The organism is Pseudoalteromonas sp. 5Ae-yellow, from assembly GCF_014077565.1.
Classification (GTDB): domain Bacteria; phylum Pseudomonadota; class Gammaproteobacteria; order Enterobacterales; family Alteromonadaceae; genus Pseudoalteromonas.
Map to the genome: position 1 here is coordinate 1 of NZ_JACGWD010000011.1, position 57671 is coordinate 57671.

The following is a 57671-nucleotide window of genomic DNA, read 5'->3' on the forward strand; positions in this document are numbered from 1 at the left end:
TCGTTGGTCAGGAAAATCTCGAGATTGGACAATGATCAATGAAGTAAATTTAAATCCAGAAAAAAAAGAAGCAATGCGGGCGGCATAAAATTTAACTTGATGCGACAACTAACTTGAAAAACTCCGCTCAGAACGAAAAGATAGTTGTAAACCATTATTTTGTTTAACCGCAACAATAACAACATCAAATTCATTAACGGATAAAAGAAAATCTCCCAGCATACCTAGCATATTCTTAGGGCATGGTTCAGGTAGTAACACAGAGGCAACACCATTATCAACAGACAAATTTCTAAACGCGTGCTCAAAATTTCTCAGTTCCCCTTGCATTAAGGTATTTCTCAATACACGATTGACAAAGGTTAAATCTGAGCGAGCATTCAAGTAAACAAAAGCCTTAATATCAGCTTTACAGAAGCCTCTTGTCATATTTGCGGTATCAACATTTAATCCTACTAATAACGCACTCGCCACCTGTACCGACATTTCTATACCAAGTAACTTATAATACTCCCAAATAATGGTCGCGGTGGCTCCATAATCACTACGAATATCTTTAAACCAAAATGATTTAGTAGGTTTGATAGTGTGATGATCTATTACTGCAATCTCATCGCCCGGCACGTCTGTTACATTTTTCTCGCCGATACAACCATCAACATTAATGATTTTATCTGACGGGTTTAGCTTTACTTGTGAACAATGATAAATAGGAATTTCTAACCATTGGATCAGGTTAGAAAGTGAAATTCTGTCAATTTCTCCGTTGTAAACGATCAGAGTGCTGATCTCGTAATGAGATAGCAACACTGATAATGCATACGCAGAAGAAATAGCATCATGATCAGGAAAATCATGCGCCTGAATTATCACCCGCTGAAGCGGGGATAACCGTTTAATAAAGGCTAAAACCTCTTCTTTGCTTTTCATAACAATAAGGTATCTACTGCAATCATAATTGTTATTTAGTTATAGATTTTATTGTATTGTCTATTGAACAAAACATGTTTGTACACTCACCTGAAAGCATGACAATCATGCCACGCTTTATACGTGATTGGTGTTCTTCTTCAACTGTTATAAATGACTTTCGATTAAAAATATTGTCTTTATCTACAAGTTCACCAGCAGCAACTTTGACTAACTCACCACCCATCTTTAGATAAATAGCAACCGCCTGTTCTGCTTTAGCGCCGTGTATACGACCTAAGTTAGTTTCAAAATATATTTTACCTTCAGCTTGCTTAGCACCAGTAACTATTCCTTGTGAACCTACATATTTGCTTAAAGTTACGTAATCGTCATCACCTTTTTCAAGTAACTCACCAATAGCCCCTTTAATTACGCTATTTACCATACCGCCCTCATTACATTTACGACTAGAAGGGCTCTCTTGTGAGCTAGACTTACGACCAGATAAATTCACAGATAAAATTTGCTGCATTGAAGGTAATGAACGAATCTGGATGTTACCTTTTGCTCGGCCTGTGTAATCACATTCGTCAGGATGCCTTGTGCTCTCACCTTTTTTATTTTTAGTAGTGTAAGACTTTTCATATTCACTACCCCAAGAGTAACTTGTGATCGTTGGAATAACTAAGAACTTAGCTTCTACCGGACCTTCATAAGCATCATAGTCTTCAGCTAAATTTTCTTTTAATTGAATTTCATCAATAAAACGCTGCGCCATTTGACGGTCAATAACTTCTGAGCCACTATCAACAACGAATTCTCGAATGCTGTCAGCAAATAAAGCCTGCACATACTCTGGCACACCTACTTTTGTACCTTGAGCAACGAGTAATTTACTACTTTGAATACTACCTAAGTCATCTGGCGTGCCCGGTACAGAGCCAATATTAACATCTGGAAATGTTGGTAATGCAGTTGGTGGCTGAGTAGAAACACAACCGGTAATGGTTAAAGCGGTTACCATGCTAACTAAAAGGTTCTTCTTGTTCATTTGTAACTTCCCTTTATCAATTATTTAATTTGTATTTTCTGTAATAAGCTTTTTTCAGCTCTTGCTAAAGACTGAGATTTTGACTCAAATGAAGAACCTTTCACTTTGAATGATTCTTGATATTTCAAAGTGTCAGTTTCATCGAAAACTAAAATTTCAGTATTTAAAATTGTGAGATGGCTTTTATAGGCTAGTGTTTGATTTTTCTTAATATTGAATTGCACAACACCAGTATTTTCACCACTGCTAACAACATAAAAGCCATTGTTTTTTAAAAACTTTATTGTTGATCTTTTAAATTCAGAACTAACCAATTCTGAAAAAGTTAAAGTGTATCTATTACGTTTTTTACACTTTTTAAACGTACGGTCGAAGGTATTAAGGGTCTGATAAAACTCATCTTCTGAACCATCGCTAATACCAGAGCCAACATAAGCAGGAATGAGCTCATTCAACTTTTCTTTGTTACTCGCTTCATCAGAAAGCGCATAGAAACATGATGGCGTATATTTACCTTTAAATTCTTCTAAAGCGAAAAGTAGATCATCATTTAAATTTACCAGTTGATGCTTGATAGAGCGTTGCACTAGCTTACGTTCAGCACGCACTATAACATACCAATTCCCTAGTTTTTCTTCACTCGCCACTACTTCAACATTCGGCAGCTCAATACCACGACTAACCGCCTCAGTTTTTTGAGTAGCACGTGTTTGCGTTTGGTTGTTTTCTTTCGTTTGGGTGATTTGAGATTTAGCTGTTATCCGGGTTGATAGTTTCATGACAATATCAGCCATCGCTGATTTTTGGGCCTGCCCGTAGGTTACATCAGTACCTAATCCATAAATGAATTGCTTGTTATCTGCAGGAACATCTAATGCAAAGCTCTTCAAAGTGATTAAGCCAATAAAAGCAGTAATTATATAACGTAAAAACATAGCCTTTCCCTATATATGCTCTGCAAAATAGTTTGTACTATTTACAACCTTGATCAGGTATCGCTGAGTTTCGGTATGGGTTTTAGTTTTAATTACTTCAAACACTTGCTCTGGTGTCATTTTATTAATTTTATTTATCGCTTTCATGCGACCTCTTTCACCATTATTGAAAGCTCTCGCTAAATTGCCAATACCTGTGTTGTAAGCTGCAATTGCGCAATACATACGGCTTGTTGGGTTTACAACTTCTTTCAAGTAGCGGGTCAGTAAAATGTTGAAATAAGCACTGCCATATTCAATATTTTTTGTACCATTAAATAAAAGCTCTGGCGTCGGGTTTTTGTTGATGGAAAATATTTTCTTATTTACATCAGCGCCGGCAGTAGATGGTACTATTTGCATTAAACCGTAAGCAGGAATGTGTGATTTAGCCATAGGGTTAAAATGGCTTTCGGTTTCCATAATCGCAAGTAAAACCTCTTGATCAACCTTCCACTGATTAGCTTGCATAGCCACTTGAGATAAATACTTTTCAGCTTTATTAAAGCGATCGCGTTTTAGCTGAATTTTATAAGACTTTATATTTTTCTTCGTTAGAATATCTTGCCTTTGATTTAATTCATTCAGCTGACTGTTTAACTCCGCAACTTTACGCTGAGCTCGTTTTTTTTGTTTCAGGGGAAGCTCTTCACGTTCAACAAACTGTTCAACTTGAGTAATTTGTTGCGAAAGCCTTTTTTCTGTTCTGGCAACAACTATCGCTTGTTGTTTTTCTGCCGGAACTTCTTCAACCATAGTTAAGGCGGACTTTAGCTCTTTTCCGTCATTAATTCCAAGATGCTTTAACAAGGTATCTTGTTTTGAAGATACTTTTTTCGCTAGTTTTTTAGGTTTAAGGGTTAAAGCAGTTTGAGGATTTTTCGCAGGCGTAAAAGCAAATTCAATATTTTGTTTAGCAGCCGCTTTAGGGGCTACATTGAGCGCTTCCATAATAGCATCGCGTACCATTACCTCTTCTTCTTCTGGCGTGATTTGACCTTGTTGATCATCACGTTGAATATTGACTTCGATAGTGTCGTTTTCAAAATTAGCAATGACTTTAACGCTTTTATCATCAGAGTAAGTAACATATTCTGTGTCTGAGCTTAGCTCTGCGACACCCCACTTTTCAATTAGCTCTTTTTTATAAACTTCATAACGTTGGGTGTAGTCATCTGTATATTCTTTGTGCTTGCTCTGGTATTTCTTTTTAAAATCGGCAAAATCATTTTGCACCGCATAAGCAGTTGAACTTGCTGATGTCGCACAGATAACAAGTGCTAATGACAAGATTCGCTTTAAAGCCATGATAAAAAATATCCTTATTTTTTGTAATACAACGAATACTCAAAGTCTGTTAATACTGAATCTGCCACTATCGACAAACTCACTTCACCAACACCGTAAAAGTTGTTTCTCACCTGCTTAGTAAGTCGCTTAACGTCTGCCAATAAACTTGGGGCTTCATCATTCATATTAAGCTTTTCATATAAGCCTTTGAACTCGGCTTTTGAAGCATTAATATTTTGCTCATAACCAATAGCACCAAAATATTGATTGACAAACAGTTTTTCTTTACCCAATTCTTCTTTCACGAGTAAGAACTCAACATTGTTAAAATCTAATGTAAAGTCTTGAAATTCAGTATAATTATCAGCAATCGATAAGGTATTTTCTTTTTCTCGCTTATCAAGTAACCCATAAGGAACAAAGTCGTCAACTAAACCAGTAATGGTATAAGCGTTTACTCTGTCACCTTCTAAAATTAAAGTTAGAATAAACTTTTTTTCAAGGTAATACGCAAAGTTTAAATTTTCATGATATTTACTTTTTTTAATTAACTTTGGCTGACCGAAATGTGTTGAGATATATTTTAAGTTGCTGCCGACATTTACATGGTTTAGCGATTCATATTCATACTTATGGGTGAATTTTGACAGCGTTAACTGCCAAGCTTCGACTGCAATATCTTTAGTATCACCCCATTGCCCTATTGCCATTAAACCTAAGGCAATAGCGACAAAATATTCATAGAGAGATTTATTTTTTACGCCTTGTTGCTGTTCAGCATCACTGTTTTTCATTTCTGTTGTCATTATATTTGTCCTAACAACTATTGTGCGTTTTCAGCTTTAGTGAAATTTAAATACAGTAAAGTTTCATTTTCTGGGCTTAACTTAACCGGTGCCTTTTTCATTACTTGTTTAAATAGTGATTGTGCACCTTCTTCAGTTACTGTCACTAAAGCGCATAAGTTTTTCTGATCAGCCATTTGTGCATAGTCAACTTTAATAACTTTTGATGAACGTAAGGCTTGCTCAGTAAACTGAGTCGTCGTGTTTAAGAATTTTGATTTTGATACGGTTTCATCTAGGTTAGTAATTTTCTCAGAATACTGTTCTTGTAATGAAGCAATACGAGTATCAAGTTGATTTACAAGTTCAGCACGTGCTTGCGTCGTTGCTTCTGTTTTGTCCATCGCAAAACTATTTGATGCGACAACACACGATGAAGCAATTAAGCCACTCTCAGTTGTAGGGTTCAACACCCACGAAGGTATTTTCATCCCCATCTCTGAAGCGTTGTTTTTGGGTGTAGAGTTACAACCTGAAATTAGTACTGAACATACGGTAATTGATAAAATAGACGCTTTAACTTTAAACATTTTTAATCCCTTAATTTGCGAGTCTTCCAATAAAACAACATGCAGAAACAAAAAGTTAACAAATGTATCTCTACATAATAAAGGCATTAAACTACAGTAACTACGCTAAGGTCAATACATTGTGTTGCAAAAATTATTAGAGCTACATGTATTTAAGAGCCTCTACGAAACAACAAAGTGCTATCAACGGTGAAAACCTCTTAGTTGAGTCAGTTGACCGTTTATCACGTTTACCTCAATCAGATTTTGAAAAGCTGAATCTCATGATTAAAAAAGGACTTCGTTTAACCAAGTACATTTAAGGCGTGAGCGCCATTTGAGTGACCTTGATTCATTTAAGCAATTAGAACCATCGTGTCACTTACCGAAAATTGTTTAATTGTTAAATATAAGAGTTGAATTGATTAATACATTTGATTGCTGAAATCAGGTTTGAGTTTTTAGTTCAGTACGGATTTTCTTAATCGAAAAATCTGAGAGCTTTCTATATGGTTATCAAATCTTGACTTCAGATATTATAACTCCTGAGCGTCTGCAAATGGCTGTGAGTTCAACCACTCAAAGCAGACTAAATAGCTACATGCAATTTGCAGATACTCAATACTTTAAAAACCTTTGCTATAGCCACTATTTTTACCATTATGATCGGGGGTTATTCTGTTTTTAAAACCACACCTTTCGATTGGGCAAATATTACTAGCGCAAATACTATTTCGGTTATCCCGCCAATAAAGGCGCCGATTACAAAATTGGCATTTAATACAATACACAACATGCCAGAAAACATAAGCGAAGCACCTAAAATCCAGTACACTTTCATGCCATATAAAGTGTTGAAAACTAAATAGCGAACACCAATTATCATCAGCATTATTGAATAAAACCATTCAGCTTGAAGTTTTGCTACATAAAACGCTAAAAACAAACCAACAAATAAAATAATAGTGCTTTCTAAGGCCAATTTACCTAATGGGTTTTTAGGGTCATGATTGCCAGAGCGTTTAAGCGCTTTTGAAAGTAGCATGGCTAAAGGATGTATAAACATACCACCAAAAAACAAAGTAAGCATACTTGATTGATTTGAATGCAGTAATGCGACAAAGCCAGCTATACACCAAACTAAGCCAGACACTAATACACCGGTTCCACCACCGAAGTATGCGAGGTTCATATTTTGTTGCGCATCTTCAAACTTCATAAAAACCCTTAATTTTAGAAATATCCCTAATTTAATATTATCGCATCGTTATTAGTTACAAATCGTTACTCGAATACACACTTAAAATAGGGAATTTATAATCAGCAAACGATACAGTAACCGATTGTGTTTCGTTGCCTTTAAAACCGAGTTTAAATTCCATTGGCATGAATCGGCTGCCGTCAGCAAAAAGCGCAAGTAAATGCTCCTCGCCTAGTTCTCGATTGCCCGAAGATAAGTTAGTTAGCGTTATAACAGCCCAGCGTTCGCCCTCTTCATTGCTCATTAATACATAATTAACGATTTCAAAATCCCCTTTTTTAGGGGTTATGTTGCTATCGTTTGCAAACGATAAGTGCATACTATTTGGTACTGCACGGTCAACATTTAGCGCTTTGATAGAGTCGGCTTGGGTTGCCCACGAAAGCACCAATAAAATGATCACTAAGGCTTTATTCACTGCTAGTTCCTTTTTATTACCTAGTAAAATACCTAGTAAATTACCTAATAAATTAAGTAACAAATAACATAACAATAACTGTTTAAATTATATTCGCATTCCATACCCATTCTGTAAACAAACAATCGTCGTAATTTTATCCAGCGCTTTGGCTGCGCCACTACAGACTAAGCGCTCATTCAGTGTGCTTGCGCTACTTTAGGGTAATAACAAGTGATAATAGTAAATAATTCAAAGCTAACTTAAAGTAAAAAGCGCGATTAAACGGGAGTATAAACGTATGGCAAACACACATAAAAACTCAACAATGGATTTATCTGATCCCAGTAATAGCATTCAAGTAAGAGGGGCGCGCGTTCACAACTTAAAAAATGTAGACGTTGATTTACCTCGTAACGCATTGGTTGTTTTTACAGGAATATCTGGCTCTGGAAAATCGTCGCTTGCGTTTGGAACGCTGTTTGCTGAGTCGCAGCACCGTTACCTTGATTCGGTATCGCCATACGCCCGAAGGTTGATAGATCAAGTTGATGAGCCCGATGTTGATTCTATTGAAGGGCTACCGCCTGCCGTTGCTTTGCAGCAGCAACGCGGCGCACCGTCGGTTCGCTCATCCGTTGGCAGCATAACAACTATTTCTAACGCGCTACGTATGCTTTACTCACGCGCAGGTGAATACCCCAAAGGGCAAGGTATACTTTACGCCGATGCGTTTTCGCCGAATACGCCACAAGGTGCGTGCCCAGAATGCTCAGGAATAGGCCGAGTGTTTGAAGTAACCGAAAAGCTACTTGTGCCAGACGATACAAAAACTATTCGCCAGCGCGCCATTGAAGCGTGGCCACCAGCATGGCAAGGTAAAAACCTAAGCCGTATTCTTACTTCCCTTGGTTATGACATAGACACACCTTGGAACAAACTTTCTAAAAAAGCACGGGATTGGATTTTATTTACCGACGAAACACCTACTGTGCCGGTATACCCAGATTACACCTATGAGCAAACACAGAATGCGATAAAAAATAACGAAGATCCAAGCTACATGGGAACTTTTTCAAGCGCTAAACGCTTTGTTTTACAGTCTTTTGCTACTACCCAAAGCCCGCGTACTAAAAAGCGCGTATCGCAGTTTATGCAAATATCGCAGTGCCCTACTTGCCAAGGTAAAAAATTAAAACAAGCATCGTTAAGTGTTAAATTTGCAGGGCTCGATATTGGCGAGCTATCTCAACTTACATTAAACGAACTTGCTAAAAAACTAAGTAACGCCGCCAGCACCAAAGTAAATAAGAATACAAAAAATCCAGAGCAAGCCATTGTTACGCAGCGCATTGCCAGTGACATTCTCACTCGTATTGAAGCACTAACCATGCTTGGTTTAGGGTACTTGTCGCTTGAGCGTACAACGCCAACGCTCTCACCCGGAGAGCTACAACGGTTGCGACTTGCTACACAAATCCGCTCTAAATTATTTGGGGTGGTTTACGTGCTAGATGAACCTTCAGCGGGTTTACACCCTGCCGACACACAAGCACTTTTAAAAGCGCTTGATGAGTTAATAGCGGCTGGCAATTCTGTATTTGTTGTTGAGCACGATGTCAGCGTTGTTAAACATGCCGATTGGATTGTTGATGTAGGCCCTGATGCAGGAGTGCATGGTGGCGACATTATTTACAGCGGCCCTGTTGAAGGGTTAAGAAAAATAAAAAATTCGCACACCGGTCGCCACCTTTTTGCTAAAAACGCCAGTCAAGAGTCTACTCAAAACAGCGCGCAAAAAAAGGAGCAAAGGCAGCCAAAAGCGTGGTTAAAATTGGCTGATGTTGAGCGTAACAATCTTAAAAAACTCAATGCAGAATTTCCACTGGGTGTTATGACAACCGTTACTGGGGTTTCGGGATCTGGTAAATCAAGCCTAGTAAGCCAAGCGTTAGTAGAGCTTGTTTACGAAGCGCTCGGGCAAAAAGTAGTAACACAAGCGCCAACCGACGAAGCCGACTTACTCGAACAAGAGCTGCAAACACACACCAGCGGAAAAATCATTGAAGGTATAAATAATATAAGCCGCCTGATTACCGTAAATCAAAAAGCGATTGGCCGTACCCCTCGTTCAAACTTAGCTACCTATACGGGTTTATTTGATCATGTGCGTAAACTATTTGCTTCAACCCAAAAAGCAAAAGAGCGCCGTTACGATGCCGGTCGTTTTTCGTTTAATGTAGCTAAAGGCCGTTGTAAAAACTGTGAAGGCGTTGGCTTTGTAAATATAGAACTGCTGTTTTTACCAAGCGTTTACTCACCTTGCCAAGTGTGTCATGGCAAACGTTATAACGAGCAAACACTTGAGGTTACATATCGTGATAAAAACATAAGCGATATTCTCAATTTAACGGTTGAATCGGCGCATACCTTTTTTGAAAATGAGCCTGCAATACTTCGAGCACTCGATGCACTTATGCAAGTAGGTCTTAGGTATTTGCGTTTAGGGCAACCTGCTACCGAGCTTTCTGGCGGTGAAGCGCAACGTATTAAATTAGCCACCGAGCTGCAACGTGCGCAGCGCGGCAACACGCTTTATGTTCTTGATGAACCAACCACAGGGCTGCATCCATCGGATGTATCAATGTTAATGTCGCAGTTAAATAAATTAGTTGATGCTGGCAATACCGTTATTATGGTTGAACACGATATGCAAGTAGCCCGTAATAGTGACTGGGTAATTGATGTAGGCCCTGGTGCTGGTGAAGAAGGCGGCTTAATTGTAGCGCAAGGTTCACCCGAAAAAGTGGCAAGCGTAAAGGCGAGTAAAACCGCACCATTTTTACTTAAATAGTTAATAGATGACGCTTTTAGTTGTATAAAAGCGTCATCTATATATGGTAGTTAACGCTGAAAATAACAGCTTGAGATAGATTAATTATCCAAAGTTCAGGTTTACTAATACATCCCGTTTTTATCTTGGTAACCAATCTGAAATAGCTTTACCTATTTCGTGCGGTGAATCCTCTTAAATATAGTGAATACCGCTTACGGTTACCTCAGTTAGGTTTGGCCATGTGCGCACAAAATCTCTTGCGTAACCAACTAAAAAAGCACCCGGTTCAGCATTAATAAATAGCTTTGGAATATCGTGAGAGTTAGCTAAATAGCTCGCATAGCTTTTAACTAAAGCCACGGTATCGGCAGGCTCTCCAGCAATGGGCAGTTGGCGAGGCCCTGCTAAAATTGTACGGCGATCTTCTCCTGCATTTATAAAGGGTCTGCGATACTCATCATGCTCTGCCTGCGTTAATTTGCGTGCAATGGTCGCTGGTAATATTGTTTCAATAAAAAAGTTGTCATTAAGCACCATTTTTTCCCCCTCAGCTGAGCGCATAGTGCCAATGGGTCCGTGAAAATCTTTAGGAAAATCGTCCCATGTTGGAAAGTCAGTAACAATTGCTTCCATAAACGCAATTGCTTTTACTGCATCACGATGTGTATTAGCCCAGTTAAAACCAACTCCTGAACCCCAATCGTGCAGCACCAAGGTAACGTTATTATTTACACCCAACGCTTCTAAAAGTGCAAATGTGTATTTGCTGTTTTCAGCAAGTGAGTAGCTGCCTTCATGGGTGTTATCTAACTTTTGTGAATCTCCTAATCCAATCATATCGATAGCAATTAAACGCCCTTTTCCTTGCAAATAGGGCATAACGTTTCGCCAAAGGAAGCTAGATGTAGGGTTACCATGTAAAAACACAATAGGATCACCTTCGCCTTCATCTATGTAGGCCATCTTTTTATCTAATACAGTTTTAAACTTTTTTGTATAACGTAATGTTTCTGAATCATTTTTCATTTAATTATATCGCTCTATTTAACTGATGAGCTGGCGGTAAATCCTCGCTCATCTAATTTGTGTAATATTCGAAGTAGATTAACTAATTTCGAGTTAATATACATGACTGAGTCACACAATAAGTGAGCGCGCTTAATTTGTCACTATATTTATATGATCGAATCACATATAATTAAGTTTATGAAAAATGAAAAATATATATCAAATTTAATCGGCACGTTTGCTACTTCTGTTTCTAATGACATTGAAAAACAGATTGCTGAATTAGGCGGGCGAAGCCTAAGCCACGAAGCGGCACTGGTCACTATTTACAATCATCCTAATGAAACCATTGATGTACTAAGCAAGGTTTTAGGCTTAACGCATTCTGGTGCAGTTAGATTAATAAATACACTTGAAAAAGAAGAACTTGTAGAAAGGCGAAAGTCAGTAAAAGATGCCCGCTCTGTTGTTTTATGCGTAACGGATAAAGGAAGTAAAAGGGTTGAACTAGTACTAAGCAGCAGAGAAACAGCTACCTCTAAAATACTAAACAACTTTAATGATGAACAAAAACAAAGTTTTTTAAGTTTGATAGAAATAGCACTTAGCAGCCTAACAAGCGAGCAGGTAGAAGCACGTAAAATATGCAAATTATGTAACGAAGGTGTATGCCGTAAACAAGGCTGCCCGGTAGAAAACTCAATTAAGTAACTAATTACTTCATGCATCTGCCCACTATAAACGTATTAAATTATTTGCTTTAATACGTTAGCTCTTTAAAAAGCGTTCTATTTTAGGTTTTACCGTAACCGACATTATCAGCATTATAGTTAAACCTATTGGTAATGCGGCAAATAACCCTTCAGCCCATCCAGTTACAAATACACGCATATCTGCATAGCCAATATTATTAGTAGCGGTAACAAACGCCATCACAGACTCCATGATCAGCGCCATAAAAACACTAATAACTAAATTACGTTTTAGCTCGCTACTAGTAGGCAATAACTTATTAACTAGCTTATGCATTAAGGTCATCATTACAAAACCAACAGGCGCCATAACCAATACTGCACTTATAAATGAGGTAAACCAGTCGGCATAAAAATGCTCTGTAACACCCACATTTACATAAGTCATAATGCCAGTTAGAGTACCGCCAATTAAGGTAATAATACTTACCATAACCAGTATCTTATAAATTACAGGTGTTTTTTTAGGCTCAACAATTACTGGATTTACTGATACGGGTGTACTCATTTTTGGGCATGCCTTAAGCGTTAAATAGATGATAAAATCAACTACAGCAAATTAATTGACAATATCAACTACTTTTTGAGCTAACCAAAAATAAGCCAAATTCCAACTAACCCCATTAAGCTACCAGCAATACGGTTCATCCATTTTATATTATCGCCACGGGCTAAAAATAAACGTAAGCTTTTACCGCCTGTTGCATAAGCCAACATGCTTAAAAACTCGGTGGTCATTATAACGCCAAGCAATACCAAAAGCTGAGGGGCTACTGCATGCTCAACACTTATAAAGGGCGGTAATAGTGAGATCATAAACGCCCACCCTTTAGGGTTAGCAATTGCGGTTACAAAACCTTGCGTAAATAACGACTTCCGACTTACGTCATTTGGTTTTGAGGTATCGACCGACATTTTCCCTTTGGCTCGCCACATATTAAAGCCAATATAAATTAAGTACGCACCGCCAACCCACTTTAAAATAGCGAACGCATCTGGGTAATTTAGCATTACGCTTGCAACGCCTAATACCGCAGCTATGGCAACGGTTGCTACGCCTAACAGCTCACCTATCATCATCCATAATGTGCGGCGCACGCCAATGCTCATACCGAGTGTCATGGCAAGGGTCATACACATACCTGGCGTTATCGACACAAAAAAGAAGGTAGGAATAAAAACCGCAAGTGCTGCTACATCAATCATTAATTTACTCTCATATTAAAAGCAAAAACGCGGCTATAAGTAGCCGCGCTGTTGCTTACTCATGTTTATTACTATTGCCCAGTACTTACCACGGGTTCAGTAATAACCTCTACTGGCTCTGCTGTATCATTTAGTAAATACTTATCTAACCACTGTTCTTGTTCCCACAATACATGCAATAAGCTTTTACGCGCACGGTAACCATGTGCTTCGTAAGGGAGCATTACTAAGCGAGCATCTTTACCTAAACCTTTAAGCGCTGCGTACATGCGCTCACTTTGCATTGGGAAGGTTCCTGAATTAGGATCTTCTTGACCGTGGATCATTAGCATTGGCTCGTTAATTTTTTCAGCGTGAAAAAACGGCGACATATTAGCGTACACACTTTGTGCTTGCCAAAAATCACGCTCTTCTCCTTGAAAACCAAACGGCGTTAATGTGCGGTTATACGCGCCACTGCGGGCAATACCTGTTTTAAATAAATCGCTATGAGCCAATAAGTTAGCAACCATAAATGCACCATACGAGTGCCCTGCTATGGCAATTTTGTTTTTATCGGCAATGCCTTTTTTAACCAATACATCAATAGCTGCTTGCGCACTTGATACTAACTGCTTTCTAAAGTTATCGTTTGGCTCGCTGCCATCAATACCCACTATTGGCATTTTAGGGTCGTCAAACACGGCAATCCCTTTGGCAAGGTAAGGCATTGGGCCCCAATAACCAATGTAAGTAAATGCATACGGCGATTCGCGAACTTGCGATGCTACGGCTTTATCTTTGTATTCAAGTGGGTAAGCCCACATAAGTACCGGTAACGGCCCTTGTGTTTTATCGTACCCTGGTGGTAAATAAAGCGTGCCCGAAAGCTCAACACCGTCGTCGCGTTTATAACGTAATTGCTCTTTAGTTACGCCTTTAAATGCAGGGTACGGATGCTCAAATGTCGTTAGTTGCGTTAACGTGTCGTTATCTAAATCACGTATAAAAAAGTTAGGTTGCTCAGTTTTAGATTCGCGAATAGTAATAAAGCGCTCACCTTCGTCATCAAGCAGTGCGCGAACACGCTCGTAGTATGGCGCTTCTGATTGCCATAAACGCTTGCTGCTATTTGTTTTAACATCGTACCTATCTAAAAATGGCACATTACCTTGCTCTGAAGCACCATTACCGCGCAGGTAAATATAACGCCCGCCTACAATTTTAATTACGTTTGCGCCTAAATCGTTGCGCTCGTAAATTGCATTACCTGGGTCTTTATACGCATCGTTATAACTACGTTCTGAAAATAGCACGCGGTTTCTGTCGGCATTTCGTGGTTGCACTATGTAAGTACGTACTTGGCGATCGCTAAAGCGCCAATCTGTCAGCATTGCTACGTTTTCGTTGCCCCACTCCATTCCCGCATAACGGCGCTCTACTTTGGCAAATAATTTAGGCTCGCGTTTAAATGGTGCACGTAAGCTGTAAACATAATCATGATGCTCAACGTCGGTTTTCATGTCGCCGCCATCTTGCGCCTCGGCCCAAATAACTTCAGCACCTTGATCGGCTCGCCATTCAAAATTACGGCGGCCAGTGCGTACACTGTCGTAACCTTGTGGAATATTATCGGCAAGTGGCTGTTTTGCCAGCTCTGCTAATGCATAGCCGCGCATGCCCCATATTTGCCACGTGCTTGCAAAGCGACTGTAAGGCACTTGATACGAAAACGGCTCATTAATACCGGCAACTAAAATATTGGTAGAATCAGGTGATACCGAAAACGATTTAAATAAAGAAGGGCTACCTATTGCTTGAGTATTGCCATCAAGCGTTATGTGAGCCAATTGCCCTTGGCCGTAAAACTTAAACTGTGATTCATCAAACGGGCTGGTTAATAAATTTTGGTAAGTACGTGCTGGTGCTTTTTCGCCAGTACTTTGTTGAATAACAGGCACTACATTTTGGCTGTTATTTTCAAGCCTTGGTTTACCAAAATTAACAGCAAGATTTGCAACAATGGCGCTGCTATCTGGCAGCCATTTATATGGCGATGCAGTTAGTACCGAATTTAACGCAGCACTAGTTAACTCTTTTGCTTGTTTGGTTTCAACGCTGTAAAGCCATAAGTTGGCTTGGGTTGGTTGCTCAACAACAAAGGCTAAATATTTACTATTAGATGACCATTTAGGTGAGCGGATAATGCCATTAGGTAAGTTGTTAATGCTAATAACCGACCCGCTTTGAACATGCTTTAGCTCCACGGCACTAAATTTGGCACTCACACGAGAGCGCGAAAAATTAGCGGGGTTTAGCTTAATACCTGCAAGCTTAAGCTCTTCTTTTGCAAGTTCATCAAGGGTTACTACACGTTTGCGCTCAAAAAGCGCTAGCCACTGGCCATCGCTCGATAAGTAACTAGTGGGTGCTAACTTAGCGTCAACCAATGCTGCAAGTTCGGGTGATGGGGTTTGATAGCCCTGCTCGGCGTAACTTGTTGGGACTAATGCCGCACAACAAATAAAGACAACTAACAGCCTAAAAGCGCTCATGTTTTTATCCTTTTGTTATTTTTTACTCTTATAGGCGTATATAAACACGTTTTGCTTTGTTCATAAAGTATTAAGGTAAGTTAAACACCTCTAAAAGATGACTTAATAGTGCTGATTAAGCTAAACTACAGCGCTATTTATTCACCACTGCGGTACTTAAAATACAATGCATAACAAAGCCAAATCAGTCACCATTTTTGATGTTGCAGAGCGTGCTGGTGTATCAAAATCAACCGTATCGTTGGTACTTACCCAAAGCGATAAAGTGGGCAATAAAAGTAAACAAAAAATACTCAAAGCGATAGATGAGCTAGGGTACGTTTATAATCGTGATGCCGCTGCTATGCGCTCAAAACGCTCTAACTTAGTGGCCATAGTAATAAATGATTTAACTAACCCAGCTATGGCACACCTTGCTACCAGCTTAGAACTTTTGTTAAACGACAATGGCTTACAAGCCATGATTGTAAGCAGTAATAATAGCCTTGAGCTACAAGCAAACGCAGTTAAAAACTTAAAAGAATACAACGCGGCTGCATTTATTATTTGCCCCGTTGCTAATACTTGCCCCAAATGGCTTGATGCGCTCAGCGCGCAACACAAAGTAATTACCTTAATGAGTGAAGTGCCCTTTAGCGCAGCTCCGTGTGTATTACCCGACTATAAAAAAGCCAGCCACGTAGCCAGTATGCATTTACTCGCACAAGGCGTGACAAACATTGCATTTATAGGCAGTGAACTTACTTTAAGTGATTCACAAGCACTACAAAGTGGCTTTAATACCGCTTGCGCGCAGCACAGCATTACACCATTAGCACCCATTCACTGCGCAGTAAACGCAGCCCTTAGCGCTAAAAATGCATTTATAGAAGCATATAAACACAACCCAACATTAAACGCTGTGGTGTGTGCAAACGATATTATTGCTCAAGGTGTTATTGCTGCTATTAACTCATTAACACATCACTGTATTAAAGTGGTGAGCTGCCACCATATTCCTAATAGCGCGGTTATAAATGATCACTTAACCACTGTGGCTATAAGTACAACTGATATAGCCAAGCGGTGCCTTTTAATACTGCAAGAGCTACTACAAAATACAGCCCCGCCAGTAAAAACACTGGTAAATGTAAACTTACAAATTAGAGATTCTAGCCAATGAAAAAAGTGCTGGTAATTGGCTACGTATGGCCAGAGCCAAATTCGTCTGCTGCGGGAACGCACATGATGTCGTTATTAAATGCCTTTAGAGCGCAAAACTGGGACGTTGAATTTGCAACGCCCGCGCAGCGCACCGACCACATGGTAAATCTTGACGACTTTGGCATAACCAGCCAAAGCATTGCACTAAACTGTGATAGCTTTGACGAATACGTTAAAGCCTATAATCCAGATATAGTCATGTTTGACCGTTTTATGATGGAAGAACAATTTGGCTGGCGCGTTGATAAACATTGCCCTCATGCAATTAAAATTTTAGACACCGAAGATTTACAATGTCTGCGTAATGCTCGCCACGAAGCGTTTAAAGGTGAGCGTGATTTTACAACCAGCGATTTACACTCAGACATAGCAAAACGCGAAATTGCCGCTATTTTACGCTGCGACCTAAGCTTAATTATTTCAAGTTATGAAATGAGCCTACTAAATAGCGTATTTAAAATAGAGCCAAACTTATTACACCATTTACCGTTTATGGTCGATTTAAGCTCACTGCCTACAAGTACAAAAACGTTTGAGCAGCGCCAGCACTTTATGACCATAGGTAACTTTAGGCACGCACCAAACTGGGATGCTGTACTTTACCTACAAAAAATATGGCCTCTTATTCGCAAGCAACTACCAAAAGCAGAACTACATATTTATGGCTCTTATCCACCACCAAAAGCCACGGCACTAAATAACCCTAAAACAGGGTTTTTAATAAAAGGCTGGGCCGATAATGCGTTTGATGTAATGCAAAGCGCACGCGTATGTTTAGCACCACTGCGCTTTGGTGCAGGGATTAAAGGTAAATTGCTTGAAGCCATGATTATGCGAACACCCAGCGTTACCACCAATATTGGCGCAGAGGGCATGCATAACGATTTACCATGGCCGGGGAAAATAGCCAACACCGCCGATGACTTTGCCAGTGCTGCCATTGAAATGTACACCAATCAAAGTGACTTTGAACAAGCGCAGCAAGATGGCAGCACACTACTTAATACGCTGTACAACAAAGCACTATTGAGCGCTGCGTTAATTCAAAAAGTCGATTCAATAAGTAGTGATTTAAACGCTCATCGCGAAAAAAACTTCACAGGCCAAATGCTCAAACATCATACAATGCGCAGCACTCAATACATGTCGCAATGGATAGCCGAAAAAAATAAAAAATTAGATTAAAAATGACTAGACACACACCAATTAGTGTTTAAAATCGCGCCCATCAAACGTGGGCATTTTTAGCTGTATTGTCTATATTTTTAGCTTAGTTATCGCAATATTTGGTCCAAAAAGATTTGAAAACTGCAACCTTTACAGAAAAACGCAAATTTATCGTTAAATTGGGTAAGATGCTTCACAAATATGGTACGCCTGCTTACCGCCTAGAAGCTCACCTCATGGAAGTGGCTACATACTTAGGACTTAAATCGTCGTTTGTTATGTCGCCAACCTCTGTAACGTTTGTTATTTGGACCGATGGCCACGAAGACGAATATACCCATGTTGCACGTGTAGACCCTGGCGATCACGATTTAGGCTCACTTGCCGACACCGACGACCTTGTAAACCAAATGCTTGACGACAAGCTAAGTTTACAAGAAGTTGATGCGCAACTAGACGCTATTTTTGTAATGCCAAACCCATACAATAAACTTGTTACGGGCGTTGCGTTTGCAACTTCTGGTGGTGCGTTTGCAATGTTAATGGGTACTAGCTGGACTGATGTTATTTGGTCATCGCTTCTTACTTTAGTTGTTTATGTGTTTGTGCTTTGGTCTGGGCGCTCAAAACGCGTAGCACATATGCTTGAGCCATTAGTAGCAATAATATCGGCCATACTTGCCTGTGCAGTAAGCGTATACATAACACCTGAAATAAACATACGCTTGGTGGTACTTTCGGCCATTATTGTGTTTATACCCGGTTTAGCACTTGCGCTTGGCTTAGCAGAGCTTGCAGCGCGGCATTTAGTGTCGGGTACAGCAAGAGTCATGGACTCGTTTATGCTGTTATTTAAACTCTATTTTGGCGGTTTTATTGGCATAGGCATTGGCTTTGCACTCTTTGGGCAAGCTGACTTTGTACAACCTGAACCATTACCAAAGTGGACAGCATGGCTCGCCATATTTTTACTTTGTAGCAGCTTAATCGTTATTTTTAGAACCAAACTTAAGCACGCTGTTTGGTCTATTGCATCAGGCTTTATAGCGTATGGCACCAGTATTGGCTCGGCTATGTACCTTGATTACACGTTAGGTACGTTTGTGGGTGCTTTATCGGTAGGTATATTTAGTAACTTGTTTAACCGTGTTGCTAATGCGCCGGCTTCTATTGTGGCCATGCAAGGCTTAATTGTATTAGTACCAGGTAGCAAAACCTATATTGGCTTAAACTCACTCATTGAAGGCCAAGACTTTATATACGCAGAGCATATAGGCCAGCAAACGTTTTTAATATTTATGTCGCTTGTTGCAGGGCTAATATTTGCAAACGTAGCCCTACCGCCTAAAAAGAGTTTGTAACTGATACTGAGCGCTCGCTTTACTTTAATTGAGTAAAGCGAGTAAAACATTAAACTAAAAACAACTACCAAGTAGCAATTGAGGCCAATGCTAAATGTTTTAGCTCATTACATTGCACTTGAGTCAAACTCAAAAACCTCATAGTGATTCCAACGTAAAAACAGTTCAGCGCTTTCTAAATAACCTAAACTCTGGATAATAAATCTATCTCAAGCAGCTATTTTCAGCGCTAACTGCGTTGAATTTACTTGCAATAGGCTAGATATTTGCGTATTCACTGGTGCGTAAACTGCTTTGCTGAGCTTGAATAAGCCATAAAACAGCCAGCGACAGTAAAACCGATTTCCATTTCATTATTGCTCTGTTCCCTCTATGAGTAGAGGTATTTTATGCGTGCTTTTATTAATTTAATGATAAACCATATATGGTTTTCTATTTCGGTTCAATCACTTACAAACAGCAGCCTTAGCTTATTAATAATAAAAGATGATAGTGAGGATTATTACTTGGCACTTCCCTATTGAGCTAAAATACTCAATAGGGAAGTAACTAACTAGCGTGACCAGTTAGTTTTGGCAAGCTCTACAATCTCGTTTCCTTTGCCATTTATCAGCGCTTTCATCATGTAAACGCTAAAGCCTTTTGCTTGCTCTAATTTGATTTGCGGCGGCATTGAAAGCTCTTGTTTTGCTGTATCGACTTCTAAAACAACAGGTCCTGAGTGGTTCATCATCTCGTTCATTGCCGATGGTAATTTTTCAGGGTCATCCACATGAATCCCTTTTAAGCCGCAGGCCTGTGCAATGTTAGCAAAACTTGGGTTTTCTAAATCGGTATCGCTTGATAAAAACCCACTGGCTTTCATTTCCATAGCCACAAAACTAAGTGAGCGATTATTATAAACAACAATCTTTATTGGTAAATTAAGCTGCTTAAGTGAGATTAAATCCCCCATTAACATCGAAAAGCCACCATCACCACACATTGCAATGACTTGGCGGTCTCTATCAACAGATTGAACCCCCATTGCCTGCGACATCGCATTTGCCATAGAGCCATGATTAAACGAGCCAATTAAGCGACGCTTACCATTCATTGATAAATAACGCGCAGCCCACACTGTTGGCGTACCTACATCACAAGTAAAAACAGCATCGTCAGCTGCTTGCTCGTTGAGTAAACGCGTTAGGTATTGCGGGTGAATTAAGTTTTGCGAGGTTTTGCCACTGGCAAGTTCATCAAGATCTTGTCGAGACTCTTTGTAATTTTTAACACATTTTTGTAAGTGCGAACTTGTCCGTTCACCTTTAATATAATCAAGCAGTGTGGCCACTGAGTTTTTAGTATCCCCTAACACGCCACAGTCAATTTGCACGTGTCGCCCGAGTGACGCAGCCTGATTATCAATTTGCAATATGGTGGTATTTTCGGGATAAAAAGCACGATAAGGAAAACTAGTACCAATCATTAATAACGTATCGGCTTCTTGCATTGCATGATAGCCCGATGCAAAGCCAATAAATCCGGTCATACCAACATCGTAAGGATTATCGTATTCAATAAATTCTTTACCGCGCATGGCATGCACTATCGGTGCTTGTAATTTTTCGGCTAGCGCAACAATTTCGTCGTGGGCATCCTTACAACCAGCACCACACAATAAGGTTACTTTTTTACTTTTATTAAGATGAGTCGCCATTGCTTCAATATCAGATAAAGCGGGGGTATAAGTTGCTGGCTTTGGCACGTTCCATTTCGGCTTAATAGCTTTAGGCATATCTTTTAATGCAATATCGCCAGGTAGCACAAGTACACTCACGCCTTTGTTTAGTATTGCTTGTCGCATTGCTGTTTCTAGCAGGTACGGCATTTGCTCAGGGCTCGACACCATTTCACAATACACACTGCATTCTTTAAATAATTCTTGCGGATGGGTTTCTTGAAAATAACTACTGCCAATTTCAGATGAAGGAATATGTGCGGCAATTGCTAATACTGGTACATTATTGCGCTGACAATCAAATAAGCCATTAATTAAATGAAGGTTACCTGGCCCGCAAGAACCCGCACACACCGCAAGCTCGCCTGATAAATGTGCTTCGCCACCAGCTGCAAATGCGGCAACTTCTTCATGTCGCGTACCTAGCCATTCAATTGTTCCCATTTTTCGCAGACTTTCACTAATGCCGTTAAGTGAATCGCCAGTTACTCCCCAAATACGTTTTACGCCTGCTTGTTCGAGGGTTTTAGTGATAAAACTTGCGATATTTTGACTCATAATATAGAACTCCTAAATATTCAGTTATTCTGTAAATTGATTTTTCGTCTCTGATCTATCAGGTAAGTCATCGTTTCGAAATGCGCTCAATTATTGAGAATCGATAAGCTTAAATATTTTGATAATGATAAATATATTACTACTGAGACTTTACTAACAAACGCCTATGCTTGCTGCGACCCCATACTGATACATAAAACATGAATGTCCGCTTTAAAGTGTTTATGAATATGCGGGTGCGAGATTTTTAGTGGCTTAACTATGAATATGTTATTATGCGCTCAATTATTTTACTGAATGCTTTTCTCTTACTTCTATGTCAAATTCTGCTTCTTGCTTTACATTATTTTCTCAAAATATTGATGCTCTCGCGCTTCCTGAAAAGTTTACTTTCCCTTTTTATTACGAGCCGCAACCATTAGCTGTAGCAGCCACTAAACAATTACAGCAACAGCTTGAAACGTTAGCGCATTTAAAAGCAGAAAATGCAGGTAAAATGTTTGGGGTTTTAGTGGTGCAAAATGCTAAGCAACAATTAGGCTTTTTAAGTGCTTATTCGGGACAAATTGAAGGTGATAAAGGTAATATTAGCTTTGTGCCGCCTGTTTCTAGCATGCAACTTCAAGACGATAGCTATTTGGCTCAAAGTAAAATAATTAACGATATTAATGCTCAAATTGAGCAATTAGAAAATAGTGAACAACTGCTTGAAGTTAATAGCAAACTTGATGATGCAACACAGAGCTACCAGCAAGCGCTATTAGCTCAACAGGCAGTAATGCAAGCCGGTCGTCAGCAGCGAAAAATACAACGTACCGAAGGCAAATTAGAACTTAGCGAAAGTGATTTTGAGCAGTTAAAAAATAAGCTTGCAGGGCAAAGCATCGTAGAAAAAAAGCAACTGCTGGCACTTAAATCCTATTGGCAAAATATAATCGAGTCACTGCAGCAAACACACATCAATATTTCTAATGAAATTGCTCATTTAAAAAAGCGCCGTAAAACACTTTCTAAAAGCTTACAAAAAAAGCTATTTGCACAGTACCAATTTTTAAATGCAAATGGTGAAACTACAGATTTAAATGCTATTTTTGCAGCATTACCTGAGCACACTCCTCCTTCGGGTGCTGGCGATTGTGCAGCGCCTAAATTATTACAATACGCCTATAAACATGACTTAAAGCCACTTGCTATGGCAGAGTTTTGGTGGGGAGCAGCACCTAAATCAGCAATTAGGCAGCATAAGAATTACTACCCTTCTTGTTACAGTAAATGCCAACCAATACTTGGGCATATGCTAAAGGGTTTAGATGTTGAAGATAACCCGCTACTTATCAACCCAGCTCAGGGTAAAGATTTAAGTATTGTTTATAAAGATGACGACTTACTTGTGGTAAATAAGCCCGCTGAGTTTTTATCAGTGCCTGGCGTTAATATTGATGACTCAGTTTATATGCGCATAAAAACGCAGTTTCCAGAGGCATCAGGGCCACTAATTGTACACAGATTAGATATGTCGACTTCTGGGTTATTGATGATTGCACTTAATAAACGCGTGCACAAAGCACTGCAAAAGCAGTTTATTGAACGCACCATAGATAAACGTTATGTCGCATTAGTTAATGGTAACGTAGCTGAGGATAGCGGAGTAATTGATTTGCCCTTAGTGCTAGACTTTGATGATAAACCGCGCCAAATGGTGTGTTACACACACGGTAAGCAATCACTTACTACCTGGCAGGTTTTAGAGCGTAACAACAATATTACCCGATTACAGTTATACCCTAAAACAGGGCGAACTCATCAATTAAGAGTGCATTGTGCGCACAGCTTAGGTTTAAACATGCCAATTATAGGCGACACACATTACGGGCAAAAAGCCGAACGATTACATTTACATGCAGAATACTTAGCATTTACTCACCCTATTACGCTTAAACGATTAGAGTTTGAAGTAGCCGCAGATTTTTAAGCTAAAGCCCATCTAAGATCATTTGTTTGATGGTCTTTGCTTTTACAAAATGATCTAATTTATGGGTGTGTATCCACCAAGTAGCAGCATCCATAAGTAGCTCTGGATCGTCGTTTTTATTGGCAAAAATGCATAAAAAGAAAGCCCTACATTTTCTCCTTTAACTGCTATTTTTTTATCGCATACGGTAATTATTTTTGCTCTTAGTTCTTCTTTCATATGTACCTTATTAAACAAACTATGCTCTGGATTATAAATCTATCTCAAGATCTTTATGGGCATATTTACTTTTAGCCACCGTTACAAAAAATTAAAAAAGAACGTACTGATAGTATCAAAGAAAGTATCATTTTTTCATCTTTTTTATTTGCGCGCTATTTTATTAACTACCTTAACTCCTCCAACACATCAGTAAAACTAAAGCCTGAAAATATTGCATGAGCGTGCTTGTAAAACTTACAGGCCGCATACTCCCACGAGCAAACGAACAAATATAAACTAATTTAATTCAACAAGTTAAATCATGGCATTTAGCTTGCTTCAATATTTGTAAGCAATTAAAGAGCAAGTAAAGGACTAGTTATGAATATTTTTGAAGCACTACGTCATGACCATGACAAACAACGAGAATTGGTAGATGCGCTTATTCAAACACACGGCGACACAGAGCAGCGCCACACGCTAATGGATGAGCTAAAAACAGAATTAGAAAATCACGCAAAATTTGAAGAACGTTACTTTTATAACCCACTTATGTTTGATGACTTAACTCACGAAAAAGCGCGCCACAGCGTAGCTGAACATCACGAAATTGATGAATTAATTGAACAACTTGAAGATACCGAAATGAGCTCGTCTGCATGGTTAGTTGCAGCTAAAAAGCTACACCATTTGGTACATCATCATTTAAGTGAAGAAGAACACGAAGTGTTTCAATTAGCGGGTAAAGCACTTACCGAAGGGCAAAAAGAGAGCCTTGCTGAGCAATACAACGACGCAATGCATTAGTTGCATAACATGCAAACCGACTTCCACACACTCCCTGTGTACTTATTGGTTATAAGCCTTATGGCTTATAACCAATTTTTTTGCATGTACTTTATTACTTTACAGTAAATTTCACGTCTTGGTCGCGTAATAAGTAAAGTGCAAAACACGCAGCCCACATTGGCCATGCAGTAAAGAATAATAAGTTGTTAAAACCATCTATGTACTGGTTGTACGATGAAAGTGTAGACAAGCCATGCATTACAAAAATGATTCCGTAAGTAAGTCGCTTTTTAATACCCGCCAAAAATGCTAAGACTAAAACTAATTGCAGCGCACCTAACACATACGCCACTATATCTGTTGACCCACTAATGCCATAAAACTTTTCAAAAATACCGGCGCTATGTGCCGGGTTCACAAATTTATCCAGCGTCCACATTATCATTACAATAAAAACACCCACACGCAGAGAGAGTAAAGACCACTGCAAACGGTTTTGTAGATCGGCACTGATTGGATTTGTCATAAAACTTCCTTTAATAAAAATATTAATAAACTATTAAATTACCAAGACCGTATAAATTGGTTTTTATTTCAAAAAAGTATAATTATTTTTAATTACCCTTACCTACTTAGCTTATTAACAGTTAAGGCACGGCTTATTTTAAGTATTTAAACGCTATACATAAAAGCTAATAAATATAATAGATTAACTGCTGGCAAGTAGACTACAATTTAAAAATATGTTTAAAAGCAATTATTTATAATCTGTGTAATATCGCCACTCTATTGCTATTTTTTTACAAATGAAACGGCAATATTTTATTAGTACGCTTTAAACGCAGCTGTTTTGTTATGCCCTAAAAAATAAAAAGAATCGAAACTTTACTGAAAGTTATTTTTACACCTTTCGGTCTTTATCATCATCAACTATTAACAAGAAAGAGAAAGCCCTTGAAATACCAATACTTAGCCCTATCGTTAGCAAGCGTATTAAATACCCCACTGCTGGCGCAAGCTGCCCAAAGCTCAACAGTAACAACCAATAACACCATAGAGCACATTGAAGTAGCTGGCCAAGTTATTAAATCTCAAGGCCTTTCAGTTAAAGATGCCAGTATAGATGGCCCATTTGGCGACAACTTAGCACTAAAAGATATAGCACGTTCGGTAACGCCTATTTCGAGCGAGCTAATAGAGCAGCTTAACATTACCACGTTACAAGATGTGCTTGCAGTAAGCCCTAATACCTATTCAGCAAGTGGTTTTGGCGCGCCAAGTTTACCCACAATACGCGGCCAATTAGGTGAGCTTTTTCAAGATGGTACACGTCGTCAAGCGGGCAACAATGGCTTTGGTGTACCGTTATCGTTCAACGCTATAGAACAGATAGATGTAGTAAAAGGTGCGCCACCGGTATTATTTGGCTCAAGCCAACGCAATGGTGGGTTTGTAAACTTACACTCTAAAAAAGCCGCTACAGACGAAAGTAAAGGTAAAGCAAGCTTATCGGCAGGACGATGGGATCAATATCGAGTACTGGTTGACTACAGCGCCCCCATAGTAAAAGACAAAGTAGGTTTTAGAGTTAGTGCAGAGCATATTGATAACGGCAGTTATTACGACTACTCTGGCACAAAAAGCGACAGCTTATTTGCAGCCCTGCGTGTATTTCCTGATGATAAAAGCAGCTGGGATCTTAATTTTGAATTATACCAAGTTGAATTTACCGATAACGCCGGTATTAACCGCCCTACTCAGGCGTTAATAGATGACGGACTGTATATTACCGGCCAAGGTGTGCAAGCAAATGGTAGCACTGTACCTTTAGCGGGTTCGATTATTTCGCCAACCGGGCAAGTTAAAATAGATCGCAGTACCGTACTGACCGACCCTGATAATCTAAACGAAGCCACTACTTACTTACTACACAGTATTTATAAACGTGAGCTTTCTAGTCACGCGTCAATTAAAAACATTTCCTACTTTCAGCATTTACAACGTGATGAAATTGCACAAAACAGCTTTGTTGAAATTATAGAGGGTGCCGATACCGCGCAAAACCGTACCGAGCTTACCTACCTTTGGAATAGTAACCAGCAAACTATTTTTGCCTTTGATGTACGTTATAACCGCGTATTAGGTTACAGCCAATTTACCACCGAAGCCGACTTACCCATAGATTTAACTGGCCCACTTTCAAATAGACGCATTCCTTTAACTGATGCACAACAAGCACGCTTTGTTGAACTTCGCCCAGGTGTATTTGTATCGCCGGGTGGTCAGTACGATATTAATAACGACGGCAGTGGCGACTTTAACTTATCAGACACCACAGACTCACGCTCATGGCAAACAGGGGTGGCTATTCAGCAAGATTCAGATTGGACTAGTAAGTTTCATACCAGTGTTGGCTACCGCGTTGATTTTTATGACGTACAAGCAAACGACCCAATAGCACCTGTAGGGCAAATTGCCGCCAGCGACAGCATTAACGACACTTTGCATTCAGGGCAAGTAAGTTTTAATTACCGACTCAGCGATGATTACACCACTTATGGCGCAGCAAGTTACAACGAAGCCACATCAAATAGCATGGCTGGCGGCACTACACTTGGTGGCGACAATACCATTAGTGCACAAAATTTTGCCACCGAAAATACCCTAGTTGAGTTTGGTTTAAAATATGCACCAACCAATAGCGATTGGTACGCCGATGGCGCAATATTTAGCCAACGCCGTAGTTTACGTAACCGCGATGGCAGTAATACCGGTATTCGCACCACAGGTTTTGAAAGCCAAGTATTTTACGATGCCTACCCGTACTGGTTAAGCGCAGGTTATAGCTACATTGACGCCCGCTACGATAATTCTGCAAGTAGTCAAGATTCAGCCCAAGTAGCCGATGCATTTGACAACTCACGCCCTGATATTATTGCAGGCACCAGTGTGGGCGCTCCTAGTTTTACCGCATTTGCGCCTTCAAGTAGCCAAGTTCAAGGCATTCCAGAGCAATCTTTTAGCTTTAACGGAAATTATTCAATTAATTCGAAATGGCAAACGGGTTTTTCAGGTCTATATACAAAGAGTTACCCATTAGACTTTTTGGCAACCGTACATATTCGCGATCAGTACACATTAAACGTAAATACTAGCTATGCTTTTACGCCTAGCACCAAGTTACGCTTAGATGTAAACAACCTTACCAATCAAAAAAATTGGCGCCCTGTATTTGAAGGCGGTTATTTTGGTGCAACCTTGGCTTTTCCTGAATTACCAATAAACGCCAAGCTGACGCTTACGCATAATTTTTAAAGGCAAGTTTGAAAGAGAGAGAACATGATTAAAAAAATACTTTTGTTATTGATTGCAGCGGTCGCCATCGGCCTGTTCTTTCATTTTGATTTGCACCAACTACTTACGCTTGAGGGCTTAAAAGGGTCGATGGATCAGTTTAGCCAATATAAAGCGCAATCTCCGCTATTAATCATTGGCGGATTCTTTTTATTGTATGTGGTGGTTACTGCATTGTCTTTACCGGGCGCGGCTATTTTAACACTGGCAGCGGGTGCTTTATTTGGCTTAGTTGAAGGCTTATTGGTTGCATCGTTTGCATCAACCATAGGTGCCACACTGGCCTTTTTAGTATCACGTTACTTATTGCGCGATACCATTAAAAAGCGCTTTCCTGAGCGATTAGCCGCCATTGATGCAGGCGTTGAAAAAGAAGGCGGCTTTTACTTATTTACGTTGCGTTTAGTGCCGGTGTTTCCGTTCTTTTTAATCAACTTGTTAATGGGCGTAACAGCCATCAAGTCATGGACTTTTTACTGGGTAAGCCAAGTGGGTATGCTAGCCGGTACATTTGTATTTGTTAATGCCGGTACGCAGCTTGCTCAAATAGAGAGTTTATCGGGCATTTTATCGTTGGACTTAATTTTATCATTCGCTTTATTGGGCGTATTCCCATTTATTGCTAAAGGGATCTTAAACGTGTTTAAAAAACGTCGTGTATACAAAAACTATACTAAACCTAAAAGTTTCGACCGTAACATGATTGTTATTGGCGCGGGTGCTGGTGGTTTGGTAACAAGCTATATTGCCGCTGCTGTTAAAGCAAAAGTAACCCTTATTGAAGCGGGCGAAATGGGCGGCGACTGTTTAAACTACGGCTGTGTTCCCAGTAAAGCGATAATTAAAAGCGCTAAAATTGCAGAGCAAATTCGCCACGGTGAACACTACGGCCTAGAAAACATGACACCGCAGTTTTCGTTTAAAAAAGTAATGGCCCGTGTTCATAAAGTAATTGCCGATATAGCACCACACGACAGCGTAGAGCGCTACACTAATTTAGGCGTAGACGTAGTAAAAGGTTACGGTAAATTAATTGACCCGTGGACGGTAGAAATTAAACTCAACGATGGCGGCACACAAACATTAACGGCACGTACTATTGTAATTGCCACTGGCGCACGCCCATTTGTACCGCCACTACCCGGTATAGAAGAAACTGGTTATGTAACAAGCGATACCTTGTGGGATAAATTTGCAGCGCTAGATGAGGCACCTAAAAAGCTTGTAGTACTTGGTGGTGGCCCAATTGGTAGCGAATTAGCACAAAGCTTTGCCCGTTTAGGTTCAAGCGTTACGCAAATTGAAATGGCGGAGCGCATCATGATCAAAGAAGACGTTGAAGTGTCTACCTTTGCTCATGAAGCATTGAGCGAAAGCGGCGTTAACATTTTAACCTCGCATCAGGCATTACGCTGTGAAGCGCGCGACGGTAAAAAGTACATTATTGTTAAACGCCTTAACGAAGGCAATAATGAAGAAATTGCTATTGAATACGACGAACTGCTATGCGCTGTTGGCCGCAGTGCCCGCCTTAAGGGTTACGGCCTTGAAGCGCTAGGCATAGAAACAAACCGTACAATAGTCACTAACGAATACCTAGAAACGCTATACCCTAATATTTTTGCCGCAGGCGATATTGTTGGCCCGTACCAGTTTACGCACGTAGCCGCTCATCAGGGTTGGTACGCAGCAGTAAACGGCTTATTTGGTAACCTTAAAAAGTTTAAAGTAGATTACCGCGTTATTCCATGGACCACCTTTATTGACCCAGAAGTCGCACGTGTGGGTTTAAACGAGCAAGATGCAATTGATAAAGGTATCGATTTTGAAATCACTCGTTTTGAGTTTGAAGAGCTAGGCCGCGCAATTACCGACAGCGCCACAAAAGGCTTTATTAAAGTAATTACCCCTAAAGGCAAAGACAAAATACTCGGTGTAACTGTGGTCTCTGAACACGCGGGTGATTTAATTGCTGAATTTGTACTGGCCATGAAACACGGTTTAGGCCTTAATAAAATACTGGGCACTATACACAGCTACCCTACTTGGGCTGAAGGCAACAAATACGCTGCAGGCGAGTGGAAACGCGCCCATGCACCTGAAAAAGTACTTAACCTGCTCGAAAAATATCATACGTGGCGTCGAGGCTAATATGTTTAACACAACATTAAAGCCTTTATTATTAAGTGCGACATTACTTGCGACGGCGCTTATAACGTCGCTTTCAAGCCAAGCGCAAAGTACGACTAATAACCTGCACGATAGCTGGAATGCATTGCTAAATAAACATGTTGTCGCTATTAACCATAATCACAGCACAGAGGTTGATTACGCTGCAATACAAGGTGATCATACTCAGCTAAAAACGTATTTAGCTTCGTTAAGTGCTGTAACACAAAACGAGTTTGACGCGTGGGAAAAGCCTAAGCAACTGGCGTTTTTAATTAATGCGTATAATGCATTTACCGTAGAGCTCATCGTTTCAAACCTTGGCAGTAAAGAGCCCCAAAACCTTAAATCAATAAAAGATTTAGGCAGCTTTTTTAGCTCACCGTGGAGTAAAGCGTTTGTGCCACTACTTGGTAAAACTCGCAGCCTTGATGACATAGAGCACGGTTTAATTCGTGGCAGCGGTAAATATAACGACCCACGTATTCATTTTGCTGTAAATTGTGCAAGTATTGGTTGCCCTGCGCTGCGCGGGGAGGCATTCACAGCTACTGAACTAGAGAGCCAATTGCAACAGCAAACGGTGCGTTTTTTATCTGATACAACACGTAATTTTGCGCAGGAAAATACGCTAAATATCTCCTCTATATTTAAATGGTACGGCGATGACTTTGAAAAAGGTTTTAGAGGTGCAGACACGCTACAGCAGTTTTTACTGCAATATAGCGATGCACTTAAACTAGTACCCGCTCAGCAAAAAGCGCTTAGAAATAATGACATGAAAGTAAAATTTTTAGACTACAACTGGGATTTAAATGCACGCCAGTAAGTTTTGGCAAACAGCTACGCGTTACAGTGTTTACTGTGTCGCGTTTTGCGTTTGCCTAATAACAAGCTTAAGTACTTTTGCTAATAACAGCGCTCATAATATGAGTAAAGAACTACTCACTCGCTGGGAAAATATTGAAACGCTTGGTAATAACCAAAGCGTGTACTTTTATGCCTGGGGCGGCGACGCGCAAATAAATGCCTATATTCAATGGGCTGCCCAGCAAGTTAAAACTAAATATAATATTAACTTAGTGCATGTAAAGCTCAGCGACACCAGCGAAGCAGTAAGCCGAGTGTTGGCCGAAAAATCAGCACATAATAATGACCAAGGCAGTGTTGATCTGGTATGGATAAACGGCGCTAACTTTGCCACCATGAGCGAGCACGCATTGTTGTTAAAACAGTGGGCAAATAAACTGCCACATTTTGCATACACAGATCCCGCTAATAACCCTGCAGTTAATTTTGACTTTGGCATACCCACAAACGGTATGGAAGCACCGTGGGGGCAAGCATCGCTCACCTTTTATTACGACAGCATTGCAATAAATAAACAGGCAAACAACAAACTCCCTACTACATTAAACGAATTATTAAACTGGAGCGCACAAAACCAGGGGCGTTTTAGCTACCCAAAGCCGCCTGATTTTTTAGGGATGAGCTTTTTAAAATACGCCTTAGTAATACTGCATCAGCAAAGTAGTGAAAGCATTAAAGCGCAGTTAAACCAAGCGGCTACCGCTACCAACACAGCACAAGTGTTAACCCCACTGTGGGACTTTTTAAATAAGCTACACCCTACGCTTTGGCGTGGTGGCACTCACTTTATGCAAAGTGGCGCGCAAATGCGCCGTTTAGTAGACGATACCGAGCTAAGTATTGCCTTTACCTTTTCAGCACCCGAAGTGCCCGCAGCAGTTAAACGCTTCGATTTACCAAAAAGCATTCGCAGCTATGCAATGGCTGATGGCAGTTTAAGTAATACTCACTTTGTGGCAATTCCTTATAATGCAAGCCACCCGCAAAGCGCGCAATTAGTCGCTAACTTTTTATTAAGCCCTGAGGCACAAGCCCAAAAGCAAAAAGCACATATATGGGGCGATAAAAGCGTACTTATTCAATCAAGGCTAACGCCTGAGCAACAAGCACTGTTTAAAACAGCTAAACCGCACCCAAGCGCACTGCCTTTTAACAGTATTAAGCGCACATTGAGCGAGCCACACCCAAGCTGGGTAAATGCCATAATGCAAGGCTGGCAAACTCGCTATGGGGTAAGCCAATGAGTGTTATTAGCAATAAAGTGGCGACAAGCCATGGGCCTCACGCCCGTAAAAGCCATGATATGTTTAGTAAAATAGTAAAATTAAGCCCACGCTTTTTACTCGTTTTACTTATTTTACCCGTACTTGGCGGCTTAATTAGTGTGTTACTACCCGCCTTTGGTTATGCCCCTGCACTTGATCAAACTACATTTGGCTTGCAAGGCTTTACCATGCTTTGGCAAACACCCGGCCTAGTAAATATGGCTATGCTAAGTATTGGCACCGGTTTAATAAGTACCTTACTTGCTTTTATTATTACTTTGATGATTTTAGCCGCTTTTTTTAACAGCCCTTGGCTTAACCGCATTCAGCGTTTACTGAGCCCTATTTTAGTTATACCACACGCTGCAGCGGCTATTGCGGTAGGTTTTTTAATTGCCCCTTCAGGCATGATTTCACGAATTATATCGCCTTGGTTAAGCGGGTGGGAACTTGCACCAAACGGCCTATTTCCGCATGACTCATTCGGCATTAGTATAATTTTAGGGTTAACGCTTAAAGAACTGCCATTTTTGTTATTAATGGCACTGGGCGTATTGGCGCAGCCTGAGCTTGGCAAAAAATTACGCCAGCAACTTAAAGTTGCGCTTAATTTGGGTTACTGCTCCATGACCGCCTTTTTTAAAGTAATACTCCCTAGCCTTTACCCACTGCTGCGTTTACCTATTTTAGCTGTGCTCGCTTATGCCAGCGCCAGTGTAGAAATGCCACTTATTTTAGGCCCAAATACACCGCCAACATTAGCGGTAGCTATTATGCATTGGTTTAACGATGTTGATTTAAACTTACGTATTAAAGCCTCAGCCGGTGCTTTGCTACAACTGGCACTCACGGGTGGGTTACTTGCGCTTTGGCTTAGCGGCGAAAAAGCGATAAAGGTATTGTTTAGCGATTCACTCACTAACGGGGTGCGCGAATACGGCGGGTTTTATTGGCAAAAACTAACGATAATACTCACAGCTTTAGTGATCGGTTTTATTTTACTGTCGCTAATTGCCCTTATTTTGTGGTCGGTTGCCGGCTTTTGGCGCTTTCCCGATGCACTCCCTGAGCAATTTACACTACTGCATTTTAACAGTGCATTAATGCAAATGAGCAACCCGCTTTTTAATACCCTAGCTATTGGTTTAGTCACAACGGTATTTGCCATTACGGTTACTTTATTGTGTTTAGAGTCGGAGCAGTTAAGCGACAAACCCATCTCTCGCTTTACCAGTTTAATTATTTACTTACCGCTATTAGTACCCAGTATTGCCTTTTTGTTTGGCCTAGTATGGATACAACAATGGGTAAATAACCAAGCCGCATTTTTTAATGTGGTGTTTACACATTTACTGTTTGTTTTGCCTTACGTATTTTTGTCACTCGCGAGCAGTTATAGGCGGTTAGACTCTCGCTTTGCGCGCGTTGCAGCAAGTTTGGGTGCAGCGCCTTGCAAAGTGTTTTTTAAGGTGAAATTACCGCAGTTATTTGCACCTATTTTAATTGCAGCCGCATTGGGGTTAGCGATCAGTTTTGGCCAATATTTACCAACACTTTTAGCCGGTGGCGGGCGTATAGCCACCATAACAACCGAAGCAGTTACCCTGGCAAATGGCGCAAGTAGGCGCACCAGTGCCGTATACGCTATTATGCAAATGGCACTCCCGCTTATTGGATTTATACTGGCATGGGGTTTACCTAAGTACTTTTTTAAAAGCGCACGAGTGTAAAGCTCCCACAGTAAACAGTATTGAGTTAAAGGTTTTTTAATGCAGTCATCTTTACAGATTAAAAATTGTCAGCTTTATCGCCAAAATGAGCGACTACTTAGCTTAAACGAGCAAGTTAATGGTGGTGAAATTCTAACGATTATGGGCCCATCGGGCAGCGGTAAATCAAGCTTATTAAATTGGCTTACAGGTACTTTACCCAGTGGTTTTAAAGCCAGTGGAGAGGTGTGGCTTAACGGTAAAAATATAAATGATTTACCCACGCATTTACGCCATATTGGCGTACTGTATCAAGACGCTTTATTGTTTTCGCACTTAAGTGTGGCGGGTAATATTGCTTTTGCTATGCCCAAAGGGGATAAAAAACAACGCATTGACAAAATAGCACACGCACTTGAGCAAGTTGGTTTAAAAGGAATGGCCAATCGCCATCCCGATAGCTTGTCGGGCGGTCAACAAGCACGCGTTGCGCTATTACGACTGTTATTAAGTGAGCCAAAAGCTATTTTACTCGATGAGCCTTTTAGTAAGCTCGACACGCAACTGCGCGTTGATACCCGTGAACTGGTGTTTAGCCAAATACGCCAACATAAACTGCCTGCCATTATGGTAACGCACGATCATAGCGATTACGACGCTGCAAACGGTAAACTTTTCACCTTAAATACTGTACTTTAAGCGCACAAGGCTCCCTATGTTAGATAAATTTATCACCCCTGTAATAAAGCCACTGTTAAAGCCTGTGGTAATGCTGATACATAAGCGCGGCATAACACCCGATCAGCTAACGGTATTTGGCTTTTTAATTGGCTTGCTCGCAGTGCCATTACTTGCTTTTGAAATGTGGTACGGCGCATTAGCTACCATTGTTTTAAATCGCATTTTAGATGGGCTTGACGGCGCACTAGCACGCCATGCTAATTTAAGCTCAAGCGCCGGCGGCTTTTTAGATATTACACTCGACTTTTTATTTTACGCGGCCATTCCGCTTGGCTTTATTTTGGCAAACCCCGAACAAAACGCCATTGCAGGCGCAATATTACTCGCTGCATTTATTGGCACGGGTTCAAGCTTTTTAGCCTTTGCCATAGCCGCTGAAAAGTTTAAACTCGAAAAACCACAATTTAAATATAAAAGCTTTTACTACTTAAATGGTTTAACCGAAGGCACAGAAACAATAGCGCTATTTATAGCCTTTTGTATTTGGCCGCAGCACTTTGCCCTCCTCGCTGGTATATTTGCTTTTGCCTGCGCCATTACCATATTTACCCGTATACATGGCGGCTACCACACACTTAAACAGCAAGAAGCCAATGAGGTTATAAATAATAATGACTAACGAAGTTTGGTGGCGACTCGGTTGCTTTTTTAGCATTTTAGTCATAATGATGCTGCTTGAATGGCGACAACCCGCAAGGCAATCGCCCATTAAAAGCAGCACTCGCTGGTTTGCAAATTTTGGCTTAGTGTTTGCCTCATCTATCATTGCGCGCTTAGTTGTACCACTTGGTTTAACCGCAGTAGCACTTTACAATCATGAGCACAGCATTGGCTTATTTAACCAACTAGCCATACCTAGCATAGTAACCATAGTGCTAAGCCTTGTACTGCTCGATATACTCATTTATTGGCAGCACAGATTGTTTCATAAAGTGCCACTATTATGGCGTTTGCACCGCGTACACCACGCCGATGCGCACGTAGATACCAGTACAGGCCTGCGCTTTCACCCCATCGAAATTGTGCTTAGCATAGTTATAAAACTCATTGCAGTTACTGCACTTGGCGTACCCGCCATTGCCGTACTTATATTTGAAATCGCGTTAAATGGACTCGCCTTGTTTAACCATGCAAACATACGCCTACCAAACGCCATTGAAAAGCCACTGCGCCTTATATTAATGACGCAAATACTGCACCGCATTCACCATAGTAAAGTAGTGAGTGAAACAAACTCAAACTATGGTTTTAGTGTAATTTGGTGGGACAAACTTTTTGGTAGCTATAAAAGTGAGGCAAAAAAAGTCGACGCAGAAATAGATATAGGCTTGGTTGAATACCCAAGTGCAAAGCAAAATGCCTCGCTGTGGGGGTTACTCATCATGCCGTTTAAAAACAAGTAAAAACAACTATATTGCACTTTACACAATGCCAATCTACTTAAAGCCTTTTGATGTAGATTGGTATAAATAAAATACTCTATGAATACGCCAAGTGAAAACTTTAAGGGGCTCTGTTTAATTTATAAATTTTTAAGACAAAAATTTGTAGAATGGGCTGGTTTTACTATTCGTTATTCATTTTGGGAAAAGCTTATTATCGGCAGCAAGAAACCTACAGAAAACCCCATAGTACCATCATCAGATCATTAGCATTTAAGTGGATAAAAATACTATTTAGGTGCTGGAAAACACATACGCCCTACGATGAATCAACTTACTTAATCGCATTGAAAAGTAAGGGATCACCGCTGTTAAAATTTGCAATTAATAGCTAAATTTTACTAGTCGTCTACCTCAGGGCGTGTTGTTAGGCAACTGTAGCGCAATACATAGCTATACAAATCAGTACTATGCCGCTAAATGCCAATATTTGTTTGAAAATAAATAAAGGTTTGATTAAGCGTTTAGATATCCATTTTTTATTGTAGTCAATATTGTCTCCAGTCATCGCTAATGATTTGTTTACAGCAATATATCCAGAAAGATATTGGAAATAATCAAAGAGGATGGCTAGAGCTCCTAGTAATGAAGCCCATAAAAATAGATTTTTACTATTCTGTAAGAGTAGGACAGCAAAATCCGCTTTTGAAGTAAAAATAGAATATGTGAGAGCAACTAAGCCAAAACTAACATACCTTACTAAATCACTAATCTTTGATGTTCTTATTTTCTTCTCTTTTAATCTTTTTTCTCTTCCTGTAGCCATTTTATCCTCCTTATTTCTTACCTGTATACGTAACAAACTCACCAGGATCATCTGTAGTATCGCTATCAGGATCAGCTGATGCTACAGATTGCTTTAGAGTTTTACCTGCAGTAAAGACTGGAACATGTTTTGGTGAAATAGTGATTCTTTGACCTGTTTTGGGGTTTCGACCAACACGAGCTGCTCGTGCTTTAGAGCTGAAAGTTCCAAAACCTACAAGGTTTACTTTATCTCCATCTTTAATATGTTCTGCAATCACGTTAAAAGTAGCTTCAACTATGAGTTTAGCTTGTTCTATGCTTACCCCCGTTCTATGTGCTACTTCTTTAATTATATCTGATTTATTCACAGCTTCTCCTTAAGTTGCCTAAAACGCCCATTAACGGACTAAAAATTGTGGTCTAAAATGAGAGAGGCACGAACGAGTGACCACTGTTTTTAGTCCTGTTAAATTGCTTGTTAGAATGTTTACACACATCTTGCAAGTTCATTTATAGTCATACAAACTTCTCTTACATATTTCCCTGAAACTAAAACACCTGACTTAGTGACTTCAATTTCTTTGTGCTGAACTTTAGGCTTAAAGCCATGTACTATTGAGTTTCTAATCTCTCTTACATTGTCATTCAAAAATATTACAGAACGATGAGATGCCAATCCTGCTCTATCAATTTTCTCTAGCCATTTTACGTAATAAATAAAAATGGATTCTTTATTACCTTTCTTTCTAAACCTTATGTTTTTCTTGGCGCTGAGCTCTTTTACAATATAACCCAACGTATCTTCCAGCATTGTCCAAAGCATTAATAATTGAGATTTACGAATATAATTAGGCAAGTCTTGCTTAAATGTAGCATCTAAATCATATTGGTCATTACTGATGTTTGATACTGATACTTGATCAGTATATTCATTCGTTTTTATTCCTTGCCCGCCAACTACAAGCTTTTCTGAAAACTCTGAAATATAGTTTTCTAACTGGTAATCTTGTTGCTCAATAAATGCCATGATAAGAATTAACTCTTGGCTCAATCCTTTTCGTAAACAGGCTTCCATATCAACTTTTTTTGAAAATACACTCATATATCAATCCTGGTAACTCAGTAATACGCACTTCATTCTAACAGCTTATTGAACACCACTATGGGGGTTTATAACACCCCAAAACGGCATATATTACATAGCTTAATAATTCCACCAAACAACTCTAATGTAAACAGGTAATTACGTATGTTATAAAATTGCCTTTGTTAAAATGCCCCAAAACGACTTTTAATAATGTTATCCGACAAAACCGCAACCACTGCCAATTTATACTGTTATTAATTATAAAATTTAGCTTGTATGAAACACCCTTTTTTAACACGGAAAAAAGAACACATATAATGAAAAGTGTGCAAAAACACGATTGATGCTAAGAGCGATAACGCGGTTGAGTCATTTTAAATTAATTTAGCCAATATACAAAAAAGCGCTGCAAATATGCAGCGCTGTCATTACTTAACGGTTGTTTATTTAAACTTTGTACTTAAAATTAAAAGAAGCCGAGCGGATCTTCGCTGTAGCTTACTAATAGGTTTTTAGTTTGTTGGTAGTGACCCAGTGCGAGTTTGTGGTTTTCGCGACCAATACCTGATTTTTTATAGCCGCCAAACGCGGCATGAGCCGGATACATGTGGTAACAGTTAGTCCATACACGGCCTGCCTCAATTTTACGCCCCATACGATACGCTTGGTTCATGTTGCGGCTCCATACACCGGCGCCTAAACCAAATTCAGAGCTATTGGCAAGTGCCAACGCTTCGGCTTCGTCTTTAAAGGTCGACATTGAAATAACCGGGCCAAAAATCTCTTCTTGGAATACCCGCATGTCGTTGGTGCCTTTTAATAGCGTAGGCTGAATGTAATATCCGCCGTTAAGATCATCGCTTAACTGCTCTACGTTGCCACCAGTAAGTACTTCGGCGCCTTCTTTTTTACCTATTTCGATGTAGCTTAATATTTTATCAAATTGCGCTTTAGACGCCTGCGCACCTACCATGGTTTCGGTATCTAGCGGGTTACCACGTTTAATTTGTGCAGTGCGCTGTAAAATGCGTTCAATAAATTGCTCGTAAATATCTTCTTGAATAAATAGTCGCGATGGGCAAGTACATACTTCACCTTGGTTAAAGTAGGCCAGTATTGCGCCCTCTATTGCTTTAGATAAAAAAGCGTCGTCTTTGTCCATTACATCGCTAAAGAAAATATTGGGTGACTTACCACCTAGCTCTACCGTTGATGGAATTATGTTTTCGGCGGCGCATTTTAAAATATGTGAACCCACTGGGGTAGACCCCGTAAAGGCGATTTTAGCAATACGGGTGTTGGTAGCCAGGGCTTCACCTGCTTCTTTACCAAAGCCATTAACTACGTTGAGTACGCCCGCTGGCAGTAAGTCGCCAATCACTTCCATCAGCACTAAAATAGAGGCAGGGGTTTGCTCTGCTGGTTTTAGTATTACACAGTTACCCGCAGCTAAGGCTGGGGCTAGCTTCCACGCTGCCATTAGTATTGGGAAGTTCCACGGAATTATTTGCCCAACTACACCTAACGGTTCATTAAAATGATAGGCAACGGTAGTTTCATCAATTTCACTAATACCGCCCTCTTGTGAGCGCAGGCAACCTGCAAAATAACGAAAGTGATCGGCGGCTAGTGGAATATCGGCCGCGAGTGTTTCGCGAATTGCTTTGCCGTTATCCCACGTTTCGGCAACTGCAAGTAACTCTAAATTTTGTTCAATACGGTCGGCTATTTTTAGTAATACGTTACTACGATCGGTAACCGATGTAGTACCCCACTGCGCTTTTACTGCGTGGGCTTTGTCGAGCGCAAGTTCAATGTCGTCTTTATCGGAGCGCGCTACTTTACAAAATACTTTACCGTTTACAGGGCTAATATTTTCAAAGTACTGGCCGTTTACTGGCTTTACCCATTCTCCTCCAATGTAGTTTTCGTATTGCGCTTTAAAGGTAATTAGTGCATCTTTTTCGCCTGGATTTGCATAAATCATAGTGATACTCTCTTGTTGTTATTAGCTAAAAGTCGAGCTATTAAATAAGTCTTTTTGCTTTATATTTAATCAAGTGCTGTTTTATAATTAATCAGCATTGATTGACATTAAACTATCAAACACTTAAAAGCATGTATTGCTGTCCACAAAAGTTGTCTATGAGTCCAGATTTAAAAGGGATTAAAATGCATACTCCGCAATTAAATAAGCAACGCCAGCAATTAAAGGTGCTAATTGAAAATAAAGTGACCTTTGCTGCCGATAATAGCGAGCTAAGTATTTACGATACTTATCAAAATGCACAAAAAGTAGCTTTGCATTCAAAAGAATTACTTTTTTGCGCCATGCTTAGTGGTAAAAAGGTAATGCATGTAGAGAGCTGCCAATACCATAAGGCATTTTTACCTCACGAATCCTTTGTATTAGCACCAGAGCAAGGGGTATTAATTGACTTTGAACAAGCATCTTTAAGCGCGCCTACTACCTGCCTTGCTATTGAAATAAGCACAGACAAAATAACGCAGGTGGCTAATGCACTCAATATTGAGCAACGCTTTGCCAGCGATGACTTATTTGCCTATACACCGCAGCTGGTACATAGCCAGCACAATAGCCAAACCCAACAACTTTTAGCGCGTATGGTGCATTTATTTAGTGAGCCCGACGAGCAGCGAGGTTATTTAATCGACTTATCGTTAAACGAGCTTATTACCCGTTTGCTACAGCAGCAAAGTCGAGATTTATTACTAAAAAACGGCAATAATTCGCAGTTTAAAACACCGGTAAATAATGCTTTGCAATACATAGAAGAGCACTTAAATGAAGCATTGGATATAGAGAGGCTGTGTAAAATTGCCTGCATGAGTCGCAGCAAGTTTTATCAACAATTTAAGTTGGCCTTTGGTACTAGCCCGGCACTGTGGCAGCAGCAACTTAGGCTTAAAAAAGCCTATAGTAAATTGTTGCAGGGGCGCACGGTTAGCCAAGCGTGTTATGAGCTGGGTTTTAATTGCCCTAGCCATTTTAGCCGCTTATTTAAACACGCCTATGGCGTACCACCAGCAAGCATTGCCAAGAAAAGTCATTAAGTGGTGGTTTAGATTAATTTTACAGCGAGGTTAATTGACGTTTCGTAGGCACTAAATGCGCCTACGAAACTTATTTTATTGTATTTTTTATTGCACATTAATACTGCGTATTAAAACCAAATTTCAACCTGAGCGCCTGCAACTAAGGCACTTTCGTCGCCCTCTTTGCCTGCAACACTTAACCCAGACTCTTGCCCAGCAGCCTTGTTCCAATCAAAGTTACTTAGGTAAAAGCGTAACGATGGACGCGACCAATATTCGGTAGAGTCGGCTGTTGCTTGTAATGCTAGCGCATATTTCATGAGTGTTTGCTCATCATTTTCAATGCCGTTTGTTTTAGTTTGATAAGCGTTATAACCCACTTCACCAAGCACACTCCAATGCGGCGATATTGAATAATGCGGGCGCACACCAACACTTTTTAGGGTGTGATAATCAGATGATTTTTCGTACATTACCATGTAATCTAGTTTAAATTTTTCGGTAATATCAACTAAGCCATTATTAAAAATACGAAAGCCACTTGAGCTGCTATCTGCGGCATAATCAAAGCTTCCGCCATCAGTACCGGCAGCGCCTGGGTTTTGCGCCATGGCGCCGGTACCATATTGAATCACTGTTTTTTGATCAACATTGCCTAACTGCTTTTGCCATTGCACTGTAAATGTTCTGCCATCGGTAAGCCCAGCTTCATCAATTGCATCATTTACAAATAAGTTTTGCAGTGCAAATACCACTTTACCCGCATCGCCTACGTCCATTTCATAGCGTACGTCGGCCATAAAGTTTTGATAGTTAGTATCAGCAGTGGCTTTGTTACCTGTAAGTTCGCCCTCGCCACCATAAGTGATTGCAGCAAGATGCAGCTTATCGGTTTCATTTACCGTAATGTCAGATACACCCACGCCGTTACCCGAGCTTTGCATATGTTTGTAATCTAATATATGTACGCTACCAACTGCCTTATCGTAATAATATCTGCGGCCAATCCATAGCGTACCATTATCGAGTAACATAAAGCTGCCTTGAGCGTCTAGACCACTCCTCCGTTGCGGTTGGATCTCTTGAATCCCCGGCAAAGTCCATCATAAATACGGCTTTAAAGTTAACCCCATTTAGCTGCTGTTTTTTACTCAGCTGAAACTCGCTGTAGTCTCTGCATTCGTTACCTAAGCGATAATAAACCCCGTCATTTTTAGGGTAGTTAAGTGAATAACAAGAGCCATTGTTTTTACTGCCACTCCCTAGAATGGTATTTGTACCTGAGCGAAAATAGCCATTAAATTCAAACCCATTATCTAACTCTTGCTTAGCTTTAGCGTCATCCTGCGCTTGCATTTCATTATTAATTAGCTGTTTAACGTATGCAATATCCTCATCCGATAAACCAGCGGGGCGCTCTGCTGCGTGAACACTCATTGTAGCGGCGCATAATATTGAAAGTAGTGATAAAGAGGACTTAATTCGTTTGTTATATTTCATGTTTACCATAGTCGTTGTGGGGTTACATTAAATGCATTTGCAGCGCCATTTTATCGAATCCTTCCGAGAAAAGAAGAGTAAACAGAGTGGTAGGCTCCCTCAAAAGCGCTGCACTTAAACGCTATTAAGGGATAACGAGGGGATTTAAATCAAGCTAAATCAAACTAAAATAACTAAAAGCACATAAACTAATACCGGCTAATAACCATACTAATCCGTAGCTTTGCCAAAGTATTGCGTTATTATAAACCTGCTGCGGGTTATTTTTGTCAACTAACAGTGTGCAGGTTTTACCTTGTTTAAAACGGGTAAACATTTTTTCACGATATTCCACTAATACACTGTGCACCTGCCCATCAAAACGAAAACTCACTAGCATAGTTGGCTGATGCAACATTTCGGGTGCTGTTATTTGATTATTTGCCACGGCAGTTATTTGTTCTACAACACAAACCCGCCAGTGGCGTTTACTTACTTTACATTTTAACCAGCGTACAAATGGCAAAGTGCCAATTATTATAAATAAAACCCCCAACCACAACAGAGCCATACAACCACCTTTGTTTTTATTTTTATAGTTTACTAAACAACATACGCAGCAATCAAACTGCCTAGCACTTAGATTAATATAGCGCATTGGCTTTATTAAATACATGCTCAGATTACAAAGTTTTACCGCAAGCAACTTGCAGTTAACCTGCCGCACAAGCACAATAGCCGCATAAAAGAGGAGATCATTATGACCACAATTGGTATTGGCACCCAAACCAAAGAACAAGCACTCGCTAGCTTAAGCAATATGACCAGCGATTTAACCCCTATTCAACCGGCAGAGTATTTAACTCGTATAGCCAAAGCGCAAACGTATATGCAAAACAATGGCATTGATGCCATTTATTTAAATGCAGGTACTAACCTCGCTTATTTTACCGGTATGCGTTGGTATGCAAGTGAGCGTTTAGTTGGCGCAATTTTGCCAGCTAAAGGTGAAGTGCAATACATAGCTCCTTATTTTGAAATTGGCTCACTTAATGGTTTTAAAGTAATTGACGGGCCAATCCGTGGTTGGCAAGAGCATCAAAACCCATATCAGTTATTTGTTAATATATTAACGGAAATGGGTATTGCGGCTAATGGCACTATTGGTATTGACGAAAGCGCGCAGTTCTTTATTTTTGATGGTATTAATAAAGCGCAAACGGGCTTAAATTTAGTGAATGCCCAGCCGGTTACAGCACATTGTAGAATGCATAAATCAGCCAATGAGCTGGCGTTAATGCAACGCGCTATGGATATGACCTTAGTGGTTCACCAAGCCACGGCAAGCATGCTACACGAAGGTATTAGTACCACTGAAGTAGAAGAATTTATAAAGCTAGCGCATCAAAAAGTAGGTGCGCCGGGTAACTACTTTTGTATCGTGTTATTTGGGCTTGCAACGTCATTCCCGCATGGGGTAAAAGATCCGCAAATTCTTAAAAAAGGCGACATGGTACTTATTGATACTGGCTGTAAAGTACATGATTACTTATCTGATATTACCCGCACTTATGTGTTTGGTGAAGCGACAGATCGCCAACGTCAATTTTGGAATAATGAAAAAGCAGCACAAATTGCAGCTTTCAATGCAGCAAAAATTGGCGTGCCATGTGAAGACGTAGATACAGCTGCGCGCAGCTACTTAGCCGAGCAAGGTTTAGGCCCTGATTACCAAACACCTGGTTGCCCGCACCGTACAGGCCACGGCATTGGTTTAGATATTCACGAATGGCCTTACTTGGTAGGCGGTAATAAAACACCACTAGCCGCTGGCATGTGTTTTAGTAACGAGCCAATGCTGGTTATACCGGATGAATTTGGGGTACGCTTAGAAGATCATTTTTATATGACCGACAGTGGTGCAAAATGGTTTACCGAGCCTAGCCACAGTATTGACGACCCGTTTGGTTTACAAAAGTAATATAAGCTCAAATTAACTAACATTTGTTTATTTAGCTTAAACGACTAAATACTACTGCGCAGTACAACACCACGCGCAGTAGTTTATTTTGTGAGTTGACGTTTAACCAATCGCTGTTTGTTTTTTTGTACGTTAGCCAACCACACTAAGGGTAAAATAATTAACGATGCGCCAATTATTAAGCCAAGTGTAGGCACTTCACCAAACCAAAATAAACCAACAACGACAGCCGCCACTAAGCCACTATATTCAGCGCTAGCAACTTGGCTCGATTCGATTTTGCTATAAACGTACACGCAAATTCCAGCATAAATTAAAATAAACAGTGTAGAGCCAAACGCAGTAATGAGTGCAGCCCAATGCCATGGCTCGTTTTCCCACAGCGCCAAACCTAATCCCACAGGCATACCTACTAAATTGGTAAGTAACAAAGTTTGCATAATACTATGGTGTTTAGGTAACTTTCGTATTAGTACATTATTTATTGCCAGTGTAATTGCGACTACAAGTGCAAATATAGCCGCCCAATTAATGTCGGTAGGCTGAATAACAATAAGTACCCCTATAAAGCCAATAACAGCCACAGCTATGCTGCTTTTTGTTAGCTGTTCACGAAATATCATTACTGCTAAAGGCAGCATTAATAAAGGCGCTGCATAAAAAATAGCGTTAGCGGTTGCAAGCGGTAAAGCTTTGAGCGCAAACACCATAAATATAATACCAAATAACCATACATGTCCGCGTACCGCATGCCATTTTAAACCGGCAAATAAATGTTTTTTATTCGCCGACAAACAAAACGGGAGCAAAATTAATACTGCGGTAAGTTGGCGCATAAATACAAACTGAAACGTGGGGCTTTCTGCTGGTAAAGTTTTAATTATAGCGTCAGAAAAAACCGCAATAATATTACCCACCACAAGTAATGTCATGCCTAAGCCAACCGATATTTTTTGCATTGTTACTCCGTGCCCGCAAATTAAAAACGCTAGCATAGAGCAATTCGTTTAATTATGTATAATGATTAAAATACTTTTAGTATGAGTTTAACTAATAATGAAATTACCCCCATTACGTGCTGTTCAGTGTTTTGAATCTGTAGCGCGATTAAATAGTTTTTCTAAAGCAGCAGAACATCTAAATGTGACGCAAAGTGCCGTGAGCCATCAGGTTAAATTACTAGAGCAATATTTAAACGAGCCGCTATTTAACCGCAGTGGCCGTAGCTTTTCGTTAACCGACGCGGGCAATCGTTACTATCAAGAAGTGAGTCATTCATTAACCAGTTTAGCCTCTGCCACACAAAAAATACGTTACGGCGAGCCTGGGCATATTCGTTTAGCACTTTATAGCTCATTAGCTGTAAAGTGGTTAATACCGCGATTAGAAAGCTTTAAACATGACTCGCCAGATATCGACTTAACTTTAAATATGATTGTAGATGAGGCGGGTTTTAGCGACCGTGTTGCCGATTGTTTTATTACCACAACGCCACCTAAAGGTGAGTTTGTCAGCTTATTTTTATTTGCAGAAAAGCTTTACCCTGCTTGTGGCAAAGGCATGTGGCAGCAATTAAAAAATCAATCGCTGCCCAATGAATTATGGAAGTACCCGCTGTTGTCGGTGCAGTATGATGAGTCAGAGCAACGTAGCACCAATGACTGGCAGCAATGGTGTAAAAGCGGCGGCTTTGAGCTGCCTAAAAACGTAAGAGTTAATCACTTTAGTCACGTTATACTGGCCGCAGAAGCTGCGCGTTATAATTTAGGTATTACGCTTATTGATGCGTTTTTTATTGCCTCACAGCACGATAACCACTTAGTTAAGTTGCCACTGCATGGAGTTGAAACCGGCTGTAAATTTTATTTTGTATATAAAAAATCGCGAGCAAAACAAACCGATATTATTACCCTAAGCCGCTGGCTAAAAGCCCAGTGGGCCGAGGTTAAAAAATAAAATGAAAGTATTAAGTCATCATACTTCATGCCAGTTTATAGCTATAACTATTATTTGATTTTATACTATCTCTATTAATTTAAGCACAGTCTTTTTAAAGGATAATCATAACTCATGAGAAAACCGGCCCACTGGACCTTAAAAAGTATCGCTCTAGAATTAGGTGTGTCTAATGCTACGGTTTCTAATGCGTTTAATCGCCCTGATCAGCTATCGGCTAAACGCCGAGAAGATATTCTTGCAGCGTGTAAAAATTTGGGCTATTACGGGCCTAATAAGGCCGCGCAATCATTGCGTAATGGCACATTTAATATTGTCGCTTTAGTACTGCCCGATAGTGTGGAATACATGGTGTCGGATCCTGTGGCTAGCAGCTTTATGCGCGGTGTTACTTCGGTGCTTGAAAAAAACGGCATTAATGTTTTATTGTTTTCAGGTAATAGCGATACCCTTAATAACATAGTCGACTTTGTTGATGGTTTTATTTGTTATGGCCGTCCTCGTAATAATGCATTGGTTGAGCAGTTAAAAATAGTGTCTAAACATGTGGTGACTATTGACTTTGATATAGCCCGCAATGCCTCTGTAAATATAAATAATGAGCAAGCCAGTTACGAAATTGCTAGGCACGTTATACATAATCAAAATGATAAAGTCGCTATTTTGGGACTTAGATTACTTGATGAAAACGTATTGTGCCGCGTGTATGAGCATTACGAATTTGAAGCCGGACAATCTATTTCTCATCAACGTTTACGTGGTTATCAACGCGCTTTAAGCGAGGCAAATATTACGGTAGCTGACGATCGTATTTGGAATATACCTGAAAGTAGCGAACGTTTTGCCAATATTGCTGCAAAAGAAGTACTTAGTGCATCACCGCATCCTAACGTTATAATTTGTATGAGTGATTTAATTGCCCTTGCCACAATGCGAGAAGCAATAAAGCAAGGCATAAAAATAGGTGAAGAACTGCGTATTGTGGGCTTTGATGGTATTGATGAAGCAGCCCGGTTTGTACCTCGCCTAACCACTATTCATCAAAACAGCCAAGAAAAAGGCGTTATAGCCGCTGAATTATTTATTTCTAAAGAAGAAAAAACTCAGGAAGTCAGTTACGAATTAGAGATTGGTGCGAGTAGTTAGCTTACAAGCCTTGTAATTGTTTTATGTATTAAAAAGCCAAGCTTAAGTAGCTTGGCTTTTGTTTTACATGGCGTTTGTAAATTACTTTTACAGCATTAAGCTAAAAATGAATTTAAGTTAATCGTTGTTTCTTCATCACCGTTTAGCTGCGTAATCAGTGCATGGCGTAATTTAAAATCAACAGTAAGTGAAATAGTTTGCTCACCTAGTTGCCACGATAAACAACACATACTGCCTTCACCTTGGGCACTAAATTCACCTGCAAACGCGGGGTGTGAATTGCGAATTTTAATTAATTCAATTAAACCTTTTACTACAGGCTTATTTAAGGCTTTGTCGATTATATTTGCATCTAAATATGGGCGGTTAATATCACGGCCAACATTTGTATTAGCTAATAGATCCATATCATTTTCACAGGCAAATAAGCCGCCGTAATATACTTGTGGTACACCTGGTGCAAAAAATTGAATTGCACGCGACAGTAAGTAATCAAAGTCTTTAGCGCCTAATGCGTTGTAGTACGTACAGTTAACTTGATATAAGTCGACATTACTCGCCGCAGCGCCCGTAGCTTGGCGGCTTTGGTTGTTACTGTTGGCGTGCATTGTTTCTACTAGGTTATCAATCTGCTGTGCATTTAATAGCCCTGGCTTGTCGCCCATTGGACCTGCGTCAATAATGCCAATACCGTCGTGTGTATCAAGTACGGTTAAGCAATTGCGTGGCGAAATTTGTAACCATTTGAGCAGTGCATCTACATCGTTGTTAAATAAGCTGTGTAAAATAAGTGGTGGTAACGCAAAGTCGTAAACCATATTTACACGTTTTGCCACTTCTACCTGAGTTTGATAATGGCTATGTATTTCTGCAATGGTTTCCATGCCTAAATCGTTTGCTTGCTTAGATAAGTTATCTAGGTAACCAAATGTTTCATCAAGCATAAAGCAATTAGTGCCCGCTTGCTTAATGGCGTAGCCCGCCGCATCTAAACGAATAATATTTACATTGTTAGCCGAAAATTTAGTAAGTACGTTATTTAAATACGCAACACCGGCTTCTGCTTTTACGTTTATATCGATTTGATTATCGGTAAAAGTGGTCCAAAAATCATACGTTTGGCCGTCGCCACAATGCATTGGCGTAAAGCAGCTACCTGGGCGTGGGCGGTAAATTGCTTTTTGCTCAGCTTCGCTCATACCATTTGGAAATACATCTTCTTTGGTTAAAAATAAATCCCAAAATTCTGATTGCTTACCTTTAGCTAATACATCTTGAAACTGAAAAGACTGCGCCGATACATGGTTAACAATTAGGTCTGCCATTAAGTCGAGATCTTTACCTAATACTTGTATGTCTTCCCAAGTGCCTATTCTAGAATCAACTTCACTATGATCAATAGGGTCAAAGCCAGCATCGCTGCCATCAATAGGATTGTAAAATGGCAATAAGTGCACACCACCAAATACGCCTTTTAAAGGACCGTTTAAAAGTGTGGTTAGCGCGCCTATATTTTGGCCAGTGATTCGATCAGCATATGTGATCAATTGAACTTTATTCTTCATCATTGTGTGATTACCATGTTGAAACTTAATCGATTAAGATATATCTTTAACTAGCGAGTAAGAATTTACAAGTAATTTTTAATAATTTTACATACAAATTTCGTGGCTCACGTAATACTACAGTAAGCAACTGACTGACTTACGAAGTGTTAATAGAGAATTTAACGAGGAATAAACACATGACAAAATCACACACACAAGTAAGCAGCGGCCCACTGCAACAAATACGCTGGCTTACATATATGATGTTTTTTATGTTTGCCATGACCTCTGACGCAGTCGGCATGATAATCCCCGAACTTATAAAGGATTTCGGTTTGAGCATGACTCAAGCTAGTGCATTTCATTACGCTCCCATGGCATTAATAGCCTTTAGTGGATTATTTTTAGGCTTTTTAGCTGACAGCCTTGGCCGTAAAAAAACCATTATGCTGGGTTTATTAATATTTTCTGCTAGTTGTTTTTTATTTGCATTTAGCACCAGTTTTACCTTCTTTTTAGTATTGCTTTGCTGCATAGGTCTGGCCATTGGTTTATTTAAAACCGGCGCACTGGCATTGCTTGGCGATATTTCACATAGTAACGACGACCATACTAAAACCATGAACAAGGTTGAGGGATTTTTTGGCATTGGCGCTATTGTAGGCCCTGCCCTAGTTGGTGTTTTATTAGTGCAAAACGTAAGTTGGACATACCTGTATATTACTGCGGGCGTAATGTGTTTAATACTTGCTTTATTAGCATGGCGCGCAGACTACCCTGACGTGGTTAAAACAACTGAAAAGCCTGCTTCGCTTGCCACTACCCTGAAAATGGTAAAAAACCCTTATGCACTTGGCTTTTCTTTAGCCATTGCACTGTATGTAGCGACTGAAGTGGCTATTTATGTATGGATGCCAACGCTATTAAAAGACTACACAGGCTCTTGGCCGCTCCTTGCCACTTATGCACTTACTATATTTTTTATACTACGTGCTGCAGGTCGCTTTATTGCCGTATGGTTACTAAACCGTTATAGCTGGCAAGGTGTTATGGCTTATTTAAGCTTAGGCATTGCGCTTTGTTATGTGGGTACACTTATTGGTGGTGTTGACTGGGCTGTAGGGTTACTACCTCTTTCAGGTTTATTTATGTCTATGGTTTATCCAACTTTAAACTCTAAAGGTATATCGTGTTTCCCTGCTGAGCGCCATGGAGCCGTAGCCGGCGTTATATTGTTTTTTACCGCATTATCGGCTGCTTTAGCTCCTTTATTTATGGGTATGATCAGCGATTACTTTGGCCATGTGCGCTATGGCTTTTACTTAGCAACAGGGTTTGCCGTGATTTTATTTGTAGCTATGTTGTTCAATTATTTACGCGACCCATCAATGAGTGCTTTACAAGAAAGTAACCCAACAGCTTAATAAACTTGAATTTCAATACAATAAAAACACCTGAAAAATCAAAATATGAATAATAAAAGAACAAATTAAACACAAAATGATTTGCTTATTGTAAAATATTTGTTATTTTTACTTAATCGATTAAGTAAAAATAACAAATCCTATTGGGTTCAACACAATGAGGCGTTAACATGACAACACACCACACACCTTTATATTTAATCAGTGCTTTGGCACTTGCTGTAAGCCAAGGCGTTCATGCACAAGATGAGCAAGAAACCAAAGTCCAAGCCAACAAGGGCCTTGAAACAATTGTTGTTACCGGTGTACCTCGCCGAACAACCATTATGGCGTCGAGTTCATCAGTAAGCAGTTTATCGCTTGAACAAGTAGAGGTGTCTACACCTCGCTCAACGGCTGAAGCATTTAGAATTATTCCGGGTGTTCGCGCCGAATCAACTGGCGGCGAAGGTAACGCTAACATTGCTGTTCGTGGTTTACCTGTAGCATCGGGTGGCGCTAAGTTTTTACAACTACAAGAAGATGGCCTTCCTGTTATGCAGTTTGGTGATGTTGCCTTTGGTAATTCAGATATTTTTATGCGATTAGATAATACGGTGCAGACTATCGAATCGATTCGTGGTGGCTCAGCATCTACTGCAGCAAGTAATGCACCTGGTGGCATTATTAACTTTATCTCTAAAAATGGCAAAAGCGAATCTGGCAGTGTGTCTACAACTCTAGGCCTAGATTATGACAGCGTTCGTACAGACTTCGAATACGGTACTTACTTAACCGATAGCGTGCGTTTTCATGTTGGTGGTTTTGTTCGTCAAGGCGAAGGCCCGCGCGAAACAGGTTACACGTCTAATAAAGGTGGCCAAATAAAAGCTAACCTTACTAAAGATTTCGACAACGGTTACGTGCGCCTTTATTACAAACACTTAGACGATAAAAGTGTTGGCTACCTTCCTATGCCAATGTACTCAAATGGTGACTCTATTGCTGGCTTTGATGCGCAATCAGACACACCTCACTCAGCGTTATTTACTAAAACAGTACGTTTAAATAGTGAAAACCAAATCAGTAGCGGCGATATCCACGATGGTATGAATCCAAAGGTTGACTCTGTTGGTTTCGAAGCTGTATTTGATTTAGATAACGATTGGCGTATCGAAAACCGTTTTCGTAAATCATCAATAAGCGGCAACTTTAATTCACCTTTCACAGAACAAGTAGGTAGTGCAACATCAATAGCAGAAAGCATTGGTGGCGCAGGTGCAACCTTGAGTAACGCGAACACCGGTGAAGCGTTTAACGATGGTTTAGCAATGAAGATGGTGACATTTGATGTCACAATGAATGACTTTGGATCTATAGTTAATGACTTTAAATTAACTAAATCGTTCGACGATGATACCAGTCTTACATTTGGTTACTATGCATCTACGCAAAACATTGCGATGTCGTGGTTATGGAACTCTTACGTAATGGAGCTCAAGGGTGACAATGCTGCATTATTAAATGTAACAGGTGCCGATGGCACTGAGTTATCTGAAAACGGTTTATACGCTTACAGTGCATTTGGTAACTGCTGCCAACGTGATTACGATACGGAATACGATACACGCGCCCCTTACGTAGCATTTTCTACTAAGCTAGGTGATGTCAGTATTGATGCTAGTGCTCGCTACGATAGCGGTGAAGCTCGCGGAACATACGCAGGTGCAGTGACTTCAACAGTAGATATGAACCGCGACGGTGAAATATCAATCCCTGAGCAAAACGTTGCAGGTATTGATACTGCAAACGCAAGTCCAGTAAATTATGACTGGAACTATTCTTCTTATTCAATTGGTGCTAATTATCAAATTGACCCAAGCCTTGCTACGTTTGCACGTATTAGTAAAGGTGGTCGTGCAAATGCTGACCGTCTTTTATTTGGTAAAGTACGCGCCGACGGCTCTGTTGCAAAAGAAGACGCTGTTGATGAAGTAAACCAGTTTGAGTTTGGTGTTAAGAAGCGCTTTGATTCGTTATCAGTATTTGCTACTGCGTTTTTTGCCGAAACTGAAGAGCAAAACTTTGAAGCAACATCACAAACATTTTTTGACCGTGAATACGAAGCAAAAGGGATTGAAATAGAATCTACTTACTTTATTGATGCATGGGATTTTCGCGGTAATTTAACCTGGACCGATGCAGAAATAGCAAAAGATGCACTTGCTCCTGAGGTAGTAGGTAATACACCGCGTCGTCAAGCTGATTTAATTTATTCATTAATGGCACGTTATAACTATGAGCAAGGCTCTGCTGGCCTTAGCTTTATTGGTACTACCGATGCATATGCACAAGATAATAACGACCTTAAACTTGACGGTTACACACAAGTAAATGGCTTTGTAAGTTATGACTTATCTGAAAACCTTAACATTGCCCTTAATGTAAATAACCTCTTCGATACAGTAGGTATTACAGAAGCCGAAGAAGGCTCAGTACCTGAAAACAACATTATTCGTGCCCGTGCTATTAACGGCCGCACAACGTCGGTAACTTTAAAATACGCTTTTAACTAAATGTGTGTATTGCGCTGCGGTGAGTAATCACTGTAGCGCTTTTTAAAGAATGAATAATTAACACCCTTCACGTTTTTTAGCCTAGCCTTGCTAGGCTTTTTAGGATATTCCAAATGACCAAACTTCTGTGCTTAGGCGAGCTATTAATTGATATGCTGCCACAAGATGCTAATAACTCTGCCTATTTACCTATACCAGGTGGCGCACCTGCCAATGTAGCTGTTGGCTATGCAAAACTCGGAGGTGAAGCTTCATTTTGTGGTGGTAGAGGGGACGATCATTTTGCCAATCAATTAAGTAATGCATTAGCGCAATACAATGTAAATACAGACTATTTATTTACCATTGCAGGCTCACAAACCGCTATGGTTATAGTAAGCCTTGATGAAACCGGCGAGCGTAGTTTTGGCTTTTATCGCCATAACACAGCCGATGTACTATTAACCCCGGCGCATTTAACGCATATAAATTGGCAAGAAATAAGCACACTACACTTTTGTTCAAACACATTAACCGAATCAGCAATTGCCAACACAACAGTTAAAGCGCTAGAACTTGCAAAAGCGAATAATAAGCTCGTCAGTTTTGATGTAAATTTACGCTACAGCTTGTGGGAAAACACAAGCGATATAGCAAGCAATGTAAAAGCTTGTTACACCTATTGTGACATAGTAAAACTCTCGCGTGATGAGCTTAATTTTTTAGCTCAGCATAGTGATACAACGAGCGATGATTACATTCAAACGCTATTAAATACCGGAGTAAAACTGGTGTTTTTAACCGATGGGCCAGAGCCTGCCAAGGTTTACCACAGCGCATTTACACTTAACGAATCTGCACCAAAAATAAACGCCGTAGATACAACAAGCGCAGGGGATGCATTTATAGCGGGGGTTTTATACTACTTAAATAACTTAGGAAGTGATTTACCACTAGCAGATAAACTAAATGATAAAGCGAGCGTAAAAGACGCCCTGCACTTTGCTCTTAAATGTGGTTCTAAAGCGTGTTTAGCAAAAGGGGCATTTCCGGCATTACCTGTACTGGCTGATGTACTTTAAATGATTAAAGCCCCATATTACGGGGCTTTAAATCAGAGTTATATCTGTTGCTTTATAAAGGTGACACCTTTAGGTATTTCATCTTGAGGTAACCGAGTAGAGTGCATTTGCGATAACAACCATTTATCGCCCACTTTTGATACAACAACGCTTTCTAACCAATAAATATCAATACTTCTTTCGGTGTTTTTAATATTGGCTTTATTCCAGTAATTAATAAAAGCAACATCTCCTTCTACACGCGAATTTATAACACTAAAATAATTTGTTCGTATGTAATCAGCGGGCTTAACAACATTTACAAAGTCATCAATAGTCCACACTTCTCCGTGCTCTAAAAGCAGGAATGAATCATCAACAGCCGCGCGCATTTTTGCGTGATCAAAGTTAGATACAGCTAAAAATAAATCGCTTACGGGCGTAAATATGGTGCTGTCTTTTGCATGTATCGATGTAGAAAATATCAGGAATGTAATAAAGGTAAGTACTTGTTTCATTGTTTTTATAATGTGTAGTTTGCTCAATAATAATTAGTGTATTTTAATACAGCAGTGTTAACAATTGAAATAAACCGAATGTAACTACCTAACAATGTTACCCATAGAGCAAAAAAGCACTCTAAAAGAGTGCTTTAATTTAAGTTTTCAATAAAGCTATTCATCTAGCCAATCTATGGCTGCGGTAGCATTTTCAAAGTATTGAACCTCACCCGATATGAACCAGTTACCTATTTTAGCCATTCGAGCTTGCCACTCTTTATTACCGTAAATAGCTACTTTTTTAAATTCTTTAGAGTGCTTAACACCTAACTTGAGGTCGTCCCACGCTGCGCGTACTTCCCAACCTTCAAGTTCGCTACCATCTATTAAGGCGTTTACAACTGGGTGCTTAACTTCGCCAAGAGCTGAATTTATCATTGGGGTAATTATTTTGTAGTCGTCGTGAGTAAGCGTACCAACGGCTTTAAGTTTTAAAAAAAACTCTCTTCCTGCACGTTCAAGACCAATCGATAAACCATGTGTTGTGTGTACCATTACTGCTCTCCTTAAATAGGCTGAGCGGTAAAAGTACACCTTCTAAAATTAATTAGTCCTGAACTAGATCAATAAACAATCTCAAATAAACGACTCAATCACGCATTTTGTACGCGAGATATCTGGTTTTCTACATCAGTTAAATGACCCGTTTTAAGCCATACTTTTGCACCATTACTTCCCGCTTTAACGTTAACGGAGCTATTAACAGGTACTCTTAACCAACTGTTTTTTACAAGGGTATCGGCTTGCTCATCAAATGAGCCTTCAAGTACTAGCAGCTCAGCTCCACCTTTTGCGCTTATAACCATGCAGGCGTTGGGCTTAAAGTGCAACAAGCTTACCTCTTCAAAGTCGTCTTTGTATAAAGGGGTTACGGCAACATTTTTAAAACTAGGATGCACCGTACTTTGCATCAAGTTTGTTTGCAAACGCACGTGCGTTCGATCATCTGGTTGAAACTGCCATAACTTTACAAATATAACGCAGCCATTTTCAGACCCCGGCTTATGCTTTGATTGCGGTGGATTACGGATATAAGAACCTGCCGCAAAGTCACCATGCTCATCTTGAAATACCCCTTCAAGCACAACAAACTCTTCACCGCCTGTATGTACATGCGGCGAAAACTCACTGCCAGGTGCATAACGAACAATGGTCGTTGCGCGAGCAACTTCGTCGCCCACTCTATCGAGCGCTCGCCTATCAACGCCCGCCATTGGCGATGCAACCCACGGGAGCGATTCGCTATGTACCACAACTCGTTTACTAAAATCGGCAGCTATTTTCATGTTTGGCTCCTAAGCGTAACTTCACTTAAATTTTAAATTAATAACCTAATTAAGCTGCAACACTTGGGCGTTTTGCTACTTTTTCTTGCCATGCAACTAAATGGGTAAGCTCATTTGGGATTACTATTTGTGCAAATCCAGCAAATACCAGCCCAGCATACAATGTAATATCAGCAATACTAAACTGCTCGCCCCCAACAAACGCCGATTGCGCTAGTACATCATTAAAATAGCTAAACCCTTGGCGCGCTTTTTCGCCTTGTTTTTCACCCCAAGCCAAATTTTGATATGTTTCAAGCTCAGGACCTAAGCCATCAGTTGCATGATGAAAGTAAGTTGCCACAGCGTCAAGCACCATAGATTCTGCACGCTTTTGCATCATGTTAATTACTGCACGCTCTTTTGCGGTTTCACCCATTAAAGATGTGCCTTCAAATGCGGTATCAATATACTCAGTAATAGCGGTACTTTCTGATATAAACGTGCCGTCATCTAGCTCTAATACGGGTACACCTGCTAATGGATTTTTAGCTAAAAAGGCTTTTGTTCTGTGTTCACCATTTAATAAATCAACAGGTACAAACTCAACATTTGAAGTGGCATTTTTTTCAGCTAAAGCGATACGAACGCGAAGTGGATTTGGAAAGTTTTCTACATCATAAATTTTCATAGCAATCTCTATCTTTATTGTTTAAAAGTGAGTTAATGGCAGCGAGCGACCTACCTACTGATAGGTAATTTATAATATTAAACTAAATTTAAATCAACGTTTAAATTTTTCTGATTTATGGGATTTAACTTAATTCATAATAAAATTAGGGAGTTGCTTAAAAGTAAAAACACTTGTAAATAACTACCTACTGGTCGATAATTTTGCTGTACCAATTGCATTAAATAAGCGTTCTATTATTGCGCTAAGAAAATAGCGCAATAACAAGGCGAAAATCATGACATGCAGTTGTTCTGTATGAATAATTTTTAACGCAGTTAGTGAGTTATTTAATGCGATACAATGATCATGTTTTTAAAAAAACTGGTATTACTGCAGATAGGAAATATTAAAAATGAGTAAAAAAGAAGCTTTATTAAAAGCCGCTGAAAACAAGGTGCGACTTGGCGGGTACAGTAATTTTAGTTTTAGAGAGCTCGCAAGCGAAGTTGGCATTAAAAGCGCCAGTGTGCACTATCACTTTCCGACTAAGGCCGATTTAGGTGCAGAGCTTGCTCATCAATATACTGATTCTTTTTTAGCAGCTTTAGGCGAGCCAAACGAACTTAAAGCAAACGGTAAAAATCCTATTGATGTGTACACACAGCTTTTTAGACGTGCATTAGTAACCGATAAAAAAATGTGTTTATGTGGTTTACTAGGAGCCGAAAGCGATAGCCTTCCAGATAAAGTACGCCTTGAAGTAAAACGCTTTTTTAATCAAAACCTAACATGGCTTAGCGCTGCACACTTAACTAATGGTGAGCCTAACCCCGCTCAAGCAGCTATTCAAACAGTGAGCCTGCTTGAGGGCGCTATGATGATAAGCAAAACGCTCGACGATAATAGTTACTTTGAACTTGCAACTCAGTAATACCTAAATTTAGTACACAAAAAAAGCGAGCTATTGATAATCAATAGCTCGCTTTTTTAATGCTTGAAATAACTTATGTGATTATTAAACCGCTGTTGGTTTAGCTTTATGCTTAGAGTGCACAATA

Annotated in this window: 49 protein-coding genes and 2 pseudogenes (1 of these 51 running past the window's edge); 23 read left to right on the plus strand and 28 right to left on the minus strand. The window is 40.0% G+C overall.

The annotated features are described in order from the left end of the window. Window positions 1-108: 108 nt before the first annotated feature. The 8 genes from H4J63_RS04890 to H4J63_RS04925 form a co-directional block, all read right to left on the minus strand. The gene (locus H4J63_RS04890) at window positions 109-930 is read right to left on the minus strand and encodes a bifunctional oligoribonuclease/PAP phosphatase NrnA (protein ID WP_182194893.1); all 822 of its coding nucleotides are present in this window, start codon (window positions 928-930) and stop codon (window positions 109-111) included. Between the two features lie 31 nt (window positions 931-961). Continuing rightward, window positions 962-1963 (minus strand): hypothetical protein, encoded by a 1002-nt coding sequence (locus H4J63_RS04895; RefSeq protein WP_182194895.1) that lies wholly within the window; start codon window positions 1961-1963, stop codon window positions 962-964. 20 nt (window positions 1964-1983) lie between these two features. Further along, complete coding sequence (locus H4J63_RS04900) at window positions 1984-2898, minus strand: LPP20 family lipoprotein (RefSeq protein ID WP_182194898.1); 915 nt, start codon at window positions 2896-2898, stop codon at window positions 1984-1986. Between the two features lie 9 nt (window positions 2899-2907). Further along, the gene (locus H4J63_RS04905) at window positions 2908-4245 is read right to left on the minus strand and encodes a transglycosylase SLT domain-containing protein (protein ID WP_182194900.1); all 1338 of its coding nucleotides are present in this window, start codon (window positions 4243-4245) and stop codon (window positions 2908-2910) included. A 14-nt stretch (window positions 4246-4259) separates the two neighbouring features. Next, window positions 4260-5033 (minus strand): ETEC_3214 domain-containing protein, encoded by a 774-nt coding sequence (locus H4J63_RS04910; RefSeq protein WP_182194903.1) that lies wholly within the window; start codon window positions 5031-5033, stop codon window positions 4260-4262. Window positions 5034-5050: 17 nt separating this feature from the next. Then, window positions 5051-5602 (minus strand): LPP20 family lipoprotein, encoded by a 552-nt coding sequence (locus H4J63_RS04915; RefSeq protein ID WP_182194906.1) that lies wholly within the window; start codon window positions 5600-5602, stop codon window positions 5051-5053. 652 nt (window positions 5603-6254) lie between these two features. Further along, a complete protein-coding gene (locus H4J63_RS04920) occupies window positions 6255-6800 on the minus strand; it encodes a DUF7010 family protein (RefSeq protein WP_182194909.1) in 546 nt (181 codons plus the stop codon). Window positions 6801-6855: 55 nt separating this feature from the next. Next, the gene (locus tag H4J63_RS04925; RefSeq protein ID WP_182194911.1) at window positions 6856-7260 is read right to left on the minus strand and encodes a hypothetical protein; all 405 of its coding nucleotides are present in this window, start codon (window positions 7258-7260) and stop codon (window positions 6856-6858) included. Between the two features lie 280 nt (window positions 7261-7540). Here H4J63_RS04925 and uvrA point away from each other — a divergent pair, with 280 nt between their 5' ends. Continuing rightward, complete coding sequence (gene uvrA, locus H4J63_RS04930; RefSeq protein WP_182194914.1) at window positions 7541-10093, plus strand: excinuclease ABC subunit UvrA; 2553 nt, start codon at window positions 7541-7543, stop codon at window positions 10091-10093. 174 nt (window positions 10094-10267) lie between these two features. On the opposite strand, the gene H4J63_RS04935 is transcribed toward uvrA, so the two are convergent. Continuing rightward, on the minus strand, window positions 10268-11101 hold the full coding sequence (locus tag H4J63_RS04935; RefSeq protein ID WP_182194917.1) for a haloalkane dehalogenase: 834 nt from the start codon (window positions 11099-11101) through the stop codon (window positions 10268-10270). Window positions 11102-11281: 180 nt separating this feature from the next. On the opposite strand from H4J63_RS04935, the gene H4J63_RS04940 reads away from it, so the two are divergent. Then, window positions 11282-11794, plus strand: a complete 513-nt coding sequence (locus H4J63_RS04940) for a MarR family winged helix-turn-helix transcriptional regulator (protein WP_182194920.1) — start codon at window positions 11282-11284, stop codon at window positions 11792-11794. A gap of 57 nt (window positions 11795-11851) precedes the next feature. On the opposite strand, the gene H4J63_RS04945 is transcribed toward H4J63_RS04940, so the two are convergent. The 3 genes from H4J63_RS04945 to H4J63_RS04955 all read right to left on the minus strand — a co-directional run bounded on the left by H4J63_RS04945 (window position 11852) and on the right by H4J63_RS04955 (window position 15575). Continuing rightward, window positions 11852-12343, minus strand: coding sequence for a DUF2798 domain-containing protein (locus H4J63_RS04945; protein WP_182194922.1), 492 nt, complete (start codon window positions 12341-12343; stop codon window positions 11852-11854). Between the two features lie 80 nt (window positions 12344-12423). Further along, window positions 12424-13041 (minus strand): LysE family translocator, encoded by a 618-nt coding sequence (locus tag H4J63_RS04950; protein WP_182194925.1) that lies wholly within the window; start codon window positions 13039-13041, stop codon window positions 12424-12426. A gap of 71 nt (window positions 13042-13112) precedes the next feature. Further along, window positions 13113-15575, minus strand: a complete 2463-nt coding sequence (locus tag H4J63_RS04955) for a prolyl oligopeptidase family serine peptidase (protein WP_182194928.1) — start codon at window positions 15573-15575, stop codon at window positions 13113-13115. A gap of 166 nt (window positions 15576-15741) precedes the next feature. Here H4J63_RS04955 and H4J63_RS04960 point away from each other — a divergent pair, with 166 nt between their 5' ends. The 3 genes from H4J63_RS04960 to H4J63_RS04970 all read left to right on the plus strand — a co-directional run bounded on the left by H4J63_RS04960 (window position 15742) and on the right by H4J63_RS04970 (window position 19306). Further along, window positions 15742-16737, plus strand: a complete 996-nt coding sequence (locus H4J63_RS04960) for a LacI family DNA-binding transcriptional regulator (RefSeq protein ID WP_182194930.1) — start codon at window positions 15742-15744, stop codon at window positions 16735-16737. After that, window positions 16734-17963 carry a glycosyltransferase family 4 protein gene (locus tag H4J63_RS04965; protein ID WP_182194933.1) on the plus strand — a complete coding sequence of 410 codons (1230 nt, stop codon included), beginning with the start codon at window positions 16734-16736 and terminating at the stop codon, window positions 17961-17963. Before H4J63_RS04960 ends, H4J63_RS04965 begins: the two co-directional genes overlap by 4 nt. A 116-nt stretch (window positions 17964-18079) precedes the next feature. After that, a complete protein-coding gene (locus tag H4J63_RS04970; protein ID WP_024597230.1) occupies window positions 18080-19306 on the plus strand; it encodes a threonine/serine exporter ThrE family protein in 1227 nt (408 codons plus the stop codon). Between the two features lie 553 nt (window positions 19307-19859). On the opposite strand, the gene poxB is transcribed toward H4J63_RS04970, so the two are convergent. Continuing rightward, window positions 19860-21584: a ubiquinone-dependent pyruvate dehydrogenase gene (poxB, locus tag H4J63_RS04975; RefSeq protein ID WP_024597229.1), complete on the minus strand. Its 1725-nt coding sequence runs from the start codon at window positions 21582-21584 to the stop codon at window positions 19860-19862. A gap of 316 nt (window positions 21585-21900) precedes the next feature. Here poxB and H4J63_RS04980 point away from each other — a divergent pair, with 316 nt between their 5' ends. Further along, complete coding sequence (locus H4J63_RS04980) at window positions 21901-23556, plus strand: RluA family pseudouridine synthase (protein ID WP_024605646.1); 1656 nt, start codon at window positions 21901-21903, stop codon at window positions 23554-23556. Window position 23557: 1 nt separating this feature from the next. Here H4J63_RS04980 and H4J63_RS04985 read toward each other — a convergent pair. Then, window positions 23558-23775: pseudogene (locus tag H4J63_RS04985) on the minus strand (DUF6500 family protein). 363 nt (window positions 23776-24138) lie between these two features. On the opposite strand from H4J63_RS04985, the gene H4J63_RS04990 reads away from it, so the two are divergent. Next, window positions 24139-24564, plus strand: a complete 426-nt coding sequence (locus H4J63_RS04990; protein WP_008134499.1) for a hemerythrin domain-containing protein — start codon at window positions 24139-24141, stop codon at window positions 24562-24564. Window positions 24565-24658: 94 nt separating this feature from the next. Here H4J63_RS04990 and H4J63_RS04995 read toward each other — a convergent pair whose 3' ends face one another. Further along, a complete protein-coding gene (locus H4J63_RS04995; RefSeq protein ID WP_182194936.1) occupies window positions 24659-25072 on the minus strand; it encodes a hypothetical protein in 414 nt (137 codons plus the stop codon). A 428-nt stretch (window positions 25073-25500) separates the two neighbouring features. Between H4J63_RS04995 and H4J63_RS05000 the strand changes: the two genes are divergently transcribed. From H4J63_RS05000 to H4J63_RS05035, 8 genes are read left to right on the plus strand one after another with little or no spacing between them, the layout of a single operon-like run. Beyond that, a complete protein-coding gene (locus H4J63_RS05000) occupies window positions 25501-27861 on the plus strand; it encodes a TonB-dependent siderophore receptor (protein ID WP_182194938.1) in 2361 nt (786 codons plus the stop codon). A gap of 24 nt (window positions 27862-27885) precedes the next feature. Continuing rightward, window positions 27886-30051, plus strand: a complete 2166-nt coding sequence (locus H4J63_RS05005) for an FAD-dependent oxidoreductase (RefSeq protein WP_182194941.1) — start codon at window positions 27886-27888, stop codon at window positions 30049-30051. Between the two features lies 1 nt (window position 30052). Next, complete coding sequence (locus H4J63_RS05010) at window positions 30053-30898, plus strand: DUF547 domain-containing protein (RefSeq protein ID WP_182194943.1); 846 nt, start codon at window positions 30053-30055, stop codon at window positions 30896-30898. Beyond that, on the plus strand, window positions 30885-32183 hold the full coding sequence (locus H4J63_RS05015) for an ABC transporter substrate-binding protein (RefSeq protein WP_182194946.1): 1299 nt from the start codon (window positions 30885-30887) through the stop codon (window positions 32181-32183). Before H4J63_RS05010 ends, H4J63_RS05015 begins: the two co-directional genes overlap by 14 nt. Then, the gene (locus H4J63_RS05020) at window positions 32180-33934 is read left to right on the plus strand and encodes an ABC transporter permease (RefSeq protein WP_182194949.1); all 1755 of its coding nucleotides are present in this window, start codon (window positions 32180-32182) and stop codon (window positions 33932-33934) included. The genes H4J63_RS05015 and H4J63_RS05020 overlap by 4 nt, the downstream gene beginning before the upstream one ends. A 39-nt stretch (window positions 33935-33973) precedes the next feature. Then, window positions 33974-34612, plus strand: coding sequence for an ATP-binding cassette domain-containing protein (locus tag H4J63_RS05025; RefSeq protein WP_089369152.1), 639 nt, complete (start codon window positions 33974-33976; stop codon window positions 34610-34612). Between the two features lie 16 nt (window positions 34613-34628). Beyond that, window positions 34629-35273 carry a CDP-alcohol phosphatidyltransferase family protein gene (locus H4J63_RS05030; RefSeq protein WP_182194951.1) on the plus strand — a complete coding sequence of 215 codons (645 nt, stop codon included), beginning with the start codon at window positions 34629-34631 and terminating at the stop codon, window positions 35271-35273. Beyond that, window positions 35266-36057 (plus strand): sterol desaturase family protein, encoded by a 792-nt coding sequence (locus H4J63_RS05035; RefSeq protein WP_182194954.1) that lies wholly within the window; start codon window positions 35266-35268, stop codon window positions 36055-36057. The genes H4J63_RS05030 and H4J63_RS05035 overlap by 8 nt, the downstream gene beginning before the upstream one ends. A gap of 406 nt (window positions 36058-36463) precedes the next feature. On the opposite strand, the gene H4J63_RS05040 is transcribed toward H4J63_RS05035, so the two are convergent. From H4J63_RS05040 to H4J63_RS05055, 4 genes are all read right to left on the minus strand, one after another. Beyond that, window positions 36464-36862, minus strand: coding sequence for a hypothetical protein (locus tag H4J63_RS05040; protein WP_182194957.1), 399 nt, complete (start codon window positions 36860-36862; stop codon window positions 36464-36466). Between the two features lie 10 nt (window positions 36863-36872). Further along, complete coding sequence (locus H4J63_RS05045) at window positions 36873-37211, minus strand: HU family DNA-binding protein (RefSeq protein ID WP_182194960.1); 339 nt, start codon at window positions 37209-37211, stop codon at window positions 36873-36875. A gap of 119 nt (window positions 37212-37330) precedes the next feature. Further along, window positions 37331-37945: a hypothetical protein gene (locus tag H4J63_RS05050; protein WP_182194963.1), complete on the minus strand. Its 615-nt coding sequence runs from the start codon at window positions 37943-37945 to the stop codon at window positions 37331-37333. A 451-nt stretch (window positions 37946-38396) separates the two neighbouring features. Then, complete coding sequence (locus H4J63_RS05055) at window positions 38397-39917, minus strand: aldehyde dehydrogenase family protein (RefSeq protein WP_011329851.1); 1521 nt, start codon at window positions 39915-39917, stop codon at window positions 38397-38399. Between the two features lie 185 nt (window positions 39918-40102). Between H4J63_RS05055 and H4J63_RS05060 the strand changes: the two genes are divergently transcribed. Beyond that, window positions 40103-41005: an AraC family transcriptional regulator gene (locus tag H4J63_RS05060; RefSeq protein WP_089369328.1), complete on the plus strand. Its 903-nt coding sequence runs from the start codon at window positions 40103-40105 to the stop codon at window positions 41003-41005. Between the two features lie 110 nt (window positions 41006-41115). On the opposite strand, the pseudogene H4J63_RS05065 reads toward H4J63_RS05060, so the two are convergent. Both H4J63_RS05065 and H4J63_RS05075 read right to left on the minus strand, forming a co-directional pair. Further along, a pseudogene (locus tag H4J63_RS05065) lies at window positions 41116-42496 on the minus strand (carbohydrate porin). Window positions 42497-42641: 145 nt separating this feature from the next. Beyond that, the gene (locus tag H4J63_RS05075; protein WP_033012968.1) at window positions 42642-43037 is read right to left on the minus strand and encodes a hypothetical protein; all 396 of its coding nucleotides are present in this window, start codon (window positions 43035-43037) and stop codon (window positions 42642-42644) included. Between the two features lie 189 nt (window positions 43038-43226). Here H4J63_RS05075 and H4J63_RS05080 point away from each other — a divergent pair, with 189 nt between their 5' ends. Continuing rightward, window positions 43227-44447 (plus strand): Xaa-Pro peptidase family protein, encoded by a 1221-nt coding sequence (locus H4J63_RS05080; RefSeq protein ID WP_182194975.1) that lies wholly within the window; start codon window positions 43227-43229, stop codon window positions 44445-44447. 83 nt (window positions 44448-44530) lie between these two features. On the opposite strand, the gene H4J63_RS05085 is transcribed toward H4J63_RS05080, so the two are convergent. Further along, entirely contained in the window at window positions 44531-45406 is an 876-nt protein-coding gene (locus tag H4J63_RS05085; RefSeq protein WP_010553617.1) for a DMT family transporter, read from the minus strand. 97 nt (window positions 45407-45503) lie between these two features. On the opposite strand from H4J63_RS05085, the gene H4J63_RS05090 reads away from it, so the two are divergent. Both H4J63_RS05090 and H4J63_RS05095 read left to right on the plus strand, forming a co-directional pair. After that, entirely contained in the window at window positions 45504-46403 is a 900-nt protein-coding gene (locus tag H4J63_RS05090; protein WP_182194978.1) for a LysR family transcriptional regulator, read from the plus strand. Window positions 46404-46517: 114 nt separating this feature from the next. Continuing rightward, window positions 46518-47549: a LacI family DNA-binding transcriptional regulator gene (locus H4J63_RS05095; RefSeq protein WP_182194981.1), complete on the plus strand. Its 1032-nt coding sequence runs from the start codon at window positions 46518-46520 to the stop codon at window positions 47547-47549. Window positions 47550-47644: 95 nt separating this feature from the next. On the opposite strand, the gene gtfA is transcribed toward H4J63_RS05095, so the two are convergent. Next, on the minus strand, window positions 47645-49117 hold the full coding sequence (gene gtfA / locus H4J63_RS05100) for a sucrose phosphorylase (RefSeq protein ID WP_024605392.1): 1473 nt from the start codon (window positions 49115-49117) through the stop codon (window positions 47645-47647). Window positions 49118-49293: 176 nt separating this feature from the next. Between gtfA and H4J63_RS05105 the strand changes: the two genes are divergently transcribed. The 3 genes from H4J63_RS05105 to H4J63_RS05115 all read left to right on the plus strand — a co-directional run bounded on the left by H4J63_RS05105 (window position 49294) and on the right by H4J63_RS05115 (window position 54136). Further along, window positions 49294-50520, plus strand: coding sequence for a sugar MFS transporter (locus H4J63_RS05105; RefSeq protein ID WP_086996863.1), 1227 nt, complete (start codon window positions 49294-49296; stop codon window positions 50518-50520). Window positions 50521-50690: 170 nt separating this feature from the next. Further along, complete coding sequence (locus H4J63_RS05110; RefSeq protein WP_182194984.1) at window positions 50691-53075, plus strand: TonB-dependent receptor; 2385 nt, start codon at window positions 50691-50693, stop codon at window positions 53073-53075. A gap of 113 nt (window positions 53076-53188) precedes the next feature. Further along, entirely contained in the window at window positions 53189-54136 is a 948-nt protein-coding gene (locus H4J63_RS05115) for a carbohydrate kinase (RefSeq protein ID WP_010553611.1), read from the plus strand. A 38-nt stretch (window positions 54137-54174) separates the two neighbouring features. On the opposite strand, the gene H4J63_RS05120 is transcribed toward H4J63_RS05115, so the two are convergent. The 4 genes from H4J63_RS05120 to H4J63_RS05135 all read right to left on the minus strand — a co-directional run bounded on the left by H4J63_RS05120 (window position 54175) and on the right by H4J63_RS05135 (window position 56631). Continuing rightward, the gene (locus H4J63_RS05120; RefSeq protein WP_182194987.1) at window positions 54175-54633 is read right to left on the minus strand and encodes a nuclear transport factor 2 family protein; all 459 of its coding nucleotides are present in this window, start codon (window positions 54631-54633) and stop codon (window positions 54175-54177) included. A gap of 156 nt (window positions 54634-54789) precedes the next feature. Beyond that, window positions 54790-55170 carry an STAS/SEC14 domain-containing protein gene (locus H4J63_RS05125; protein ID WP_024605388.1) on the minus strand — a complete coding sequence of 127 codons (381 nt, stop codon included), beginning with the start codon at window positions 55168-55170 and terminating at the stop codon, window positions 54790-54792. A gap of 98 nt (window positions 55171-55268) precedes the next feature. Beyond that, window positions 55269-55961, minus strand: coding sequence for a cupin domain-containing protein (locus H4J63_RS05130; protein WP_058553080.1), 693 nt, complete (start codon window positions 55959-55961; stop codon window positions 55269-55271). A 49-nt stretch (window positions 55962-56010) separates the two neighbouring features. Further along, complete coding sequence (locus H4J63_RS05135) at window positions 56011-56631, minus strand: glutathione S-transferase family protein (protein WP_182194989.1); 621 nt, start codon at window positions 56629-56631, stop codon at window positions 56011-56013. 394 nt (window positions 56632-57025) lie between these two features. Here H4J63_RS05135 and H4J63_RS05140 point away from each other — a divergent pair, with 394 nt between their 5' ends. After that, window positions 57026-57544 (plus strand): TetR/AcrR family transcriptional regulator, encoded by a 519-nt coding sequence (locus H4J63_RS05140; protein WP_182194991.1) that lies wholly within the window; start codon window positions 57026-57028, stop codon window positions 57542-57544. Window positions 57545-57628: 84 nt separating this feature from the next. Here H4J63_RS05140 and H4J63_RS05145 read toward each other — a convergent pair whose 3' ends face one another. Beyond that, window positions 57629-57671, minus strand: partial view of a carbon starvation protein A gene (locus H4J63_RS05145; RefSeq protein ID WP_182194994.1) — the 3' end only. 1427 nt of this gene lie beyond the right edge of the window; the window shows 43 of its 1470 coding nt (coding positions 1428-1470); its start codon lies off the right edge, out of view; it ends in the stop codon at window positions 57629-57631.

What these genes read in the sequence shown, in the direction of transcription:
- H4J63_RS04890 (WP_182194893.1), bottom strand. Translation starts at nt 930, where the DNA reads ATGAAAAGCAAAGAAGAGGTTTTAGCCTTTATTAAACGGTTATCCCCG.
- H4J63_RS04895 (WP_182194895.1), bottom strand. Translation starts at nt 1,963, where the DNA reads ATGAACAAGAAGAACCTTTTAGTTAGCATGGTAACCGCTTTAACCATT.
- H4J63_RS04900 (WP_182194898.1), bottom strand. Translation starts at nt 2,898, where the DNA reads ATGTTTTTACGTTATATAATTACTGCTTTTATTGGCTTAATCACTTTG.
- H4J63_RS04905 (WP_182194900.1), bottom strand. Translation starts at nt 4,245, where the DNA reads ATGGCTTTAAAGCGAATCTTGTCATTAGCACTTGTTATCTGTGCGACA.
- H4J63_RS04910 (WP_182194903.1), bottom strand. Translation starts at nt 5,033, where the DNA reads ATGACAACAGAAATGAAAAACAGTGATGCTGAACAGCAACAAGGCGTA.
- H4J63_RS04915 (WP_182194906.1), bottom strand. Translation starts at nt 5,602, where the DNA reads ATGTTTAAAGTTAAAGCGTCTATTTTATCAATTACCGTATGTTCAGTA.
- H4J63_RS04920 (WP_182194909.1), bottom strand. Translation starts at nt 6,800, where the DNA reads ATGAAGTTTGAAGATGCGCAACAAAATATGAACCTCGCATACTTCGGT.
- uvrA (WP_182194914.1), top strand. Translation starts at nt 7,541, where the DNA reads ATGGCAAACACACATAAAAACTCAACAATGGATTTATCTGATCCCAGT.
- H4J63_RS04935 (WP_182194917.1), bottom strand. Translation starts at nt 11,101, where the DNA reads ATGAAAAATGATTCAGAAACATTACGTTATACAAAAAAGTTTAAAACT.
- H4J63_RS04940 (WP_182194920.1), top strand. Translation starts at nt 11,282, where the DNA reads ATGAAAAATGAAAAATATATATCAAATTTAATCGGCACGTTTGCTACT.
- H4J63_RS04945 (WP_182194922.1), bottom strand. Translation starts at nt 12,343, where the DNA reads ATGAGTACACCCGTATCAGTAAATCCAGTAATTGTTGAGCCTAAAAAA.
- H4J63_RS04950 (WP_182194925.1), bottom strand. Translation starts at nt 13,041, where the DNA reads ATGATTGATGTAGCAGCACTTGCGGTTTTTATTCCTACCTTCTTTTTT.
- H4J63_RS04955 (WP_182194928.1), bottom strand. Translation starts at nt 15,575, where the DNA reads ATGAGCGCTTTTAGGCTGTTAGTTGTCTTTATTTGTTGTGCGGCATTA.
- H4J63_RS04960 (WP_182194930.1), top strand. Translation starts at nt 15,742, where the DNA reads ATGCATAACAAAGCCAAATCAGTCACCATTTTTGATGTTGCAGAGCGT.
- H4J63_RS04965 (WP_182194933.1), top strand. Translation starts at nt 16,734, where the DNA reads ATGAAAAAAGTGCTGGTAATTGGCTACGTATGGCCAGAGCCAAATTCG.
- poxB (WP_024597229.1), bottom strand. Translation starts at nt 21,584, where the DNA reads ATGAGTCAAAATATCGCAAGTTTTATCACTAAAACCCTCGAACAAGCA.
- H4J63_RS04980 (WP_024605646.1), top strand. Translation starts at nt 21,901, where the DNA reads ATGTCAAATTCTGCTTCTTGCTTTACATTATTTTCTCAAAATATTGAT.
- H4J63_RS04990 (WP_008134499.1), top strand. Translation starts at nt 24,139, where the DNA reads ATGAATATTTTTGAAGCACTACGTCATGACCATGACAAACAACGAGAA.
- H4J63_RS04995 (WP_182194936.1), bottom strand. Translation starts at nt 25,072, where the DNA reads ATGACAAATCCAATCAGTGCCGATCTACAAAACCGTTTGCAGTGGTCT.
- H4J63_RS05005 (WP_182194941.1), top strand. Translation starts at nt 27,886, where the DNA reads ATGATTAAAAAAATACTTTTGTTATTGATTGCAGCGGTCGCCATCGGC.
- H4J63_RS05010 (WP_182194943.1), top strand. Translation starts at nt 30,053, where the DNA reads ATGTTTAACACAACATTAAAGCCTTTATTATTAAGTGCGACATTACTT.
- H4J63_RS05015 (WP_182194946.1), top strand. Translation starts at nt 30,885, where the DNA reads ATGCACGCCAGTAAGTTTTGGCAAACAGCTACGCGTTACAGTGTTTAC.
- H4J63_RS05020 (WP_182194949.1), top strand. Translation starts at nt 32,180, where the DNA reads ATGAGTGTTATTAGCAATAAAGTGGCGACAAGCCATGGGCCTCACGCC.
- H4J63_RS05025 (WP_089369152.1), top strand. Translation starts at nt 33,974, where the DNA reads ATGCAGTCATCTTTACAGATTAAAAATTGTCAGCTTTATCGCCAAAAT.
- H4J63_RS05030 (WP_182194951.1), top strand. Translation starts at nt 34,629, where the DNA reads ATGTTAGATAAATTTATCACCCCTGTAATAAAGCCACTGTTAAAGCCT.
- H4J63_RS05035 (WP_182194954.1), top strand. Translation starts at nt 35,266, where the DNA reads ATGACTAACGAAGTTTGGTGGCGACTCGGTTGCTTTTTTAGCATTTTA.
- H4J63_RS05040 (WP_182194957.1), bottom strand. Translation starts at nt 36,862, where the DNA reads ATGGCTACAGGAAGAGAAAAAAGATTAAAAGAGAAGAAAATAAGAACA.
- H4J63_RS05050 (WP_182194963.1), bottom strand. Translation starts at nt 37,945, where the DNA reads ATGAGTGTATTTTCAAAAAAAGTTGATATGGAAGCCTGTTTACGAAAA.
- H4J63_RS05055 (WP_011329851.1), bottom strand. Translation starts at nt 39,917, where the DNA reads ATGATTTATGCAAATCCAGGCGAAAAAGATGCACTAATTACCTTTAAA.
- H4J63_RS05060 (WP_089369328.1), top strand. Translation starts at nt 40,103, where the DNA reads ATGCATACTCCGCAATTAAATAAGCAACGCCAGCAATTAAAGGTGCTA.
- H4J63_RS05075 (WP_033012968.1), bottom strand. Translation starts at nt 43,037, where the DNA reads ATGGCTCTGTTGTGGTTGGGGGTTTTATTTATAATAATTGGCACTTTG.
- H4J63_RS05080 (WP_182194975.1), top strand. Translation starts at nt 43,227, where the DNA reads ATGACCACAATTGGTATTGGCACCCAAACCAAAGAACAAGCACTCGCT.
- H4J63_RS05085 (WP_010553617.1), bottom strand. Translation starts at nt 45,406, where the DNA reads ATGCAAAAAATATCGGTTGGCTTAGGCATGACATTACTTGTGGTGGGT.
- H4J63_RS05090 (WP_182194978.1), top strand. Translation starts at nt 45,504, where the DNA reads ATGAAATTACCCCCATTACGTGCTGTTCAGTGTTTTGAATCTGTAGCG.
- H4J63_RS05095 (WP_182194981.1), top strand. Translation starts at nt 46,518, where the DNA reads ATGAGAAAACCGGCCCACTGGACCTTAAAAAGTATCGCTCTAGAATTA.
- gtfA (WP_024605392.1), bottom strand. Translation starts at nt 49,117, where the DNA reads ATGATGAAGAATAAAGTTCAATTGATCACATATGCTGATCGAATCACT.
- H4J63_RS05105 (WP_086996863.1), top strand. Translation starts at nt 49,294, where the DNA reads ATGACAAAATCACACACACAAGTAAGCAGCGGCCCACTGCAACAAATA.
- H4J63_RS05110 (WP_182194984.1), top strand. Translation starts at nt 50,691, where the DNA reads ATGACAACACACCACACACCTTTATATTTAATCAGTGCTTTGGCACTT.
- H4J63_RS05115 (WP_010553611.1), top strand. Translation starts at nt 53,189, where the DNA reads ATGACCAAACTTCTGTGCTTAGGCGAGCTATTAATTGATATGCTGCCA.
- H4J63_RS05120 (WP_182194987.1), bottom strand. Translation starts at nt 54,633, where the DNA reads ATGAAACAAGTACTTACCTTTATTACATTCCTGATATTTTCTACATCG.
- H4J63_RS05125 (WP_024605388.1), bottom strand. Translation starts at nt 55,170, where the DNA reads ATGGTACACACAACACATGGTTTATCGATTGGTCTTGAACGTGCAGGA.
- H4J63_RS05130 (WP_058553080.1), bottom strand. Translation starts at nt 55,961, where the DNA reads ATGAAAATAGCTGCCGATTTTAGTAAACGAGTTGTGGTACATAGCGAA.
- H4J63_RS05135 (WP_182194989.1), bottom strand. Translation starts at nt 56,631, where the DNA reads ATGAAAATTTATGATGTAGAAAACTTTCCAAATCCACTTCGCGTTCGT.
- H4J63_RS05140 (WP_182194991.1), top strand. Translation starts at nt 57,026, where the DNA reads ATGAGTAAAAAAGAAGCTTTATTAAAAGCCGCTGAAAACAAGGTGCGA.